The organism is Carboxydocella thermautotrophica (assembly GCA_003054495.1).
Lineage (GTDB): Bacteria > Bacillota.
In genome coordinates, this window is record CP028514.1 from 2,396,959 (window position 1) to 2,454,629 (window position 57,671).

General features: G+C 50.3%; 57 protein-coding genes and 2 pseudogenes (2 of these 59 only partly in view). 18 read left to right on the forward strand and 41 right to left on the reverse strand.

Annotated elements, in window-relative coordinates; genetic code table 11:
• From CTH_RS12165 to CTH_RS12190, 6 genes are all read right to left on the reverse strand, one after another.
• Positions 1-48, reverse strand: the beginning of a protein-coding gene (locus CTH_RS12165; RefSeq protein ID WP_078666434.1) for a double-cubane-cluster-containing anaerobic reductase. The gene continues 1,227 nt to the left of window position 1, outside the view; 48 of the gene's 1,275 nt are visible here — the first part of the coding sequence; it begins with the start codon at positions 46-48; its stop codon lies off the left edge, out of view.
• A 136-nt stretch (positions 49-184) separates the two neighbouring features.
• Positions 185-871: a DUF421 domain-containing protein gene (locus CTH_RS12170; protein ID WP_078666433.1), complete on the reverse strand. Its 687-nt coding sequence runs from the start codon at positions 869-871 to the stop codon at positions 185-187.
• A gap of 105 nt (positions 872-976) precedes the next feature.
• Entirely contained in the window at positions 977-1,417 is a 441-nt protein-coding gene (locus CTH_RS12175) for a YckD family protein (RefSeq protein WP_107754085.1), read from the reverse strand.
• A gap of 91 nt (positions 1,418-1,508) precedes the next feature.
• Positions 1,509-2,030 (reverse strand): methyltransferase domain-containing protein, encoded by a 522-nt coding sequence (locus tag CTH_RS12180; RefSeq protein ID WP_159073890.1) that lies wholly within the window; start codon positions 2,028-2,030, stop codon positions 1,509-1,511.
• Positions 2,031-2,133: 103 nt separating this feature from the next.
• The gene (locus CTH_RS12185; protein ID WP_079907022.1) at positions 2,134-2,748 is read right to left on the reverse strand and encodes a BofC C-terminal domain-containing protein; all 615 of its coding nucleotides are present in this window, start codon (positions 2,746-2,748) and stop codon (positions 2,134-2,136) included.
• 55 nt (positions 2,749-2,803) lie between these two features.
• Complete coding sequence (locus CTH_RS12190) at positions 2,804-3,547, reverse strand: YebC/PmpR family DNA-binding transcriptional regulator (RefSeq protein WP_078666429.1); 744 nt, start codon at positions 3,545-3,547, stop codon at positions 2,804-2,806.
• Positions 3,548-3,719: 172 nt separating this feature from the next.
• Between CTH_RS12190 and CTH_RS12195 the strand changes: the two genes are divergently transcribed.
• The gene (locus CTH_RS12195; RefSeq protein WP_079932860.1) at positions 3,720-4,838 is read left to right on the forward strand and encodes a carcinine hydrolase/isopenicillin-N N-acyltransferase family protein; all 1,119 of its coding nucleotides are present in this window, start codon (positions 3,720-3,722) and stop codon (positions 4,836-4,838) included.
• Between the two features lie 3 nt (positions 4,839-4,841).
• Complete coding sequence (locus CTH_RS12200) at positions 4,842-5,900, forward strand: hypothetical protein (protein WP_079907019.1); 1,059 nt, start codon at positions 4,842-4,844, stop codon at positions 5,898-5,900.
• On the opposite strand, the gene yunB is transcribed toward CTH_RS12200, so the two are convergent.
• Both yunB and tyrS read right to left on the reverse strand, forming a co-directional pair.
• Positions 5,875-6,546, reverse strand: a complete 672-nt coding sequence (yunB, locus tag CTH_RS12205) for a sporulation protein YunB (RefSeq protein WP_079907017.1) — start codon at positions 6,544-6,546, stop codon at positions 5,875-5,877. The genes CTH_RS12200 and yunB overlap by 26 nt on opposite strands.
• Before the next feature lie 55 nt (positions 6,547-6,601).
• Entirely contained in the window at positions 6,602-7,840 is a 1,239-nt protein-coding gene (tyrS, locus tag CTH_RS12210; RefSeq protein WP_375804196.1) for a tyrosine--tRNA ligase, read from the reverse strand.
• 129 nt (positions 7,841-7,969) lie between these two features.
• Between tyrS and CTH_RS12215 the strand changes: the two genes are divergently transcribed.
• Positions 7,970-10,360, forward strand: a complete 2,391-nt coding sequence (locus CTH_RS12215) for a transglycosylase domain-containing protein (protein WP_207656817.1) — start codon at positions 7,970-7,972, stop codon at positions 10,358-10,360.
• Positions 10,361-10,692: 332 nt separating this feature from the next.
• Here the strand turns inward: CTH_RS12215 and CTH_RS14575 are convergent.
• The 4 genes and pseudogenes from CTH_RS14575 to CTH_RS12235 form a co-directional block, all read right to left on the reverse strand.
• Positions 10,693-11,634: pseudogene (locus CTH_RS14575) on the reverse strand (methyl-accepting chemotaxis protein); the annotation flags it as partial.
• An 816-nt stretch (positions 11,635-12,450) separates the two neighbouring features.
• Positions 12,451-12,987: a ferredoxin domain-containing protein gene (locus CTH_RS12225; protein ID WP_078666423.1), complete on the reverse strand. Its 537-nt coding sequence runs from the start codon at positions 12,985-12,987 to the stop codon at positions 12,451-12,453.
• A gap of 2 nt (positions 12,988-12,989) precedes the next feature.
• A complete protein-coding gene (locus CTH_RS12230) occupies positions 12,990-13,457 on the reverse strand; it encodes an N-acetyltransferase (RefSeq protein WP_078666422.1) in 468 nt (155 codons plus the stop codon).
• Positions 13,457-15,829, reverse strand: a complete 2,373-nt coding sequence (locus CTH_RS12235; protein WP_078666421.1) for a Lon protease family protein — start codon at positions 15,827-15,829, stop codon at positions 13,457-13,459. The genes CTH_RS12230 and CTH_RS12235 overlap by 1 nt, the downstream gene beginning before the upstream one ends.
• 149 nt (positions 15,830-15,978) lie before the next feature.
• Here CTH_RS12235 and CTH_RS12240 point away from each other — a divergent pair, with 149 nt between their 5' ends.
• Positions 15,979-17,259: an RNA-guided endonuclease InsQ/TnpB family protein gene (locus CTH_RS12240; protein WP_107754091.1), complete on the forward strand. Its 1,281-nt coding sequence runs from the start codon at positions 15,979-15,981 to the stop codon at positions 17,257-17,259.
• An 80-nt stretch (positions 17,260-17,339) separates the two neighbouring features.
• Here CTH_RS12240 and nth read toward each other — a convergent pair whose 3' ends face one another.
• Positions 17,340-17,972 (reverse strand): endonuclease III, encoded by a 633-nt coding sequence (nth, locus tag CTH_RS12245; protein WP_078665801.1) that lies wholly within the window; start codon positions 17,970-17,972, stop codon positions 17,340-17,342.
• Entirely contained in the window at positions 17,969-19,618 is a 1,650-nt protein-coding gene (locus CTH_RS12250) for a diguanylate cyclase (RefSeq protein WP_107754093.1), read from the reverse strand. Before CTH_RS12250 ends, nth begins: the two co-directional genes overlap by 4 nt.
• 123 nt (positions 19,619-19,741) lie before the next feature.
• On the opposite strand from CTH_RS12250, the gene CTH_RS12255 reads away from it, so the two are divergent.
• The 3 genes from CTH_RS12255 (at position 19,742) to CTH_RS12265 (ending at position 21,563) form a co-directional block, all read left to right on the forward strand.
• Positions 19,742-19,975: a DUF896 domain-containing protein gene (locus CTH_RS12255; protein ID WP_078665799.1), complete on the forward strand. Its 234-nt coding sequence runs from the start codon at positions 19,742-19,744 to the stop codon at positions 19,973-19,975.
• A 91-nt stretch (positions 19,976-20,066) separates the two neighbouring features.
• On the forward strand, positions 20,067-20,558 hold the full coding sequence (locus CTH_RS12260) for a rubrerythrin family protein (protein WP_107754095.1): 492 nt from the start codon (positions 20,067-20,069) through the stop codon (positions 20,556-20,558).
• Positions 20,559-20,654: 96 nt separating this feature from the next.
• Complete coding sequence (locus tag CTH_RS12265) at positions 20,655-21,563, forward strand: patatin-like phospholipase family protein (RefSeq protein ID WP_107754097.1); 909 nt, start codon at positions 20,655-20,657, stop codon at positions 21,561-21,563.
• Here CTH_RS12265 and CTH_RS14415 read toward each other — a convergent pair.
• Both CTH_RS14415 and CTH_RS14420 read right to left on the reverse strand, forming a co-directional pair.
• Positions 21,546-21,884, reverse strand: a complete 339-nt coding sequence (locus CTH_RS14415) for a TSUP family transporter (RefSeq protein ID WP_318262828.1) — start codon at positions 21,882-21,884, stop codon at positions 21,546-21,548. The genes CTH_RS12265 and CTH_RS14415 overlap by 18 nt on opposite strands.
• On the reverse strand, positions 21,863-22,267 hold the full coding sequence (locus CTH_RS14420) for a sulfite exporter TauE/SafE family protein (protein ID WP_318262692.1): 405 nt from the start codon (positions 22,265-22,267) through the stop codon (positions 21,863-21,865). Before CTH_RS14420 ends, CTH_RS14415 begins: the two co-directional genes overlap by 22 nt.
• An 86-nt stretch (positions 22,268-22,353) precedes the next feature.
• Between CTH_RS14420 and CTH_RS12275 the strand changes: the two genes are divergently transcribed.
• Positions 22,354-22,623: a DUF3243 domain-containing protein gene (locus CTH_RS12275; protein WP_078665796.1), complete on the forward strand. Its 270-nt coding sequence runs from the start codon at positions 22,354-22,356 to the stop codon at positions 22,621-22,623.
• A 21-nt stretch (positions 22,624-22,644) separates the two neighbouring features.
• On the opposite strand, the gene CTH_RS12280 is transcribed toward CTH_RS12275, so the two are convergent.
• Positions 22,645-24,453 carry an ABC transporter ATP-binding protein gene (locus CTH_RS12280; RefSeq protein ID WP_159073891.1) on the reverse strand — a complete coding sequence of 603 codons (1,809 nt, stop codon included), beginning with the start codon at positions 24,451-24,453 and terminating at the stop codon, positions 22,645-22,647.
• A gap of 89 nt (positions 24,454-24,542) precedes the next feature.
• Here CTH_RS12280 and CTH_RS12285 point away from each other — a divergent pair, with 89 nt between their 5' ends.
• From CTH_RS12285 to pruA, 3 genes are all read left to right on the forward strand, one after another.
• Entirely contained in the window at positions 24,543-26,288 is a 1,746-nt protein-coding gene (locus CTH_RS12285; protein ID WP_078665794.1) for a sigma 54-interacting transcriptional regulator, read from the forward strand.
• Positions 26,289-26,438: 150 nt separating this feature from the next.
• A complete protein-coding gene (locus tag CTH_RS12290) occupies positions 26,439-27,368 on the forward strand; it encodes a proline dehydrogenase family protein (RefSeq protein WP_318262693.1) in 930 nt (309 codons plus the stop codon).
• A 25-nt stretch (positions 27,369-27,393) separates the two neighbouring features.
• Positions 27,394-28,941, forward strand: coding sequence for an L-glutamate gamma-semialdehyde dehydrogenase (gene pruA, locus CTH_RS12295; protein WP_107754102.1), 1,548 nt, complete (start codon positions 27,394-27,396; stop codon positions 28,939-28,941).
• Positions 28,942-28,951: 10 nt separating this feature from the next.
• On the opposite strand, the gene CTH_RS12300 is transcribed toward pruA, so the two are convergent.
• From CTH_RS12300 to CTH_RS12310, 3 genes are all read right to left on the reverse strand, one after another.
• The gene (locus CTH_RS12300; protein WP_078665792.1) at positions 28,952-30,262 is read right to left on the reverse strand and encodes an APC family permease; all 1,311 of its coding nucleotides are present in this window, start codon (positions 30,260-30,262) and stop codon (positions 28,952-28,954) included.
• An 83-nt stretch (positions 30,263-30,345) separates the two neighbouring features.
• A complete protein-coding gene (locus CTH_RS12305) occupies positions 30,346-31,080 on the reverse strand; it encodes an N-acetylmuramoyl-L-alanine amidase (RefSeq protein ID WP_078665791.1) in 735 nt (244 codons plus the stop codon).
• Between the two features lie 70 nt (positions 31,081-31,150).
• Positions 31,151-32,221, reverse strand: coding sequence for an FtsW/RodA/SpoVE family cell cycle protein (locus tag CTH_RS12310; RefSeq protein WP_107754104.1), 1,071 nt, complete (start codon positions 32,219-32,221; stop codon positions 31,151-31,153).
• Between the two features lie 65 nt (positions 32,222-32,286).
• On the opposite strand from CTH_RS12310, the gene CTH_RS12315 reads away from it, so the two are divergent.
• Together CTH_RS12315 and CTH_RS12320 are read left to right on the forward strand one after the other, a co-directional pair.
• The gene (locus CTH_RS12315) at positions 32,287-33,162 is read left to right on the forward strand and encodes an RluA family pseudouridine synthase (protein ID WP_159073892.1); all 876 of its coding nucleotides are present in this window, start codon (positions 32,287-32,289) and stop codon (positions 33,160-33,162) included.
• 61 nt (positions 33,163-33,223) lie between these two features.
• On the forward strand, positions 33,224-34,075 hold the full coding sequence (locus CTH_RS12320) for a DegV family protein (RefSeq protein ID WP_078665789.1): 852 nt from the start codon (positions 33,224-33,226) through the stop codon (positions 34,073-34,075).
• A 24-nt stretch (positions 34,076-34,099) separates the two neighbouring features.
• On the opposite strand, the gene CTH_RS12325 is transcribed toward CTH_RS12320, so the two are convergent.
• From CTH_RS12325 to CTH_RS12350, 6 genes are all read right to left on the reverse strand, one after another.
• The gene (locus CTH_RS12325) at positions 34,100-34,930 is read right to left on the reverse strand and encodes an energy-coupling factor ABC transporter ATP-binding protein (protein WP_107754106.1); all 831 of its coding nucleotides are present in this window, start codon (positions 34,928-34,930) and stop codon (positions 34,100-34,102) included.
• On the reverse strand, positions 34,911-35,708 hold the full coding sequence (gene cbiQ, locus CTH_RS12330; RefSeq protein WP_078665787.1) for a cobalt ECF transporter T component CbiQ: 798 nt from the start codon (positions 35,706-35,708) through the stop codon (positions 34,911-34,913). Before cbiQ ends, CTH_RS12325 begins: the two co-directional genes overlap by 20 nt.
• Positions 35,701-35,994, reverse strand: a complete 294-nt coding sequence (locus tag CTH_RS12335) for an energy-coupling factor ABC transporter substrate-binding protein (protein ID WP_078665786.1) — start codon at positions 35,992-35,994, stop codon at positions 35,701-35,703. Before CTH_RS12335 ends, cbiQ begins: the two co-directional genes overlap by 8 nt.
• 1 nt (position 35,995) lies before the next feature.
• A complete protein-coding gene (locus tag CTH_RS12340; protein WP_078665785.1) occupies positions 35,996-36,739 on the reverse strand; it encodes an energy-coupling factor ABC transporter permease in 744 nt (247 codons plus the stop codon).
• Positions 36,740-37,035: 296 nt separating this feature from the next.
• A complete protein-coding gene (locus tag CTH_RS12345; RefSeq protein ID WP_078665784.1) occupies positions 37,036-37,956 on the reverse strand; it encodes a DNA-3-methyladenine glycosylase family protein in 921 nt (306 codons plus the stop codon).
• Between the two features lie 59 nt (positions 37,957-38,015).
• A complete protein-coding gene (locus tag CTH_RS12350; protein ID WP_159071958.1) occupies positions 38,016-38,264 on the reverse strand; it encodes a 4Fe-4S binding protein in 249 nt (82 codons plus the stop codon).
• A gap of 231 nt (positions 38,265-38,495) precedes the next feature.
• Between CTH_RS12350 and CTH_RS12355 the strand changes: the two genes are divergently transcribed.
• Positions 38,496-39,209, forward strand: a complete 714-nt coding sequence (locus CTH_RS12355) for an HAD family hydrolase (protein WP_078665782.1) — start codon at positions 38,496-38,498, stop codon at positions 39,207-39,209.
• Here the strand turns inward: CTH_RS12355 and CTH_RS12360 are convergent.
• From CTH_RS12360 to CTH_RS14425, 12 genes are all read right to left on the reverse strand, one after another.
• A complete protein-coding gene (locus CTH_RS12360; RefSeq protein WP_078665781.1) occupies positions 39,206-39,991 on the reverse strand; it encodes a tRNA 2-thiocytidine biosynthesis TtcA family protein in 786 nt (261 codons plus the stop codon). The genes CTH_RS12355 and CTH_RS12360 overlap by 4 nt on opposite strands.
• Before the next feature lie 24 nt (positions 39,992-40,015).
• Positions 40,016-40,348 (reverse strand): bacillithiol system redox-active protein YtxJ, encoded by a 333-nt coding sequence (ytxJ, locus tag CTH_RS12365; protein WP_159071959.1) that lies wholly within the window; start codon positions 40,346-40,348, stop codon positions 40,016-40,018.
• Positions 40,327-40,785, reverse strand: coding sequence for a nucleoside recognition domain-containing protein (locus tag CTH_RS12370; RefSeq protein ID WP_078665779.1), 459 nt, complete (start codon positions 40,783-40,785; stop codon positions 40,327-40,329). The genes ytxJ and CTH_RS12370 overlap by 22 nt, the downstream gene beginning before the upstream one ends.
• A gap of 10 nt (positions 40,786-40,795) precedes the next feature.
• Positions 40,796-41,215 carry a nucleoside recognition domain-containing protein gene (locus tag CTH_RS12375; RefSeq protein ID WP_078665778.1) on the reverse strand — a complete coding sequence of 140 codons (420 nt, stop codon included), beginning with the start codon at positions 41,213-41,215 and terminating at the stop codon, positions 40,796-40,798.
• A gap of 15 nt (positions 41,216-41,230) precedes the next feature.
• The gene (locus CTH_RS12380; protein ID WP_107754109.1) at positions 41,231-41,521 is read right to left on the reverse strand and encodes a DUF503 domain-containing protein; all 291 of its coding nucleotides are present in this window, start codon (positions 41,519-41,521) and stop codon (positions 41,231-41,233) included.
• Positions 41,522-41,577: 56 nt separating this feature from the next.
• Complete coding sequence (locus CTH_RS12385) at positions 41,578-42,747, reverse strand: LL-diaminopimelate aminotransferase (RefSeq protein WP_078665776.1); 1,170 nt, start codon at positions 42,745-42,747, stop codon at positions 41,578-41,580.
• A gap of 50 nt (positions 42,748-42,797) precedes the next feature.
• The gene (locus tag CTH_RS12390) at positions 42,798-44,951 is read right to left on the reverse strand and encodes a heavy metal translocating P-type ATPase (protein ID WP_107754111.1); all 2,154 of its coding nucleotides are present in this window, start codon (positions 44,949-44,951) and stop codon (positions 42,798-42,800) included.
• A gap of 18 nt (positions 44,952-44,969) precedes the next feature.
• Positions 44,970-45,317 carry an ArsR/SmtB family transcription factor gene (locus tag CTH_RS12395; protein WP_143311978.1) on the reverse strand — a complete coding sequence of 116 codons (348 nt, stop codon included), beginning with the start codon at positions 45,315-45,317 and terminating at the stop codon, positions 44,970-44,972.
• Positions 45,318-45,424: 107 nt separating this feature from the next.
• Positions 45,425-47,026: an MDR family MFS transporter gene (locus CTH_RS12400; RefSeq protein WP_278308375.1), complete on the reverse strand. Its 1,602-nt coding sequence runs from the start codon at positions 47,024-47,026 to the stop codon at positions 45,425-45,427.
• A 5-nt stretch (positions 47,027-47,031) separates the two neighbouring features.
• Positions 47,032-47,463 (reverse strand): MarR family winged helix-turn-helix transcriptional regulator, encoded by a 432-nt coding sequence (locus CTH_RS12405; protein ID WP_159071960.1) that lies wholly within the window; start codon positions 47,461-47,463, stop codon positions 47,032-47,034.
• Between the two features lie 111 nt (positions 47,464-47,574).
• Positions 47,575-48,159, reverse strand: a complete 585-nt coding sequence (locus CTH_RS12410; RefSeq protein ID WP_107754113.1) for an RNA polymerase sigma factor — start codon at positions 48,157-48,159, stop codon at positions 47,575-47,577.
• Positions 48,160-48,204: 45 nt separating this feature from the next.
• Positions 48,205-48,882, reverse strand: coding sequence for a DoxX family membrane protein (locus tag CTH_RS14425; RefSeq protein ID WP_159071961.1), 678 nt, complete (start codon positions 48,880-48,882; stop codon positions 48,205-48,207).
• 248 nt (positions 48,883-49,130) lie between these two features.
• On the opposite strand from CTH_RS14425, the gene CTH_RS12420 reads away from it, so the two are divergent.
• Together CTH_RS12420 and CTH_RS12425 are read left to right on the forward strand one after the other, a co-directional pair.
• Positions 49,131-49,493 (forward strand): winged helix-turn-helix transcriptional regulator, encoded by a 363-nt coding sequence (locus CTH_RS12420; RefSeq protein WP_078665770.1) that lies wholly within the window; start codon positions 49,131-49,133, stop codon positions 49,491-49,493.
• Positions 49,494-51,245: an ATP-binding protein gene (locus CTH_RS12425; RefSeq protein ID WP_107754114.1), complete on the forward strand. Its 1,752-nt coding sequence runs from the start codon at positions 49,494-49,496 to the stop codon at positions 51,243-51,245.
• A 79-nt stretch (positions 51,246-51,324) separates the two neighbouring features.
• Here CTH_RS12425 and CTH_RS12430 read toward each other — a convergent pair whose 3' ends face one another.
• On the reverse strand, positions 51,325-54,486 hold the full coding sequence (locus CTH_RS12430; protein WP_107754116.1) for an FAD-binding and (Fe-S)-binding domain-containing protein: 3,162 nt from the start codon (positions 54,484-54,486) through the stop codon (positions 51,325-51,327).
• Positions 54,487-54,753: 267 nt separating this feature from the next.
• On the opposite strand from CTH_RS12430, the gene CTH_RS12435 reads away from it, so the two are divergent.
• Positions 54,754-54,966, forward strand: coding sequence for a 4Fe-4S binding protein (locus tag CTH_RS12435; protein WP_078665767.1), 213 nt, complete (start codon positions 54,754-54,756; stop codon positions 54,964-54,966).
• A gap of 223 nt (positions 54,967-55,189) precedes the next feature.
• Entirely contained in the window at positions 55,190-55,411 is a 222-nt protein-coding gene (locus CTH_RS12440) for a hypothetical protein (protein ID WP_078665766.1), read from the forward strand.
• A gap of 6 nt (positions 55,412-55,417) precedes the next feature.
• Here CTH_RS12440 and CTH_RS14430 read toward each other — a convergent pair whose 3' ends face one another.
• Together CTH_RS14430 and CTH_RS12450 are read right to left on the reverse strand one after the other, a co-directional pair.
• Positions 55,418-56,179, reverse strand: a complete 762-nt coding sequence (locus tag CTH_RS14430; protein ID WP_175577337.1) for a hypothetical protein — start codon at positions 56,177-56,179, stop codon at positions 55,418-55,420.
• A 1,080-nt stretch (positions 56,180-57,259) separates the two neighbouring features.
• Positions 57,260-57,671, reverse strand: a pseudogene (locus CTH_RS12450) (phage portal protein); its annotated part runs 137 nt beyond the window's last position; the annotation flags it as partial.

The window sequence follows — 57,671 nt, forward strand, 5'->3', positions numbered from 1 at the left end:
CAAATCAATCCCCAGTTCAGCCCACATTGCGCGCCAGTCATTACTCATATAATCCTCTCCTTTGTATTTTTTTCCTTTATCCTTTTCTCGTTTATATATATAACTTCCTGTTTTGATAAGTATAAAATTTTTTTATGATGAATGACCGATGATAAAAAAATAAAATAAGACCACTGATGGCATCTCAGTGATCTTTCTTCTTATCTATATATAAACTGCCCCTGGAATCAATTCCGGCATACAAAACTTCCCGGAGATCAAAAATGCCCCGTTTACCCAGTTCGTCCCGCAGCCATTGTTCAGTCAAATTAATTTTTTGCAAGTTTTCCTTTAAAATTTCGCCATCACTGATTAAGTCCCAGCTCATCCCCTCATACTGAGTGGGTAGCCCCAGGTCTTCCGGTGTAACCGGCCGCTTTTGCGATTTTAGCAAAACACTGAGCTGACCGTTGGGTTCTAAGACAGCAAACTCCACATCATGCAGGTTAAAGGCATTTTTATTGCGCAATTGCATCAGAAGATCATCTACATTGTAACGGAGTTTGGCCATGTTTTCTTCCAGAATCTTACCATTATGTACAACGATAGTCGGTTGTCCTTCCAGCAGTTTACGAGCTGGCCGGCTGACCAGGGACAGGTAACCCATCATGTAGGTAAGAAAACACCATAGAACCAAACCCAGCAGGTCGGGCAGAAATTTGACTTCCGTATCAATGGCTATCGTCCCGGCCATACTGCCGATGGTAATCCCGGTAACATATTCGTAAAAAGTCAGCTGTCCCACCTGTTCCTTATTGAGCAAGCGCGTTAAAATCAGAATAGCTAAAAAGGATCCCAATGTCCGCAATAACACCTCGGCTATTTCTGCCATTTTACCACCTCCAGTTTTCATACATTCCTAGTTTGAAAAAGGGCAGGCCAAAATATACGCCAAAGCAAAAAGGACCCCGGCCTAAATCCGGAGTCCTCTTTGTAGCTATACCCCCTGGCTACTGGTATTGGTTGTGTTGTTAGTATTATTGGAATTGTTACCTGTACCAGGGTTGACACCATTCCAGCCCCCACCTGGTCCAAAACCGGGTCCAAAACCACCTCTGCCAAAGCCGCCCCGTTTACAAGGGCCGCCGCCAAAACCGCCGGCCCCTGGCAAAATCCCGTTCTCTTCTCTAAATTTCTGCATCTGGTCCATCCGGTCCTTAATCAGTTTGCCCTGATCTTCTGTCAATTGACCCGCTTCCACATACTTGTCGACAATCTTTTTACGCAGCTCAATTATTTGTTTTTCAAGACTCAGGATTTCCTTCTTCTGGGCATCGGTCAATGTCTTCTGGGCCGTAGTGGTCAAGGCCGCAAAAGCGGGGACAGCCATTGCCAGCATCAGGACCACAGCCAGTCCGATGAAAATTTTGCGTTTCATCCTCCATTCACCTCCTTGTCCTTGATTTCAAGTTTAGTATAACCGTTCAAGATGGCAGAATTAGGGCAAGTGTGTGACATTTTTGTGAAAACTAGCTGACCATTTTTGTGGCTGCTAGCGGTACACGCCGGAACAACACGGTCAAAGTCTGCCCCCGGCAAATTACCGCAACCCTGCTAAAACCGGCTGGGATGACCCTTGCCTCTATTTCTTCCTCAGTCAAAGTATTACGCCCTGACCCGGGTCTCCTGTAAGCTACATCCAGCAAAAACAGTCCTCCAGGCCGCAGATTGCGCCAGACATTAGAAAGCAGCCGCTGTTTTTCCCTTTCATCCTCAATGATATTGAAGACAAAATTGCACGTCACCAGATCCAGACATAGAGATGTGTCTTTCAGCTCATCTACTGCCAGTATTCCTTTCACCCCACTGGTACGAGCCTGCCCTGCCACTTTCTCCAGCTGTGCAGGCAAATCGGTAATGTAGACAGTATAGCCCCGGTTCAACAGATACCTGGTATTGCGCAGGGTGCCTGCGCCATAATCCAGCACCCTTCTTACTTTTTCCCGTTGAAAAAGGGGTTCCAGCAATAACAAACTTTTTACAGCAGCCATATCCATCACTCCATAATTTGATATTGATTTTCATTTTCATTTTAGTAAGACCCTTTGTTTTTGTCAATAAAAAAAACGAGGGGTCTCCCCCTCATTTTTCCCATTACTCTTCCCGGTATTCATCCAGATTATCCAGAAAAGAGTTGAGTGCACCATCATTTTTGAATTCCAGCACTCGCCGTAAATCCTCTTTTTCAGCCTCAGTTAATTGCTGCCATTGTTTGACTTTATACAAGCGGCTGCGCAATTCTGCGGGCAATTGCTCCACAGGAATGGCTTCCCGCTGCAGCAAAAGACCCCCTCCACCCAGGGGCCCATGGTAGATAGCCAGAAAACCCTGCTCGACACCCAGATGGCGGTATTCCCGGTGGACGGGACAAAAATCATCCACCCTTTTGCGCAAGATCAGCAGGGTACTGGCCGGGAATTCTACCTCCCAGCCTTCCTGGGCGGAAAACTGTTTTTTTATCCTGTCCTCAGTCAAGCCTTTGATGGCCGGCCAGGGCCCCGTCACCGTTTGTTCCTTCTCCCCGCATAAGAAGATTTTCTCCTGGCGGATCTGGGTCTGGTCTGTCACCTTTTTAGGTTCAAGAATAGGCGCCGGTGTGGGCTTGGTAGCCGGCACCAGGGCCCGATAGCCATAATACAGGACAGCTCCTGTACCCAGTCCCAGAGAGAGCATCCCCACCAGCCAGAGAGTCACTACATATTTACGCATAAAAATACCTCCTTTGGGTACGATTATTCCCCAAAGGAGGCAGCTTTAAACCAGTTCAGGCCATTTCTGCCAGATCGATATCAAAGTTGGCGTAAACATCCTGCACATCATCATGATCTTCCAGGGCTTCCATTAGCTTGAGCATTTTCGCCGCTTCATCACCGGTCAGGGCCACGGTAGTCTTGGGCAGCATGGTGACCTGAGCCATAGCAATAGGATAGCCGGCTGCTTCCAGTGCCTCTTTCACCTGGTCAAAATCATCGGGCTGAGTGATAATTTCCATGCTTTCCTCATCACTTTTTACATCCTCTGCCCCGGCTTCAATAGCGGTCAACATGACCTCATCCTCATCAGCCTTTAATTCTGCTTTGTCGATAACGATCAGACCCCTGGGGTCAAAGAGCCAGGCCACACAGCCTGTTTCCCCCAGACTGCCGCCATTGCGGGAAAAGATATGTCTGATTTCAGAAGCAGTCCGGTTACGATTATCGGTCATGATATTCATCAGCACAGCTACTCCGCCTGGACCATAGCCTTCATAGACCAGTTCCTCGTAGTTGGTATTGTTACCCGCCCCGGAAGCCCTTTCAATCACCCGCTGGATATTGTCATTGGGAATATTATTTTCACGGGCTTTCTGGATGACGGCTTTCAGCCTGGGATTGGCTTCCGGATCCGGTCCCCCGGCCTTGACCGCTACCATGATTTCCCGGGAAATTTTGGTGAAAATCTTGGCCCGTACGGCATCCTGCTTGGCCTTACGGTGTTTGATATTGGCCCATTTACTGTGACCTGCCATCAGATACCTCTCCTTTATGTCTTTTATCCTGTCTTATTTTAGCATAAGCCCCTTGTTATTGAAAAGGAGAAAGTACAGGAAAAAATCACAGTACAAGCAGGATTTTGCTGAAAATTATGGAATTTAGAAAGAAAGGGTCAGATTCGAGGCAAAAGCCCGGGAGGGAAAAAAAGTGAAACAAATCATCGAAACCATTGGTTCTGACTATCCCATGGGAGTGTTACAGGGCAGGATGGCCAAACAGCAAATTGCGGAAATGTGGCAAAAAGTCCAGGATTCCACCCTCCTGGCCCACAACCGGCCACCTTTAATGCCCAAACCCCTGCACCTTTTGCATTGTCAGAAAAAAGCCGATACTTTTTTGAAAAACTACCTGCAAAGAGCATTGCCGGAGGAATGTGAACGAATTCACGGCCTCGCCCAGGGAGCTGCTCTTCCCGAGGAAGCCCTTTTATTTATGCAAGTGCTGGAAATGGAACTGGTACCAAAAGCCGACACCTATACCCTCACGGCCGGTTTGGGCTTTGTAGCCGGTCCCCAGGCTACTATTCAGGAAGAAGTACTTATTTGCTCAATCTGGGACTTCGCCCTGCCTGTCGAAGACCAGTTGCTGGTGCGTAAAAGCTGGCCCCGTCAGGGTAACAGTTCCCTGGATGTAACCCTGGCCCACCTGGCCGGTTGCCTGGGAGGGGTAAATCAGCACGGCCTGGCTGTAGCCCTCTTCCCGGCTTATGCCGCTGACAGCCTTTCCTTGAAGGCTGTTCCCCTTAACCTGCTGGTCCAAAAAGTACTGGCCAGCACCGCTACTGCCGAGGAAGGGGCTGCTTTGCTGGAAAAATACCATCGTGACATTGGAGCCACCGTATGTCTGGCCGACAGCTCTGGCAAAATAATATTATTGGAGTTGAGCCGAACTGACCAGGCCCGGCGTCAGGCCGAAACGGGGATGAACTGGATTACTACCCGGTTTACTTCCCAGTTGCCCCAGGTTACAGAAGAATACTTCAGCAAAAAAGCTCATCCTTCCTTCCAGGGTCTGCCTATTCATCAACCTGCTCAGGAGCGGGCACGGCAGTTACAGGAAAAAATCCAGCAGGTTGGCTTGCTGGAGCCGGAAAATATCTTGCCTTTACTCAGAGATCATGGTCAGGGTCAGGGCGAAAACAGCCTTTGTCGCCACGGTAAAATGCTTACCACCCAGCTGGCTTTTATCCTGCAACCACGCCTCAAACGCCTCTGGGTCTACCTGGGTTCACCCTGTCTCAATCAATGGCAAAAATGGGGGCTGTAATCAGTGCAAACCGGAATCTGGCTTTATCGTCTCTATGATGTAGCAGAAGAAATCGATCTGAACCGGGTGGAACAGCTGCTATCTGTCACCTTACCTACCGTGCGGCTGCGGCTGGCCAAAATCCGGGCCAAATCCATGCAACTGGCCAACCCGCCGGTAGCGGTGGAATTACTGGAGGAAAGCCTTTATCTGGGCCCCTGGCAGGTAAATGTCCAGTGGTCAGCTAAAATTTTCGATCTGGGAGTAGTTTCTCTGGTTATGCGGATCCTGATGCCAGGGGAAGTGGACCTCTCCCTCTGGACGGAAATGGCCAACTTCCTGTATAACAGCGAAGAAGTGGAAATGCATTTTGAACGGCAGCTGGCCACTGTGATACACTCCCTGGCTCCGGCTTTGCATAAACCCGCTGCCAGCCACAATATGATGGAGGATTTTACCGTCTACTACTTTCGGCGCTGGAATCGGGACTGGGACCCCGTTCCCTTGCTGCTGGCCGAAACAGAGAAGGTCAGCAATCAGGTGCGCCGGGATACCATGCAGCATAGTTTCAGTTACGGCCCGGATGATCTGACCATCATCACCTGGGACTCCGCCCTGGTTTATGATGCCGGTGGCAGTACAGATATTCCCGATCTACTGGAACTTGGTCTGGCGCAGCTGCTGGAATTACGCTACTATGACGATCTCTTGAGCCGGGAGCTGGCTCAGGCCTATCAGGACATCGAATGGGCTGAACGCCGGCTGGGCCGGCTCAGCCAGTACCGGCGGATAATGAAACGTTTAATGGAACTGGTCGTGGATATCACGGAAATCATTGACCGTATCCAGAATTCCTTGAAGGTAACAGAAGACATTTTTTATGCTCGCGTCTATAGTGCCGCCCTCAGCATTTTTCGCACCAGGGTCTGGGTGGAAAGTATCGAACGGAAAACCAATTTGTTGCGCGAAACCTATTCCATGCTCAGTGAAGAAATTGTTACCCGCCGTTCCATGACCCTGGAGGTAGCGATTGTCTTGTTGTTTATCCTGGAAATTATCATGGGCCTGTTCGGTCATTTCTAGAACTAAAATCCCCATAAAATTGCGGTACAGGACCCACCACCATCAGATTGGTCAGCAGCACCTCAGTGTGTACAGGTACAGTCCGATCTGTAAAGGGCGGCACCACGATTTGCAGCTGGGTCTCCACCATCAAGCTGATTACGTGCCGGGTCTGGTTGATCCCGGCTGTTTTTACTTCATTTTTTATCTCCGTTTTAACTGCACCTGTGGGCCAAACTTCCACTTTAATCCCTGGCCCCCAGGCCGCCAGCCAGGTGATACGGGTAATCGTCCCCAGCGGAACGGTTACCTTTTTTATTTTCAATTCCTCCAGGCGTCGGTTTACTGTTAATGCTACCCGGCTCTGCAGCTTGTCGAGAGCTACCACATCCGGTTCCATCAGCACTGGCCGCCCTTCCCCATCTTTATATACCTTAACCAGGTTGCCCTGGCCGAAACGTTCCATCTCTTCCAGAACAGAGCGATGCACAATTTCCGTGGCCAGGCGCTTGACCTGGGCCTCTGCTTCAGCCCGCAAGGGAGCAGCAATGAGGAGATCCAGCAGATAAAAGCCGCTAATGAGGATTGCGACCAGGAATAGAACCAGCGCCAGCCACGGTCTCCGCCGGCGTGGGCCAAAACCCTGCAGTGATGGACGGCGTCCCATAAAAAAATTCACCTCCACCCTAATCTATGTGGAGGTGAACCAGTAGGTGAAAGCCCTAGGCTAAAATCACTCTGGCGAATTTCCTTTTGCCTACCTGCAAAATCAGGCCATCCTGAACGTTAATGCGCATAAGGGGATCAGTTACTTTTTCTTCATTGACCTTGACTCCCCCCTGGGCAATCAACCGGCGGGCTTCACTGTTGGACGCAGCCAGGCCACTCAGTTGTAACAGTTTGGAAAGACCAATGGTGCCACCTTCCAGCTCATTGGCCGGCAGCTGATAGACGGGAATTTCCTCCGGCAAGTGGCGCTGCTGGAATACCCGGACAAAGTGTTCTTCCGCCTGCCTGGCTGCCTCCGGCCCATGGTACATGCTGACAATTTCCCGGGCCAGCCGCATTTTCACGTCCCGTGGATGCAATTTTCCCTCTGCCAGGCCTGCTTTGATTTGAGCCAGCTCCTCCAGGGATACCCGGGTTACCAGCTCAAAATAACGCAGCATCAATTCATCGGGAATAGACATGGTTTTGCCGTACATTTCCTCAGGGGCCTCATTGATACCGATATAGTTGCCCAGGGATTTGCTCATCTTGTTGACGCCATCCAAACCTTCCAGAATCGGCATCATAAGAGCGATTTGCGGCTCCTGGCCAAATTCTTTCTGTAAATGGCGGCCCATCAGAAGGTTAAACTTCTGGTCAGTACCCCCTAATTCCACATCCGCTTCTAACGCCACAGAATCATAACCCTGCATGAGAGGATAGAAAAACTCATGGATGCTGATAGGTGCCCCTTCTTTGAAGCGCTTGCTGAAATCTTCCCGCTCCAGCATGCGGGCCACAGTATATTTGGCCGCTAATTGAATAACATCTGTAAAGGTAAGGGGAGCCAGCCACTGGCTGTTAAATACAACCCTGGTCCTGGCCCGGTCCAGGATTTTAAAAATCTGCTCTTGATAGGTACGGGCATTGGCCTGCACCTCTTCTTCAGTCAGCTGTTTCCTGGTTTCCGATTTGCCAGTAGGGTCACCAATGCGGCCGGTAAAGTCCCCGATAATTATAATCACTTCATGCCCCAGGTCCTGAAAGGTTCGGAGCTTATTGAGCACTACCGTATGTCCCAGATGGATATCCGGTGCCGTGGGATCCAGGCCCAGTTTTACCCGCAGGGGTTTACCGGTAGCAATAGCTTTTTTTAACTTCTCTACCAGTTCGTTTTCCGGTACAATTTCCGCTACGCCACGGCGGATTTCCGCCAGCTGGCGTTCTAAATCTGCCAACACTTCCCTCACCATCCCGCAAGCATTTATATTTATGTATTATAACAAAGGAAATCCTGGTTGGCAAATACCATACCCATGACGGAACGGATATGGTATAATACCACTATGTCGGATTATTTTTTACAAAGGAGAGGAGAAGCTGTGGGCAAAAAACTTTTGCTCTTGTTCGCCCTGCTCGGCCTGGGAGTTTCTCTGGGCTTGGGCATTTATGCCGCTCTGGTTATTGCCGATGCTCCTGCCTGGGACCCCAGTAAATTGGCTGTCAGTGAAACCTCGATCATTTATGACAGCAAGGGTAATATTATCGCGAAAGTACATGGTAGCGAAAACCGGACAGTGGTATCCATAAAAGACATCCCACCCCATGTTATCAATGCCTTCCTGGCCGTGGAGGATGCCAACTTTTACGAACATTCCGGTATTGATTATAAGGCAGTGGTGCGGGCAGTGATTGCCAATATAACTGATGGTTTTGGCTCCCAGGGTTTTTCCACTATAACCCAGCAGTTAGTCAAACAGTCTTTTCTTTCTCCGGAAAAAACCATCAAGCGCAAATTGCAGGAAATTTATCTGGCTCGTCAGGTAGAAAAATACTATACCAAAGATCAAATTCTGGAAATGTATCTTAACCGCATTTTCTTTGGCCACAATGCCTATGGAATACAGGCTGCGGCCCAGACCTATTTTGGCAAGGATGTCAAGGACCTGACTATCGCTGAAGCAGCCATGCTGGCCGGGATTCCCCAGGCTCCCAGCCGTTTAAGCCCGTTCCGCAATCCGGAACTGGCCAAAAAACGCCGGGCCCATGTGCTGGAGAACATGGTCCGCTTCGGCTTCATCACCCAGAAACAGGCTGAACAGGCCAATGCTGATAACTTTGAATCTTTGAATCGGGATGGACGGAATCAGGGAAGCAATGCTACCTACCAGCACCAGTATTATGTAGAATATGTCCTCGACCAGCTGGAGGATATTTTTGGACCGGAAAAGGTCTTTGCTGGCGGTTTGCAGGTTTACACCGCCCTTGACCCGGAAATCCAGACGGAAGCGGAAAAAGTGATGAATGATCCCAAAAACTTCCCAAAAGGAAAAGCCAATGAGCAGGGAATAATTCAGCCCCAGGGCGCAGTGGTAATTCTGGAACCTGGCACCGGCCAAATCAAGGCCCTGGTGGGTGGGCGCGGCCAAACTGAAGGCCGGCGCGTCCTTAACCGGGCCACCCAGTCCCACCGGCAACCGGGTTCAGCCTTTAAACCTATTATTGCTTATGGCCCGGCTCTGGAAGCAGGAATGAGCCCGGCCACAGTGGTGGATGATGCCCCTGTCTCCTATGGAAAATACAGCCCCAAAAACTATGATGGCTCCTATGGAGGCCTGACTAGCTTACGCTCCGCTCTGACCCGGTCTGTTAACGTGGTAGCGGTCAAGTTACTGGATGAAGTAGGTATCAAGAAAGCGATGAAAATCGCCCGCAACCTGGGTATTTCTACCGAATCCCTGGACCCGGTGGCTGATAACGGCCTCAGCATCGCTTTAGGCGGTCTTTCCCGGGGTGTCACCCCTCTGGAAATGGCTGGCGCCTATGCCGCTTTTGCCAACAAAGGTATCTATGTTGAACCAACTGCCATTCTTAAAGTCACTGACAAAACCGGTAAGGTTATCTGGGAAAGTGCCCCCTTAAAGCGCAAAGCCCTGAAATCTTCGACTGCTTTCATGCTCACTGACATGTTACAATCAGTGGTTAAATATGGTACTGGTACCAGGGCGCAATTGCCCGGCTGGCCCGTTGCCGGTAAAACCGGCACTACCAATGATGCCAAGGATATCTGGTTTGCTGGTTATACTCCCAAACTGGTAGGCGTGGTGTGGATTGGCTATGACCAGCCCAAACCCATGCCCCGGGAATTTGGCGGTCGTTATCCCGCTTTGATCTGGAAGAAAATCATGATCAAAGCCCATGAAGGCCTGGAACCGGTCAATTTCGAAAAACCTGACAGCGTGGTTCAGGCTACCGTCTGCAAAATTTCCGGCAAAAAGCCTTCGGAAATCTGTCCCAAAGAGGATCTGGTAACAGAGTATTTCGCTGAAGGAACTGTCCCGGAGGAAATCTGCGACTTGCATATCGAGGTTAAGGTCTCAGCGGCCAGCAATCTCCTGCCTAGCCCTTACTGTCCCGACGTCGTCACCAAAGTTTTTATCAAACGCAGTGCCAGCAAGGTGCCTATGCCCAATATGGCTCCTACAGAAGTATGTACTCTGCATAACCCTGGAAATAGTGAAACAGTTGCCATCTGTACCGACCCCAGCCATAATGGCAGGGAAGTGCTGGCCAATGTGCCCGGTCCAGGAGAAAGCGGCGGCTGCCCACCGGAACTGGTAGTGAAGAAAACCTATGTTAAAGGACAGGCGCCCAAAGAGAAATGCCAGATTCCAGAACATCAGGTAACGGTAAGCCAGCCTGCTCCTCCAGATAATACTACCAGTCCAGAACCCCCTACTTCACCGGAAGTTCCGGCTCCCACTCCGCAATAGAGAAACACCCCAAACCCCGAAACGGGGCTGGGGTTTTTCTATTCTGTTTTAAACTGGCTGATCTGCTGTTTCAGTTCTTCTGCCACCTGCAGTAATTCTTCGGCCGAAGCAGCTACCAGCTGGGTAGCTGCCCGCATCTGCTCCATCTCCCGATCCAGTTCTATACTATGACCGCTGCTCTCTCCTGCCAGACGGGCGATTTCTTCCATCGCCTGTCGGCTTTGGTCACCAATCTGGACAATTTCCCGGCTGGCCAGTTCATTGCGCTGGGCAATGTTCGTCATGTTCTGCATCGCCCCAACTACTTCATTGGTACTGGCGGTAACCTCTTCAATGATAGCGGAAATACTGCTAATCTGTTCAGCCACTTCTTCTACCGCCTGGTCGATGGCGGTCAAAACCTGTCCGGCTCCTTCTGCCAGCTCTACCCCTTTACTAACCTGAGACAAGCCATTTTCCATCGCTGCAATGGCTTCATTTACACCAGCCTGAATCCGGGAAACCAGCTGATTGATTTCCTTGGTTGCTCTGGAAGACCTTTCGGCCAGTTTCCGGACCTCATCGGCCACAACCGCAAAGCCTTTGCCCTGTTCCCCGGCCCGGGCCGCTTCAATAGCCGCATTCAATGCCAGCAAGTTTGTCTGTTCAGCTATATCGTCAATCATCTGCACAATAGTACTGATTTGTTCCGATTGTTCCCCCAGGGAATGGATGGTGCGTGCCGTAGCCGTTACTGCCTCCTGAATCGCCTCCATTCCAGTAATGGTGGTTTGTACTGCCCTGGCTCCCTCCTGGGCCGCCTCCCTGGCCTTTATACTTTCCGCATTGACTTTTTCTGCCGCTCGCGCAGCCTTTTCCATGCCTTCTGCCACATTGCGCAAAAGCAGTCCATCAGCCTCCACCTGGCGTAACTGATTCTGAGAGCCAGCAGAAACTTCCTGCACTGTTTGCGCCAGCTGAACCAGTAATTGCAAACTGGCGGTGGTTTGCTGTTGTTGCTGCTGAATCGCCTGTTTTAGTTTTTCTGTCCGTTCTTTCACTTTTGCAATTGATTGGGAGTTATCTTCAACAACATTGACCAGTAATTGGCTCTGCTGATTTACCTGTTCTCCGCCGGCATATATCTGTCTCAACATTTCCTGCAACTGGGCCAGCATGCTATTAATATAACCCGCAAGAATCCCAAGCTCATCCTGGCGCTCAATTTTAAGGCGCCGGGTTAAATCCCCCCGCCCCTGGGCCAGCTCAGCTACTGCTGCCAGAATAGCATCCAGAGGCCGTTTCAGAATCAAATTGGTAGTCACCCAGACCGCACATAAGATGAGGGCAATCATCAGCAACATCAGCAGAGTTACATTATTGCGGACCGCAGCAATTTTCTCCTCTGCCCGGGCCACCGAGACCCCGACCCGAAAAGCTCCCCATTTCTGGCCATCTACATAAATGGGATAACTGAAATCCCAGATCACTTCCCCTGTATCCCGGTGATAAACTTGTTTCAGGGCTTTTTCGGTCTGAGCTGCCGCCAGGCCTACCGGGTCATTGAAAATCCTTTTGGCCCGCTGCTGATATTTGCTGTTATGGGTCGGAGCATAACCCCGGTCATCCACAGCCAGGGCATAGACTATATCTTCATCAGTCAAAAAGGCATCAAAAACCTTTTGCCAGTGTTGTTCGGCATAGTCATCATAGACGGTATGGAATTTCTTGACCCCGTTTTCTTCCGCAAACTGCCGGTACTGGCGCTGAAAAAGTTGTTCCCGCTGGATAATACCTGTTTGCAAATCCGAACTGATAATGCTTTCAATGGTCCGGGCACCGGCCAGAGCCAGCCCCATCCCCTTCTCAGTCAGATTCGCTTCTACCCTTGTTCGCTCCGAGTAAACGCGATAGACACCATAACTGGCTGTCAGTACCGCTAACACCAGAAACAAGGATAAAATCAACTTGAATCTGAGACCGCGCTGTACCACTATACCACCCCTTCTCACCTTCTCTGTTTTATAACAGTTTTCGACATGAATTTATAAAATCCTATCAGAGGTTTTTAAAATAACAAAAAATAAAGGGCAGCAGTAAAAACTGCGCCCTTAACGGTCAAAAAAGGGATTTTTGCTGCTGACTGAAAGGGGTATACCGTAGATGATTTTGACATCCTCTCCCAGCAGTTTTAGATTAACTGCCGCTTTTCCTACGGAAAACCAAACCCGGTGGTCAACATGATGTAAACCGGCAACCTGCGCTGCAGAAGCAATGGCTATGCTCAAATCGGTGATATTAAAGGCACAGATGCCATCAGCAGCTGCATTGGCCTGGCAATTAGCAAAACCACAATAGCCACAGGGGGTCAAGCCCAAACGTTCTGAGCGGCTACCCACCAGAAACACCGCTGCCGTCCGGTCCAGGTTACCGGCATCGCGGGCAAAAAAGGCAGCCGGGCTTCCTGTTTCTTCAGCAATGCGCCGCATTTCGCTCTGTAAACGCTGCAGATCTTCTCCGGGAAAAACCGCCGCAGTCACCAGGGTATCCCGCCCCCGGCCTTTGGGGGCCGTACGAGCGGCAATGGCCATCAGCCGCAAAACTTCCAGAATTCCTTCCTGTTCCAGTATTTTACCTTCAACTACCATGTTTATCTTCCTCCTTCATTCAGTTCTATAATGACTGCATATTCATCACAATTGGGAAATTTAGGGCAGTTAATGCATTCCTTCCAGACTTTATGGGGTAATGTCTCCATAGGTACTTCCCGGAAGCCGCAAGCCAGGAAAAAATCCAGCTGATAGGTTAAAGCGAAAACCCGGGGTAAGCCCAGTTCCCTTGCCTCTTCCACCAGGGCCTCTACCAGTTTTCTGCCCAGCCCCTTTCCTCGCCAGTCGGATGCCAGGGCCAGAGCCCGGATTTCAGCCAGGTCCTCCCAGATGACGTGCAGGGCCCCGGTTCCCACTACCTGGCCCTCGATTTCAATTACGGTAAATTCCCGGATGGTTTCATAGAGCATGCTGCGGGAGCGGGCCAGCATAAGGCCCTGGGCGGCACATTCATTAATCAGCTGGTGCATGCTTTCCACATCCGCCATCCTGGCTTTTCGAATCAGCATTAGTTATCACCCATTTCACTGATAATATTATAGTATTTCTGGAGCTGAGCCTCTACCCGTTGATGAATTTCCGCTGCCGGGAGCCCGGTTAATAACTCCAGCCCCTGGTCGATGGTGCTGATGGCATAAAGATGAAAGCGCCCGGCCGCAACGGCTTCCACCACCTCTTCATTGAGCATCAGATTGGGTACATTCTGTACAGGCATAATAACCCCCTGGGTTCCAGTCAGTCCACGGGCTTTGCAGGTATAATAAAAGCCTTCAATTTTTTCATTAATGCCACCAATGGGCTGAATTTCCCCTTTTTGATTTACAGAACCCGTTACCGCCAGGTCCTGTCTGAGGGGAACGTTGGCCAGACTGGAAAGCAGGGCATAGAGTTCAGCAGCAGAGGCGCTGTCACCATCCACCCCATCATAGTTCTGTTCAAAACAGAGACTGGCCGAGAGACAAAGGGGGACCCGGTGGGCATAGCGGGCTCCCAAATAGCCAGCCAAAATCATGACCCCCTTGTCATGGATACGACCGGACAGGCGCACTTCCCGCTCGATATTGATAATCCCCTCTTCCCCCAGATAGGTATTGGCAGTGATACGAGAGGGCTTACCAAAAGAATAGTCCCCGGTATCCAGCACTGCCAGTCCATTGATTTGTCCCACCTTGCTGCCACTTGTATCTAACAGAATTACACCCTGAGCCAGCAGTTCACCCAGCTTCTCTTCATAGAGGTTGGAACGGTAGACTTTTTCCTTGATCGCGGTTTCAACATGTTCAGCCTCCACCCTTTCCGCTCCGGCCAGGGTGGCCCAGGCTTCCGCTTCAAAAATAATTTCGACGATTTCATTAAAACGGGCTGAAAGTTTATCCTGATGTTCGGCCAGACGGGAGCTGTATTCGATAATCCGCGCCACTCCCGAGGCCGCAAAAGGCTTGAGATCGTTTTTCTGACACTGGGCAGCGATGAATCCAGCCATAGCTCGTTCGTTCTCCTCACTTCTGACCAGTTCATCATCAAATTCCGCCCTGATTTTGAACAATTTGGGAAAATCCTCATCATACTCATGCAGCAGCTGATAATATTCCAGGCTACCGGTCAGTACCACTTTAACCTGAACCGGAATCGGTTCTGGTTGCAAAGTGGTAATTACCGCCACCCCCTGGTGGTCGGTAGGATTTTCGATGCGAATTTCGCCATTGCGTAAAACCCTTTTTAATGCCTCCCAGGCCGCTGGATTGGCCAGTACGTCCTTGACCTGCAAAATCAGATAGCCGCCATTGGCCCGATGCAGGGCCCCGGCTTTGATTTTGGTATGGTCGGTGGACAAAACCCCCAGTTCATTTTGATATTCAATCCTGCCAATCAAATTGGTAAAAGTAGGGTTGGGTTCATAAACTACCGGTGCCCCTTTAACTTCGCTGCTATCCACCAGCAGGTTGACTTTATATTTTTCATAGGGGTCTTCTCCTTTTTTGGCCCCCAGGAGAAAAGCCAGCTGTTCTCCCACTTCGTCCTTTTCCGGTTCCTTAAAGCTCTCCAGATTATTGATAATATCTTCCTGAATTCCCTTGATGTATTCCACTACCTGATGATACTGGCGGTATTTGTCCTTTAAATCAGCCAGCAAATGGCCGATAGCCAGCAAAGCCATCTGGCCCTCCAGCTGCTTTTCCTTTTGCTGATACTTCTTCTCCAGTTTTTTTAATTTGCTGACCATTTCCACCAGCTTTTCCTGCAGATACGAGGAATCCTTTTCCAGATCCCGTCGCGTTCCTGGATCCAGCTTGTTGTATTCCTCCTCGGTCAGGGGTTCCCCGTTCAGCAGGGGTACGGAAACAAACCCTTCACTGGTGCGATGGAGGGAAAATCCTTTCTGGTTGGCCATTTTCTCCAGTTGCTGATAAAGCAATTCGCTTTCCTGTTCAAATTGCTGCCAGAGCAGGGTTTTCTTTTTCTGGCTGTTTTCACTGTCAAAGGCTTTGGGTACTTCTTTTTTCAGACTGTTTACCATGTCTTCCATATCCCTGACAAACTGCTTGCCCAGTCCGGCCGGTAGAGAAATAGCCCGGGGCTGACTGGGTTTCTTGAAATTATAGACATAGCACCAGTCCTGGGGACGGGGTTCCTGGGCTGCCTGGCCTTCAATTACCTTACGGGTATAAGTGAGTTTTCCCGTCCCTGTTTCTCCAGCCACGAAAATATTGTAACCAGGACGCCGGATTTTCAAGCCGAATTCCAGGGCTTGCTTGGCCCGCTGCTGTCCGAGCACTTCTCCTACCGGCTCTACCTCTGTCGTATCCCGAAAAGGTAACTTGCTGGCATCGCAAGGACGCCATAACTGGCGGGGCGTTAGTTTCAAAGACTCCTGGTTCATGCTCTCCCCTCGCTTTTTCTTTTATTTACAAAACCCGGGCTTTTTGCCGGAATGTCTTCCTTGTATTGTATAAATCTGGTACAATATAGCTATGGAACAGAAATATAGACATAAACGTGCATCCGTTTTGACCACATCGTGAACAGGGGGTGATTGAGCTGGCACGCAAAAAGAAGTTCAGTAACGGTATGCCAACGCAGACTCTCACTGCCAGGGCCAAAGTCATCAACCTTTCCGACCGGGACGCCCTGCTCCTGGGCCTGCTGGGTTTTTTTGCCACCAAGCTGTGGAATGTAGCCAACCACCACCGGCGTACTGTCTGGAACGAAACTGGTAGAATACCCGGTTTCGTTGAGCAGTGTAGGGAACTTAAAATCAACCGCTGGTACAGGCTCCTGCCTTCCCAGTCTGCTCAGGAAGTCCTGGGCGAGCAGGACGACTCCTATCGGTCATGGTTCTCACACAGGAAAAACGGCGATGTACTGGCAAAACCGCCGGGCTTCCGGAAAAAAGATACTCTCAGCACCGTGACTTTTAAACAGAACGCTTTCGAAACACTGCCGGACAACCGGGTGCGCCTGAAGCTGCCCAAAACCTACGGCAGGCGGGTGATTGTACTGGAATACCAGCTCCCATCGCACGTCACTCTGAGCAAAGTCCAGCAGGTAAAGCTGGTCTACGAACCCGGGACCGGCGACTGGTACCTGCACATAACCCACAGGGTCCCGGTAACCTATAAGGAAACCGGAAACGTCATGGCGCTGGATCTGGGTATCGTGAACATCGCAGCCGGAGTAATCTCCGACGGCTTTTCTTTCCTCGTGCCCGGCGGGGAACTTCTGGCCCTCGACCGGTACTTCCAGAAAGAAAAAGCCAAATGTACCAAATCCACCAGCAGGCGCTGCATTGAGTTGAACGTCAAGTGGGGCAGGCAGCGCAACCACTACCTGCACGTACTGACCAGGTGGTTGGTCGACCTGGCAGTTGCCCACAACGTTTTCACCATCGTAGTCGGCGAATTAAAAGGTATTCGTGCAGACAGGGAATGGGGAGACGCGGGCAACCAGAAACTCCACGCCTGGCCGTTCAGTAAGATAATAAGCCTGCTCACTTATAAAGCGGCCCTCGCCGGCATCCGGGTGGTCAAGGTGTCGGAGAAGAACACCAGCACTACCTGCCCGGCGTGCGGTGAAAGGGGCAAGAAAGCCCGCGTGCATCGGGGGCTGTTCGTCCACTGCGGTGTCGTACTGAACGCCGATCTGGTAGGCGCATATAACATTCTGCAAAGGTATCTCCGTGAGTCCGGTCTGGCACTGCCGGACCGGTCGGGAGTAGTGGGCGCACTGGCACGCCCTGCGGTCAACCTGTTCGTGTGGAGAAAAACCACACCGTCAGGCCGTGAACAGGGGACGTTCGGGCAGGCCGCTTAGGTCTGTACCGGGCAGCCGCGAATTATAAAACCAACCACTTCTAGAAGGGGAACCCCACCCCTTTTAGGGGTGGGAGGATGTCAGAGCAACTTATGCGGAAACTGGCAGTCCAATGCTACCGGACATTCCTGGCACCGGGGCCGGCGCGCCTTGCACCAGGTACGCCCCAGAAAGATAAGCCAGTGATGGGCCTGACCCCACCGTTCCCGGGGTAACAGCGCCATTAACTGTTCTTCCGTATCTCTGACATTATCCGCCCGGGCCAATCCCAGTCGGTTGGCCACCCGGAAAACATGGGTATCTACCGCCAGAGCCGGCTGTCCGAAAGCATTATTCAACACCACATTGGCTGTTTTGCGCCCTACCCCGGGCAAGCTCTCCAGCTCCTTCCGCTGGTCTGGAACCTGCCCGCCATACTTTTCCACCAGTTGCCTGGCCATGGCCACCAGATGCCGGGCTTTGTTATGATAGAGGCCACAGCCCTTGATATACTCTTCCACTTCCTCCACTCCAGCCCGGGCCAGGGCCTGAGCATCGGGAAAACGGGCAAACAAGGCTGGAGTGAGTTTATTTACCTGTTCATCAGTGGACTGGGCAGAGAGGATAGTAGCTACCAGCAGCTCAAAGGGATTACGGTATTGAAGGGCAGGCCTGGGGTCAGGCCAGATGTGGGCCAGCTGATCGAGAATCCTGTTAGCCAGTTCCCTGTTCATACCATAACCACCCTGTTCCTGCCCTCGGCTTTAGCCCGGTACAAAGCCATGTCAGCCCGATTGACCAGCTCGTTGGCCATGGTCTTATAATCCCCCAGAGATGGTACCCCCACCAGGTCCGCAACCCCAAAGCTGGCTGAAAAGGGCAGCTTTTCGCCCTGAGCATCAACCTGGACCTCAGCCAGCTTTTGGCGCATGCGTTCAGCCAGCTGACTGGCGGCACTCCCTGAAGTACTGGGACAGATGATAATAAATTCCTCCCCGCCATAACGCCCCAGGATATCCGCCTTGCGGGTACTGGCCCGCAGCAAGTCTGCCACCTGGCGCAAAACCTCATCACCAACCAAATGACCATACGTATCATTGATATTTTTGAAGTAATCTACATCCACCATAATCACCGAAAGCGGCTCTCCATAACGCAGAGCATGGGCCACCTCTGAGGGCAGTCGATTCATGACATAGCGCCGGTTGTAACACTGGGTGAGGGGATCGGTAATAGCCATCTCTTCCAGTAAACGATTGCGGCGTTCCAGCTCTCCCCGCTGTTCCTGTAATTCATCCAGGGTTGCTTCCGCTTCGGCCCGTACTTGCTGGAGCTGGGCCATCATTTCATTGATAGCCAGGGCCAGTTTTTCAATCTCCCGGTAAGAATACACCCTGACCGGGCTGGAATAATCTCCGGCAGCGATACGCTGAGTGGCTTCCACCAGTTCCTCCAGGGGCTGGGTCAGTCGTTTGCTCAGATAGTTGAACAGGGGCATAATTCCGGCAATAAGCAAAAGCAAACTGATACCCGCCACTTCAAAAGCCAGCAGTCTTAGCTGGTCTGCCATTTTATTGATATTGCTTTCCACAATCAGTACCCAGTCCGCCTTGCGTAAATAGCTCCAGTGGCCCACCACCGGTTCCCCGGCATGATTTTGATATTTGTGCACTTGCCGGTAAAGGCGATCCTCCATTATCGCTTTCCAATCCGGATAAAGCCGCTGTCCGCTTTGCTCCTTATCCAGAAGTTTACGCTCTGCCGAAGCAACAATAGTTGTCCCGGTGGCAGTGGTCAGGTAAATCTGAAAATCCCCGTCCAGATTGACCATCTCAAGGATTTCCCGCAAGTGTTCCAGGTTCAGAGTAACGATTAAAATCCCCTGAATTTTTCCTCCCAGGTACAGAGGTCTGGCCTGTACCAGCACCGGGCTGCCGGTAACCCGACTAATTACTGGCTCGGACATCACTGTCTTTCCTGCCAGTGCTGCCTTGAAATAGGCCCGATCGGCAACATTCAGGCTATTATCCCCAGTACTGTTGGCCCAAACCCAACCGGCTGGATCAGCTACACCAATGGCATCCAGTTCAGGAAACTCCCTGGTTTCATGAACAAGCCAGGCCTGTAATTTTTCTCGATCGTTCAGCAATCTGTTAGCCTCTTCGGCTAACTGCTGCAGTTTAGCCATTTTTTCCGCCTGCCATTTTTCCACCGCTGCCTTCAGCCGTTCATCCACTTCCTGGACATTGTTCTGGAGTGCTTCTTCATATTTGGTGATAGCCAGATATTGAAAAGTGAGAATCTGAATAATACAAAACGCCAGAAAGGCCAGGGCAAAATGTTTCATTATTGAAATCCGCAGGGGCCTTTTTTCCACCATCCTCCGCCGCCCATCCTTTCCCTTAACACCTTACCCTTTATCATAACAAATATTTTGCCAGAATGGAATTATATGATAGTATTGTTTTAGTGAAAAAAAACAAACTAAGGGAAGAGGTGTCTTATGATTACCAGAGAACTGATTGACCGCATTAATGAACTGGCCCGCAAACAAAGACAGGCTGGCCTGACCCCGGCGGAAAAGGAAGAACAGGCCATCCTGCGCCGACAGTACATTGAGAATATCAAAGCCCAGGTTAAACAAACTCTGGAAAGCATCGAATTTGTTGAGGAACTGCCAGAAATGGAATTCTCCTGTTCCTGTGGTTGTCAGGGAAAACACCATCACCATCACTAAATTTTTTTCCAGAAAATCCTTGACAGACAGAAAACTTTTTGCCATAATATAATCGTAACAATAATGATTACTAATAAGGGGGAAGATAATGATGAGTACTACTGACAATCTGAAAGCCGCTTTTGCCGGCGAATCCCAGGCCAACCGCAAATATCTGGCCTTTGCCAAGCAGGCTGAAAAAGAAGGTTATCCCGGTGTAGCCAAACTGTTCCGCGCTACTGCCGAAGCGGAAACTATTCACGCTCATGCCCATCTGCGGGTTTTGGGAGAAATCAAGAGCACAGCTGAAAACCTGCAGGCTGCCATCCAGGGTGAAACCTACGAGTTTGAAAAAATGTATCCCGGGTTCATTGCCACAGCCCAGCAGGAAGGCAATAAGCAGGCTGAAAGGTCCTTCCACATGGCCAATGAAGCGGAAAAAGTTCACGAACAACTGTTCTCCAAAGCTCTGGCCAATCTGGAAAGCAAGTTCGATGCCGAATATTTTGTGTGTGAAGTCTGTGGTCATATTGCCGAAGGGAATGCACCTGACAAATGCCCCATCTGTGGCGCCCCTGGCAGCAAATATTTTCAGGTAAAATAAAGCTTCTACCAGCCCCTCTGTCTAATACAGAGGGGTTATTCTTTACCCGGGAACAGGCATATATATGTGGTAAATCCTCGGGTTTGGAGGCAAACCATGAGTTACTGCATTCTCTGTTTTGACGGTGGCGGTGTGCGGGGGATTTATGCTTCGCTCCTCTTGCAGCGCCTGAGTACCCACCATCCCGCCCTTCTCGCCCAAGCAGATCTGCTGGCCGGTACCTCCAGTGGTTCTTTTATTGCCCTGGCCCTGGCAGCCGGCCTTACCCCGGAACGCTTACTGGAATTTTTCTCAGTCGATACGGCAAAACAAATTTTCCGTCCCCGTTATTTTAATCTCTGGCGGCCACGTTATCAGCAGAGTCAGCTGAAAAAAGTCCTGGAGCAGATTTTTCCTCCTGATTTGTGCCTCAAAGATTTAAGGAAAAAAGTGGTGATCCCCACCTTTCAGGTAGCTCAGATGCGAGCCCCCTGCTGGCAACCCATCTTTTATCACAATTTTCCCGATTCACCTTATCTGAATTTACGGGTTCTTGATGTGGCGCTGGCCTCCAGCGCCGCCCCTACTTTTTTCCCCGCTCATCGTGGCCACATTGACGGCGGGGTAATTGCCAACAACCCCAGTCTGGTCGCTCTGGGCCTGGCAGTCGATCCCGCCGGAGCCAGTCGGGAACTAAAAGAAATAGTTTTACTGTCTATCGGTACAGGCTTAGGACCTCATCGGCTGCCAGAACACACCGAACACTGGGGGATTTTACAATGGACATTTATCCTTACCTCCGGCTGTCAGGTTGAATTTCCCCTGCTTACTGTCCTGACGGAAGGAGATGTGGAAGCTGATGCCCGTATCGCCTCCAGCCTGCTCGGTCATCGCTATTTTCGCTTAAATCCGCTCCTGCCCCGTTCAGTCGCCCTTGATGCATGGGAAATGATACCCTTGCTCCTCCGCTGGGCAAAAGAGGCAGAATTAGCCGAAATAAAAAAGTGGCTAAACCAGTACTGGTAAATTAAAAGCTAACAATAGAATTCTAATTCCCACTAACCCAAGAGCTACAGCAAGGCTATTCATTATCCATTGCTCTCGAACAAACCTGGAAAAATAGGCACCGATCTGTGCTCCACCTATCACCCCAATAGAAATAGTTACTGTTTGTATATAACCATCACGCAGTGAACCGGTCAATAAATGCACCAATGTTCCGAAAAAGGCCATAATTGCCAGTACTAAATGAGATGTTGCTGTCGCAATATGAACAGGAAAATTTAACAGGTAAACAAGAATTGGTACATGAATAATTCCACCTCCTATACCAAGCAGGCTGGAAATAAAATGACTGCAGGTTCCATTTCAGATTTAAGCAAGAGAAATGCCGAACTAATAATTAAAGCAAATCCAAAAATGCCATCAAATATTCTTCTTGGTATTAGGCTTGTTAAATAGGCACCAAAAATCGCGCCAGGAGTACTGGCAATTGCGAACAGAATTCCTGATTTGAAATCAACCCGCTTTTGCCGAAAATAAGCAAAAGAACCTGATAAGGCATTAAAGAAGACTACCGCCAGTGAAATACTGGTAATTAGGTCCGGACTCTTGGCAGGATATAGTAGCAAAAGAATTGGTACAAGCACAAACCCCCCACCGGCTCCAATTAATGTACCAAAGCTGCCTACTATTATTCCTAAAACTAAAAGTCCAAGAAACTTCAACATATGTACCAGCTCCTTATAAGTTGTTGTAAACATAGAGTATAGTATTAAAGCTTGCCTACAAATAATATATAGCGGAGGTGATATTTATGACCCCGCAGATGACCAGTGACTGGGAACAATGGAAACAAACCCTGCATTCTTTAGTAGATCTAGGTGAACGGGTAGGCCTGGAGGAGGAAACTATCAGCAAGGCCGCCTATAAACTGGGTAACTTCCTGGCTGATAAAGTGGACCCCAAAAACCGCGAACAGCGCCTGCTCAAAGAACTATGGGATGCTGGTGATGAAGAAGAGCGCAAGGTTCTGGCCCATTTGATCATTAAAATGGTTAACCGGGATAATGTCGCCCAGCATTAAGTATTTACAGAGCCGACCGGTTTATCCGGCCGGCTCTGCTGTTTGTCCAAATTGCTCCCGGTATAACCTGGCGTAGCGGCCATTTAGTGCCAGCAACTCCTGATGGGTTCCTTCCTCCACAATTTTCCCCCCGGCCAGCACCAGGATGCGGTCTGCCGAGAGAATAGTGGAAAGCCGATGGGCAATCACCAGGGATGTCCGAGTTTTTAGTAAAGGTTCTAAAGCCTGCTGAATCAGCTGCTCCGAATGGGAATCCAGGTTGGAAGTAGCCTCATCGAGAATAAAGATGCGGGGGTTTTTTAAAATCACCCGGGCCAGGGCCAGCCGCTGTTTCTCCCCACCGGAAAGCCGATAGCCCCGCTCCCCTACTACCGTATCATACCCTTCCGGCAAAGACATAATCAGGTCATGGATATGAGCTGCCCTGGCCGCTGCCACCATTTCCGCTTCCGTCGCTTCAGGCTTGCCGTAGAGGAGGTTTTCCCGCACAGTAGCATGAAAGAGAATGGTCTCCTGGGTCACCAGCCCGATATGCCGGCTCAGGGTAGCCAGGCTTAAATCCCTGATGTCAATTCCATCTAATCGCACTTCCCCCTGCCAGGGGTCAAAAAATCGTGGTACCAGGTAGCTGATAGTGCTCTTCCCTGCCCCACTGGGCCCCACAATCGCCACTGTCTGTCCGGGTTCAATGGCAAAACTCACCCCTTGCAGGATAGGCCGGTCTTTTTCATAGCCAAACCAGACATCCCGGAATTCCAGCCTCCCTTTAATTTCCGTCAGAGTAACCGATTCCCCTTTTTCCTGCACCTCAGGCACTTCATCCAGAAAGGCAAACAAACGCTCAAACAGGGCCAGGGAACCCTGGATGTTCACCACCAGGTTGGCCAGGGCTGAAACCGGCATATAGAGCCGGCTGAGATAGGCAGTAAATGCAACTACTGTCCCTATGCTGAGCTCCCCTTTGATAGCCTGCCAGCCCCCAAACCAGTAGATAAAAGCAGGGCCGGCGGCGGTGATTACCCCCAGCAACATAAAAAACCAGCGGCCGATCATTTTCTGTTTTAGCTCTAACTCCAGCAGCTCCAGGTTTTCCCGGGCAAACCTGCTGTTTTCTTCCCACTGGCGGCCAAAGGCCCGGATCAGCATGGCCCCGGAAATGTTGAGGGTTTCCTGCATCAGACTGGACAAGTCCGCCAGTTTCTGCTGGGCCATTTTACGGGCCCGGTAATTCATGCGGCCTACCTGGCGGGTGGGTAGAACCAGAGCCGGCAAAACCACCAGGGCCACCAGGGTCAAACGCCAGTCCAGCCAGAACATGGAGCCCAGAGTAACCAGAAAAACCAGGCCATTATTGAAAAGCCCGGTAATGGTATCCCCCACCACATTCTGTAAGCCCCCCACATCATTGGTTAACCGGGAAATGATCTCCCCTGTCTTGTGGCGGACAAAAAAACTGAGACTGAGTTGCTGCAAATGTTCATACATTTGCTGGCGCAAAGTATACATCAGCTTCTGTCCAATCAGAGTAGCCAGATAAAACTGAGCCACCCCCAGCAATCCCCCCAGCAAAGCTGTTGCAATTATCCCAGCCACCAGCAGGTTTAATAACCCCAGTTTCCCCTGGGGGATTGCCTGGTCCAGAATCAGTTTAATCAGATAGGGCTGTAATGCCCCCATAACCGCTCCCCCTAGAATACAGAGCAGCACCAGCAACCATTGCCGCCAGTAAGGCCGCAGATACCCTGCTATTCGCGTTAACAAACGGGGGTCCGGTTTGGTAATTTTCTTCTCCTCCAGACCCCAATCCACTCCACTGAATGGATGGGCCATTTTCTCTCCCTCCCAGCAGGAATTTTGCCTGAACAGGCGAATACTGTTATATAAAAGCGTCAATTTTTTGACACTCAGGAGGAATCGGTATGTCATCTCTTACAGCTGCAGCAGTAATGTCCACAGCTTTTCTGCGCCGGGAAGCCCACATCCCTTTATCCCATTTACAGGCTCAGCTGACCTCTACCAGAGCAGAAGCAGTGCTGATCCTGGGCAAAAAAGGCCAGATCCGGGGCTTACTCAGCCGTGAACGAATCCTGGCCGCCCGTTCAGAACAGCCTCTGCCTATCAGCAAAGTCTTTTCCCTGTCCAGGCCTGTAACCATTGGCCCGGACTTCTCCCTGGCCAAAATTCTGGCTTTTTTCAACCAGCAGCATCCCGGACTGGTAGTAGTGGATGAAAACCAGAATCCCCTGGGGGTAATCACCTGGGAAATCCTCACCACTGGCATTATCCGGGGCTGGCTCAAAAGTCAGGCTATCCTGGACACACTCCTTAACCATGCCAGTGAGGCTATTTGTATCATCAACGAACGGGAAGAAGTGGAATACTGGAATCCCCGGGCCGAAATCCTCTATGGCATTAAGGCAAGGGAAATCCTCGGCCAGCCGGTCAGCAAGTTTTTCCCCAATGTTCTGGTTTCCCACTCCCTGAAGGAAAACAAAGTGATTCGAGAAAGCTACCACCAGCCCCGGGAAGACGCCCATGTACTGATTACCGCCGCTCCCATTCAGTGCGAAAACCGGGTGATAGGGAGCCTCTCCCTGGAACGGGATATCGGAGATATCGTTTACTTGAATCAGGAGCTGACCCGCACCAGCACTACCGTCAAAAAACTGCGCAAGGAAATCAACCGTCTCAGTCAGAAGAACGCCTTTGCCACTATTTATGGCCACAGTACCATTATAAAGGAAACCATTAATTTAGCCAAAAAATTTGCTGCTACCGATGCTTCCCTGCTTATCCGGGGGGAAAGCGGCACCGGTAAAGAACTGTTTGCCCGCGCCATCCATGAAGAAAGCAAACGCTACAATCAGCCCTTTATTGCCGTTAATTGCGGCGCCCTGCCCTCCCTGCTTTTTGAAAGTGAACTGTTTGGCTATGAAAGCGGTGCCTTTACGGGGGCTGAGCGTGGCGGCAAACCCGGTAAATTCGAGCTGGCCGAAGGAGGTACCCTCTTTCTGGATGAAATCGGTGAGCTGGAATTGAGCCTGCAGGCCAAACTGCTGCGGGCCTTGCAGGAAAAGGTCTTTTACCGGGTAGGTGGTACTAAACCCATCAAGGTGAATGTCCGCATCATCGCTGCAACTAACCGGGATCTGGAAAAAATGATCCGGGAAGGTACTTTCCGGGAGGACCTCTATTATCGCCTGAATGTCCTTACCCTAACCCTGCCTCCGCTCAGGGAGCACAAGGAAGATTTGCCCGAACTGGCCTACTTGCTGGTCCAGGAGCTGGCCAGCATCCATCAAAAACGCATTCAGGAAATTGAGCCAGAAGTAATGGTGGCTTTTATGAATTACCACTGGCCCGGCAATGTACGGGAACTGCGCAACACCCTGGAGCGGATGGTTATTCTCTCCGATGATGGCATTTTGCGTCAGGATACCCTGCCTGCCCATCTTCGCCTGGAGAAACTGAAAGAATTGCGTTTGCCTGACAATGATACCAGCGGCCCACTGCCGGAAGTAACCATAGCTACAGAAAAAAGGCTGATTGCCGAGGCCCTGAAAAAGGCCAACTACAACAAGGCCGAAGCCGCCCGTTTGCTGGGCATCCCCCGCAGCAGCCTCTACTATAAAATGAAGGTCCTGGGTCTGACGCCAGATAACTGACACTGGCGTCAGTTTTTTGACACAAATTGGGCGAGGAAGTGCTTTTTCCCTGTATTGGGCGCCAGTTTGCTCCCGGCCAATAAATGGCACGAAAATTGCTAAATTAAATTGGCGTAAAATTGCGGCAATAAAAAATAGGGGGAAGGCATAATGGATATGAACCTGCTGGCGCGCAAAATAATTCTTACCATTGCCGCCAACAAAACAGTAGTCAACCTGGTCAGTAAACATGGGATGAAATGGGGTGCCGCCCGCTTCGTGGCTGGTAGCACTCTGGCCGAAGCTGTTCAGAGAGTTAAAGAACTGAACAGCAGAGGCATTGATGTCACCCTGGACCACCTGGGGGAAAGCATCACCAGTAAGGAACAGGCCAGGGAAGCGGTGGAAGCCTGTCTGGCTATCCTTGATGCCATCCATCAGGAAAAGCTGCGGGCTAATCTCTCCCTGAAACTGACCCAGATCGGCCTGGACATTGATTATGATTTCTGTCTCAACAACATGCGGGAAATTCTGGAGCGGGCGCAAAAGTACAATAATTTTGTCCGCATCGATATGGAAGATTCCGACCACTGTCAGATCACTTTTGATTTGTTTTATACCTTGTTGAATGAATATGGTCCGGAACGGGTAGGCATAGTAGTACAGGCCTATCTCTACCGTACCGCCAGGGATGTGGAGGAACTGATCAAGCGGAAATCCACCATTCGCCTCTGCAAAGGAGCCTATAAGGAACCTGCGGAGGTGGCATATCCCAGCAAAAAGGATGTTGATGCTAACTATCTGAAACTGGCCAAAACTTATCTCCGTTCCGGCGTCTATTTTGGGGCCGCCACCCACGACGAAAAAATCATTCGGGAGCTCATGGAATTCGTAGAAAAGGAAGGCCTGCGTAAAGAACAGTTTGAATTCCAGATGCTCTATGGTATTCGCCGGGATTTGCAAGAAGAGCTGGTCAAAAAAGGCTGGCGGATGCGGGTCTATGTACCCTACGGTAAAGACTGGTATCCCTACTTCTCCCGCCGTCTGGCCGAAAGGCCCGCTAACCTCTTCTTTATCCTGAAAAATATGCTTAAACCATAAAAAATTCAAGGGAGGTAAAATTTCCATGCTGCAAGAGTACCGTAACGAACCTTTTACAGATTTTAGCCAGCCGGCTAACCGGGAAGCCATGACCCGGGCCCTGGCCCTGGTAGAAAGCCAGCTGGGCCAGAGCTATCCTCTGGTGATCGGCAAAGAGAAAATCATGACCGAGGAAAAACTGGTTTCCATTAACCCGGGCAACAAGGACCAGGTGGTGGGCTATGTAGCCAAAGCCAACCTGGAACTGGCTGAAAAAGCCATCAAAACTGCAGAAGAAACCTTTAGCACCTGGTCCCAGGTAGATCCTGCCGTACGGGCCCGTTATCTGTTCAAAGCAGCAGCCGAAATGCGGCGGCGCAAACATGAATTCTCCGCCTGGCTGGTTTATGAAGTCGGTAAAAACTGGGCTGAAGCCGATGCTGATACCGCTGAAGCCATTGATTTCATGGAATTTTACGGCCGGGAAATGCTGCGTCTGGCCGAACCCCAGCCCCTGACCCGCATTCCCGGTGAAGACAATGAACTGTACTATATTCCCCTGGGCGTAGGGGTAATCATCCCGCCCTGGAACTTCCCCCTGGCTATCCTGGTGGGGATGACCACTGCTGCCATCGTATCCGGCAATACTGTGGTGCTAAAGCCCGCTTCCGCTTCCCCGGTAATCGCCGCCAAATTCGTGGAGCTGATGGAAAGCGTCGGCCTGCCTCCCGGGATAATCAATTTCCTGCCGGGCAGCGGTGGTGCCATTGGCGACTTCCTGGTGGATCATCCCCGTACCCGTTTCATCTCCTTTACCGGTTCCATGGAAGTGGGACTGCGCATCTATGAGCGGGCAGCCAAACTGGCCCCTGGCCAGATCTGGCTGAAACGAGTAGTAGCGGAGATGGGCGGTAAGGATGCTATCATCGTCGACAAGGAAGCTGATCTAGAAGCCGCTGTTGAAGGGATAGTTGCTTCAGCTTTTGGCTTCCAGGGCCAGAAGTGTTCCGCCTGTTCCCGTGCCATTATCCATCAAGATGTCTATGACTATGTCCTGGAAAAAGTAGTGGAAAAGGCCAAACAAATCAAGGTCGGCCCTCCGCAAGATCCCGGCAACTTCATGGGTCCGGTGGTTGACCAAAAAGCCTATGAAAAAATCCTGGAGTATATGGAAATCGGCAAACAAGAAGGCCGTTTGATGTGTGGTGGTGGCAAAGCTGAAGGCAATGGCTTTTATCTCCAGCCCACTGTCTTCGCTGATGTCGATCCCCTGGCTCGCATTGCCCAGGAAGAAATCTTCGGTCCTGTAGTAGCCTTTATCAAAGCCCGGGATTTCGACCATGCCTTAGAAATTGCCAACAATACCATCTATGGTCTGACCGGTGCCGTCTATTCCACCAACCGCGAACATCTGGAAAAAGCCCGTCGCCACTTCCATGTCGGCAACCTCTACTTCAACCGTAAATGCACCGGGGCCCTGGTAGGCGTCCATCCCTTTGGTGGTTTTAACATGTCCGGCACCGACTCCAAGGCCGGTGGCCGCGACTATCTCCTGCTCTTCACCCAGGCCAAGGTGGTAAGTGAAAAATTATAAAAAGAAGGGGCTAAATAGCCCCTTCTTTTTTACCTGTCCACCAGTAAACCGGTAAGCCCAGGGCGGTAATGCCCAGGCTAAACAAGGAATCCAGAGGATTAGTAACCAAATTATTGAGTAAAATATAAGTTCCCCCTATCATTGCTACCAGCGGCACAAAAGGATAAAGGGGTACCCGGTACTGATCCTGGCCTATCTCCCTTCGCCGCAAAAGAAAAATTCCGGCCAGGCCTAAAACAAAGAAAATCCAGACGGAAAACATGGCCAGATCAGTAAGGCGATCAAAGCTCCCGGTGAGAATGAAGAAACATGCAATTATCACCTGCAAGAATATAGCGTTTACTGGGGTGCCAAAGGTCAGGTGAACTTTGCCGATCCAGTCACTGCCTGGTAATTGACCTTTTTGTCCCATGGCAAAAGGCACCCGGGCAGAAGTCAACAAATAACCATTCAATGCTCCGAAGATAGAGACCAGAATGCCGATACCGACAATACTGGCTCCAAATGTACCAAAGAGCATCTGAGCCGCATCCGTGGCTGGTGTAGCCGACTGTTCCAGCTGGGTCAGAGGCACTACCTTGAAAATTGCATAATTGATTGTCAGGTAAACAGCCATAACCAGCAACAGGCCGGAAGAAATAGCAATTGGTAAGTCCCGTTTGGGATTTTTCATCTCTCCAGCTACATAACTGACATTGAGCCAGCCGTCATAGGCCCAGAGAGTAGCCAGGATCGCCGCACCCAGACCGCTAATGGTAATGCGTGTTGCTGTACCGGTAAACAAGCCCAGTTGCTCCTGGCCCTGCCATAAACCAAAACCGATAATTGTCAGGATGGGTATGAGTTTGCCAATGGTAAAAATGGTTTGCACTCTACCGCCCTGTTTGGTGCCAGTTGTGTTAATCAACGCTACCAGCAATACCAGGCCGATAGCAACCAGAGTTTCTACCCAGCCAGAATAATGCAACAGCTGCCCGAGCTGGGCAGAAAAGATAATAGCCAGAGCTGCTACTATAGCCGGTCCGTAGATTACCGTTTGGACCCAGCCAAAGAGAAAACCAACAACTGGCCCATACAGTTCTTCCAGGTAGGCATATAGACCCCCTGTACGGGGAATTGCTACCGCCAGTTCCGCCATAGTCAAACCCGCCGCCAGAGTGATGATTCCACCTAGAATCCAGGCTCCCAACGACCAGGTCGGTGAACCGGTGGCTTTCAGGATCACAGCCGGTTTAAAAAAGACCCCTGCTCCAATAACCATACCCACTACTAGCATCATTGTTGTGAATAAGCCCAATTCCTTGCGCAACTGTTGTTCCAATGCTGCTCCTCCTTAGTATGTCAGTATTTAAAATTTGCCCTGTCTAATATAGCACAGCACCAGAACCTTTACAAGTATATTGTTTAGCTTTGAAAATAATTTATAATCCCATCACGCAGGGCCTGAGCCCAGCGTTGCCGCCAGGCGTTATCGGCCAGCAGTCTTTCTTCAATGGGGTTACTGATAAAGGCCAGTTCCACCAGTACTGCCGGCATCTGGGCTTTGCGAATGACCAGAAAATTGCCCTGTTTAATCCCCCGCCAGGGTAACCCGGGTTTTTGCAGGGGTGGTTCTAAGGCCTGTGCCAGCGACCGGGCAGTAGCATGATGGAAATAGATCTCAGTGCCCCTGGCTTCCCTATTGGTTGCAGAATTACAATGAACAGAAACAAAGATATGGGCCCCCTGACTATTGGCCAGCTTTACCCGCCGGGATAATTCCGCTACCCGGCTATCCGGTTCCCCTACCCGGTCACTATCCCGGGTTAAAATCACCTGGGCCCCGTCATTTTGTAAGAGCTGTTTCAGCTTCAGAACCACATCCAGAGTGACATCCTTTTCCTTCAAGCCACTGGGCCCTACCGCTCCCGGGTCAGGCCCGCCATGCCCGGCGTCCAGACAGATAATCCGGTTGGCCAGGGGTTTGACTGCTACCACTGGCTGGGAATCAATATAAACGATCCGATTACTGCCATCCCAGACCAGACGATGACCCAGGCTTTCCAGCAAAGGCCGGATAGGCACCCAGGTCTGGTTTTCCTGCAGCCGTCCAAAAAAGGGCAGGGCCTTGCCCTTATACACCAGCTTGACCTCATCCATCTAGCATCACCTCATTGAATTGTATGCACCGTTTGCCGGTGTCGCCACTGACCAAGAAAAAAAGAGCGGTCTAACCCGCTCCTGCATACTCTCCTTCTTCCTTTCCTACCATCCCGGCCGCCAAACCTGCCGCCCAGGCGGTTGTAATCAAACCAGTTCCTCCCCAGCTCATCCAGGGCAAGTTAATGGTAGTAATAGGAAACCAGCCGCTATTGGTCAGAAAATGCAAGGCCGTTGCACTTCCCAGCCAGGCCAGCAAAGCCCCTCGCACCATCAGGGGGTAATCCCCCTGCCAGTACTTTTCCCAGCGCCGCGGCCAGACCGCCCAAACCCAGGCCAGATAGGCAATAACCAGCAGTACAGCTGCTACCCAACCCAGTTTGTGGGCCAGGAAAGCAAAGAGATAATCATCTTCCGGTGATGAGATATAATAACTCTCCTGCCGCCAGGTAAAACCCTGGCCCCACCAGCCTGCTTCTGCCCACATGCGGCGCAGCCCCAGATAATCCTCACCCCCCTGCCCTGGTATGGGCCAGAGGACATTGTAAATACGCCCCTGCACATAGGGATGTAACCAGGCCAGACCACTAAACAGCAACAGTCCCAGGGCTCCGGCCAACCCTTCTCTCAGACCGAAATTGCCCTTCAGGACCAGCACCGTCAGGCCTGCTGCCCAGAGGACAGGAATCTGGCTGAAATCGGGCTGAGCTGCCAGCAGCAAACTCTCGCCCATTAAAAGGGCCAGCATCCAGCGCCGCCGGGGTAAGAGGGGTAAGACCAAACAGGTAGTAAGCAGCATCAAACCAGCAGGGGCAATTACCAGATCACCCAGCTTGAGCCAGCGAGCTGCCCCGCCGGCCGCTATACTCCAGCCAGGCACCAGCAAAAAACCGTTTAGCACTACTGTAATTGCCCACATACTCCAGGCCCAGTTTTGCCAGAAAGGCACAGTAGTCCGCCAGGCCAGAAAGAAGGCCAGCAGGGCCAGGAGAGCGAACTGGGCCTGCCGTAAGCCATAGGCATGGTAATTGCCATAATCCTGCCAGGAACGCACGGCTGTGGCTCTGTCCACCAGCATTACCCCAATTGCCATCAGAGACAACGGCAACAGGAGAGCCAGGGTGCGGCGCAAATCAAGCATTTCCCTTCCTCCCAATTCGGGATATAATATTATTATCCATTATATCACAGAAAGGAGCAAATTCCTTGCGCAAATGGCTGACCTATTCTGTTCCCCCCGAACAAGCCGGTTTGACGGTGGAAACTATTCTGCGCCAGCAGTTACAGGTATCAGGGCGGGCGATTCAGCGCCTGACCCGCCGCCGGGGAATTTTGCTCAATGGTCGTGCCCCTTTTTTGGGCCATACCGTAAAAGCAGGAGATGAGCTGAAAGTCCTGCTGGAAACCGCTGCTCCGGCCCCCGGTCTAACCCCGATACATATGGCTTTAGATATTCTTTTTGAAGATGAACAGTGCCTGGCTCTTAACAAACCGGCAGGTATAGCTGTTCATCCCGGTGGACCGCACCAGGGGCAAAAACCGACTCTGGCCCATGGTGTAGCCTATTACCTGCAGCAAAAAGGTCTGGCCCCGGTGGCCCATCCTGTCCACAGACTGGACCGGGACACCAGTGGCGTTGTTCTCTTTGCCAAACACAGCCATGCCCATCATGTACTGGACCAGCTACTGCGCAGCGGCAAAATCATCCGCTATTACCAGGCCATCGTTTTGGGCCAGCCTCCGGCTGAAACGGGAGAAATTTCAGCTCCCATCGGCCCTCATCCCCATCATCCACAGTTACGCGCCATCATTCCTGCGGGGCAGCCTGCCCTTACCCGCTACCGCCTTCTACAAACCGGGAAGGAATGGTCCCTGCTGGAACTGGAGCTGGTTACCGGTCGTACCCACCAAATTCGAGTACATTTAAGCCACCTGGGCTGTCCTATTCTGGGGGACAAATATTATGGCGGTCCGGCCGCTCCCCTGGCCCCTCGTCCTCTGCTCCACTGCCAGCGCCTGGTTTGGCCAGGACAGGGAATTAGCGCTCCGTTACCTGCCGATTTTCGGAATTTTTTAAAATAGCTTTTAGTATGGTTGTTAATATGTTAAAATAAAAGAAATCTAAATATTTGGAGGAGAAAGAATGCCCCAGTTTTCCATTGCACTAATCACAGACAGCGCCTGCGATCTACCCCCGACCTTGTTAGAAGCGCTGCAAATTCACGTCCTGCCCTTTGGCATCAATTATCAGGATGGTCAGTTCCTGGACCGGGTAGATATCCAGCCCGAGGATATCTATGCTCGCTTGCCGGTTGAAATCCCCACCACTTCCATGCCCACTCCCGGCGCGGTTCTGGCTTTGCTGGACCAACTGAAGGCTGAAGGCTACAAACAGGTACTGGCCATCCATATCTCCAGCAGTCTTTCTGGTACCTGGCAAATGGTACAGACCATAGCCAGCCAGTATGAAGGCCTGGACATCCGGGTATTTGACAGCCGTTCCCTTTCCTTCGGTCAGGGTTTTCTGCTTCTGGAAGCCGCCCGGATGCTGCGCAGCGGCCAAACCGATCTGGATACTATCTGGCAGCGCTTAGTACATCTGCGGGATACTAGCCGTGTCTTTTTTATCCTCGATACGCTGGAATATCTCCACCGGGGCGGTCGTATTGGTGCGGTTTCCGCCTTTCTTGGGCAAATGCTCAATCTAAAACCCATTATTTCTGTTGATAAAGAAGGCAAGTATTTTTCCTTCACAAAAGTAAGGGGAAAAAAACTGGGGTTAAAAGAATTGCTGAAAATAGGCGAACAGCTGGCTAAAGAAACCCCTTGCCGGCTGGCTGTTCTGCATGGCGCCGCCGAGGCAGAGGCACGGGAGCTTTACAAAAAACTGAAAGAGCTCCCCACTGTGGTAGAAAGCTTTCTGGAACAGATTTCCCCGGCTCTTGGCATCCATACCGGCCCTGGTCTGGTAGGTTTTGTTTTCTGTGAAGCATAAAAGCTGTCCTTGCGGACAGCTTTTTTATTGAGCCAGCACCAGGGCCAGCAACTCCTGCCGATTGCGCGGCAGCGGCCGGTTAGTTAGCCCCCGTTGCCTCAAGGCCTGATATACCTCAACCAGCCAGGGCTGAGTCAGATCTGCCTGTTGCAGAAGCTTTTCATCCAGGAAAATTTCCGCCGGTGTTCCCTGCCCGATTACCCGTCCCTGTTGCATGACATAGACATAATCTGCCCAGTCATAGGCCAGTTCCACATCATGGGTGGAAAGGATGACCGTTGTCCCCTTGTCGCTAATATTATCCAGCAATTCCATTACTTGTCTGGAATGGCGCGGATCCAGCCAGGCTGTAGGCTCATCACAAATCAGCACTTCCGGCTCCATGGCCAGAATGGCCGCCAGGGAAACCCGTTTTTTCTGCCCGTAACTCAAGGCATGGGTCGGTTTATCCCGTAAATGGCTGATCTCCGTGGCTGCCAGAGCCTGTTCCACCCTCCGCCGCACCTCCGCTTCCGCCAAGCCTAGATTGAGGGGGCCAAAGGAAATCTCCTGATAGACACTGGCGGAAAATAGCTGGCTATCCGGGTCCTGAAAAACAATCCCCACCCGTTTGCGCAGCTCCAGTAAATCTTTATGTTTATAGCTGACTTTATGCCCGGCAAAACGGATTTCCCCCCGCCGGGGCCGTAAAATTCCGTTAAAGTGCAAAAACAGGGTGGATTTGCCCGCCCCATTGGACCCCAGCACGGCAATTTTCTTTCCCCGTTCAATCGCCATATTCACACCCTGCAATGCTACCGTCCCATCCGGATAGGCAAATTCCACGGCACAGGCCTCAAGAATGAAAGATGACAATTTTTTCTCCTCCCCCGTTTAATGCCATAAACCAGAGTACCATTTGTACCAGAGCAATCAAGGCCAGATTGGCACCGGACCAGTGATATTCCGGTTCCAATACCCTTAACTCCCCCTGATAACCCCTGGCCTCCAGAGCTTGATAGAGCTGGCGGGAACGCTGCTGGGATTTGAACAACAGAGCGGTTATCAACTGGCCCAGGGAGCGGTAGGAATTGCCCAGACTGGCATAGCCCCAGCGGGAAGCCTGGGAAATCTGGATCTGTACTGCTGTTTCCGCCAGCACAAAGATAAAGCGATAAACCAATCCCATCAGTTCCAGTAGCAGGGGCGGAATCTGCAAACGGCGCAGAATTCCCAGGATCTCAACCATCGGTGTAGTCAGGATGAGAAAGTAAAGGCAGCTGACAGCAGCCAGAGCCTGTAGTATAACCCGCAGGGCCAGCCCCAGCTGCCGCCAGTCAATCCCTGCAAACAGCGGCCCGATTTTCCAGGTTATAATCCCACTAACCGGCTCGGTACTGAGGCTTAACAAAATCGTCCAGGCACTGAGCAGCAAAAAGGAAAAAGGCAAAAGCAGCAGCCGCACCAGATAGCGCAAGGGTATACCAGCCCGCCCCCATAAAATTCCATTCATTATTAGCAGCACCAGGCCCGTTACCACCGGTTGGGGATGGCTCAAGACCGCCCCCATAGTTAATCCGGTCAATAGCAATTTTTCCAGAGGATGAACATGACGCAGCCGGTTATTATAAGCAAATTGATCGATATTAAACATGCCCTTTTTTCTCCTCTGCCTGTTTTTTGCCGCGAAGATAGCCTAAATAATAGCCAATAAAACCACTGCCCAGGGCTGCTTGCAGGGCAAAGAGCAAGCTTTCCACTTCCCCGCTGGGCGGTTGCCAGAAATTCTGGAACCAGGGCTTGTAGTCAGGACGCAACTGGCTGATCACTTCTTCCGCCTGCCCATCAGCTCCAGCGAAAGGGGCATTGGGCAACAGGACAAGAGGTCCTAAAGATAAAACCACGGCCATTAGCAATAAAATAAGATTTTGCTTTTTCATCTTAACCCTCCTCCGTCAGAACTGCCAGTTCCACTAACTCCTGGCGGTTATAATTGCTGATGGTATTAAAGACCACTACAGTCAGCAAGCCTTCGCTGATGGCCAGCGGAATCTGGGTAAGGGCAAAAATCCCGGCAAATTTGAGAAAGGCAGCAATGAGCCCACCGGTGGGAAATGCCAGGGCCAGCTGAACCGATGTCACCAGATAGGTAGCCAGGTCCCCCAGGGTAGCGGCCAGAAAAATGCTGAAACTGCGGTTCACCCCGGTTTTTTGCAAAAGCTTGTAAAGTCCATAGGAAACCAGAGGGCCAGTAATAGCCATAGAAAAGGCATTGGCTCCTAAAGTAGTTACCCCGCCATGGGCCAGCAGTAAAGCCTGAAAAAGGAGAACAATCGTGCCCAGCACCATCATGGCAGCTGGACCAAACAGGATAGCTCCCAGCCCCACTCCCGTTGGATGGGAACAGCTACCGGTTACGGAAGGTATTTTTAATGCAGATAGTACAAAGGCAAAAGCTCCCACCAAACCCAGGAGCATCTTTACTCCGGGGTTGGCTTTTACTATCCGGTTTATCCGGTACAAACCCCAGGCCAAAAAGGGCAAGAACAGCAAATACCATAATCCCGCCCAAACCGGCGGCAGGAAGCCTTCAGCTATGTGCATGGCATAAGCATTAACAGGGGCATTTAAAGTAAACCATAATAAACCCAAACCAATCAGAACTAATGACTTGTACTTTTTCATCTACTCTTCCCCTCCCAGCATTGCAAAATAAAAAATCCCCAGCCTTATGACCAGGGAAGGCAAGGCGCTCAGCTTAACGGACAGCCTGAAGCAAACCACCTCCCATTTGCATAAAGGTGTGTTTCAGCAGGCCGGTTACTGGCTGAGGTTCATCGCTGGCCCCTCACAATGAGCCCGCTCACCAACACAGTAAATGCTCGGATTCGCACCGGATACCGTTTAAGCCGACCCCTCAGGGCCAGGCGCCTCTGTTATTCTTTTTTAACAGTAATTATCATAGCATATTATGGTCATTTTTACAAGTCTTTGCCTGAATTTTCTGTTAAACTCAACCAGAGATAATGGGTTACCCAGCTCCGGTAGGGCCGCCAGCCTTCCCCGATTTCCCGTACTTCAGCTTCAGTTGCCTGGCGTCCCAGCCCCCACAGCTGCCCAACCGCATTACGTAAACCGATATCCGCTGCCGGCAACAAGTCCGACCGCCCCTGGCCAAACAGCAGGATACACTCTGCTGTCCAGCGCCCAATGCCCCGCCAGGAAATTAAATAGCTCATCGCCTCCTGTTCCGGCATGGTTTCAACCTTGCTCCAGTTCAGCTGGCCTGTTGCTGTAGCCTGGGCCACTCCCAGTACATATTCTGCCTTACTGCGGCTGAACTTGAGTAAACGTAAATCTTCCGCGGTCAACCTGACCAGTTGTTGCGGCTCAGGAAACAACAGCCAGTCCACCCCTTCCCAGTGCCACTGGCAATTACAACGGACCAGCAAATTCCGTTTCAGCTGGGCGCAAAAACTGAGATTGAGCTGCTGGGCAATTATAGAGCTAATGGCCGCTTCATAAAGAGTCGGCTCCAGGATCATGCGCTGACCATAGAAACGCTCCACCAGAGCAGCCAGGGGAAGATGCTGGCGGCAAAACTGATAAAAAGCAGGCAAATCAAAATTCAGGCAAAAGACATGGCTTAAATAGGCAATAGCCCGTTCCTGCCAGTCAGGCGGTAGCTCGGGGCCAGCCACCTCAATATGCCAGCAGGGTTTGGTTACTGTGCCTTCTTCCTGTACTGTCAATAAAACAGGTCGACCATCCCAGCTCAGGGCCTTTTGTAAACCATTCTCCCCCAGCCGGTAGAGTACATCCTGACCGGCAGAACGCATTCGTTTCAGCATTCCCGGTAAATCGGTAGGAGCAGGGGGATTCCAGTAAAATTCGTGTTGCATCCATTAACCCTCCATTTCCTCTCCATTTTACCACAAATAGAAAAAGAGGAAAGCGGCCTTTAGCCGTTTTCCTCTTCTAACCGTTTCAGCTCCTCTACCAGCAGAGCCAGTTCCTCGTCATCCTGAGCGAAGTAGATGGCCCCCGGTCCGCAATGGACCACACAGGTGCCACAGCTCATGCATTTCTCCCGATCATAGACGATTTCACCCCGTTCTTTGTCATAGCGCAGGGCCAGGGGTACACAATAGGTCGCTGCCGGACAGTCCTTGTTCTGGTCACATAGCTTTTTGTCGATGTAGATAGGCATCCCGCTCTTCCTCCTTCTTCCTCCCATATTCTTCCCCATCCACCTTACAGGCGGATTGACAGCTGGAAATTTCTTGCCCTGTGTGATAGTATAGTTTACGCGCCAGCCATTCTACCGGACCCATGAAAGTATCACTTCTGTCTTGATTTATACTATACCCTTGTATTGTATATTTTATGATAAATTGCTGTTGCCGTCAACCACTATAACACCATGAGGAGGTAAAGGTATATGAAACGGGACACGATTTTATTTGACCTGGACGGTACATTACTGCCTATTGATCAGGAATTATTCATGCAGGAATATTTGCAGGCGGTAGCTGAGCATTTCCACTGGCTGGCAGACCGCAAAACCTTTTTACGCCACTTCTGGCAGGCTACTGAGGCCATGATCGCCAATGATGGCCGCCTTACCAATGCCGAAGCTTTCTGGCATACCTTTACCCGTCTGACAGAAAAGGGACAGGAAGAACTCCTGCCCCATTTTGAAAAATACTATCTTGAAGTTTTTCCGCAGCTGAAAAAGTGCTGTCAGCCTACGCCCCTGGCCCGGCAGGTGGTAGAAAAAGCCCTGGCCAAAGGCTACCAGGTAGTGCTGGCCACCAATCCCCTCTTCCCTGTGGAAGCTACCCGGGAACGCATGCACTGGGCTGGTATCGCCGACCTGCCCTGGCTCCATGTCACCTATTATGACAGCTACCGCAGTTCCAAACCAGCAGTCCGTTATTTCCTTGAAGTATGTGAAAATATTAACCGCCCCCCGGAAGCCTGTTTCATGTTCGGCAATGATGCGCAGGAGGACCTGGTGGCTACCACTCTGGGTATCACCACCGGTCTGGTCACTGATTGCCTCATCGACCGGGGTGAACCCACTTATCCCGCTCACTGGCGAGGAACCCTGGCCGAGCTCCTGGACTGGCTGGACCAGCTTCCTGCCCTTTAACTCTTGTTCCGCCAGAAGTCCAGGCTCTTTTGCCAGATCTCTTTCTTGCTCAATTCCCGGGGCCAGCGCTCCACCGGGGTGCCTTCCCGCATGGCAGCGGCTACATTGGCAAAGACCTGGCGGTTTTGCCGGCCAAGCTGGCGTAACAGCTCCTTCACTTCTGCCCTTTTGGTATAGCCATCTAAAGGACAGGGGCTGGGGATGGGTTGAATCCCTAGCTCCTTCCCAGCTCGCCGGATTTCCTTCTCCCGGAAATAGACCAGCGGCCGGATTACCCAGAGCTGGCTTTCATCCAGCCAGGTTTTGGGCTGGAAAGTCTGGATTTGGCCACTGTAAAGGATGCTCATCAAAAAGGTTTCTACGGCATCATCATAGTGATGGGCATAAGCCACCTTGTTGAAACCATGGGCTCTGGCAAAGGCATTGAAGGTTCCGCGCCGAAAAAAAGAACAGCGGGCACAGGCACTTTGCCGATCCTCCCCCAGGGCCAGCTCGCTAATTTTAGTATGAACAGTATAAAAAGGCACATCTACTCGCTGACAAAAGGCCTCCAATTCCTGCCGGGGAAAACCCGTTTCAAAGCCCAGGTCAATGGTCAGGGCCCCTACTTCAAAAGGGAAAGGCGCATGCTTGCGTAATACCGAAAGGGCATAGAGCAAAAAAGAACTGTCCTTCCCGCCAGAAAAGCCTACCAGCACCCGGTCCCCCGGACTGAGCAAATCAAATTCGATAATAGCCCGCCAGAGAGGGCGAATATATTTTTTCGGCAAAGCTAAACGCACGGTTATTCAGCTCCTGTCCCTGGATTAGTTAATATGAGCCTGCAGGTTGGCCCTGGTTATCTGGCCATGGCTGGTATGCCAGAGGGGACTGGTCCCATCCAGCCAGAGAACCTGGGGACTGGCATGGGCTACCCCACTCACTTCGGCCAGGCGGTTACTCACCGGTCGGGCTGCCTGCACTACAATGCGATAGACTACCTGCTCCGGCCCCCGTTCAGCCAGCCATTGTTCCACTTCCTGGTGAGCCCGGGCACTGATAGGACAGGTAGCGCTGTGTTTAAAAAACAGCTTTTTCCCGCCTTGACGCAAAATTTCCTCCAGTTCTTCCACCTGCATTACATCGATGAATTTTCCCATGACTGCTCCTCCTTCAATAACCATTTTCCCACCATCCAGGTAACAATAATAGCCATCACCGTCCTGGCTGTCAACAACAGCCATCCACTGGCACCAATCCTGGCAAACAAAAGGGTATCTTCGATGATAGCATGATTGAGTACCAGAAAGATACTGAGCAAATGCAAATCCTTGCGGGACAGTTCCCCCTCCCGGGCCGCCGCTATTATCACCCCGGCCCCATAGGCAATACCGAAAACCAAACCTACCAGCAAGGGCAAAGCCGCTGCCCGGGACAGATGGATTTTGCCCAGAGCCGGGGCCAGCCAGCCGGCCGCTATATCCAGCCATTTTAGATCTTTCAGAATCTCCAGTACCAGCATAATAGGTATGACGATAACGGCCACATCCCAGATCAGCCGCAGGCTCCCCATGCCGATGGACAGTATTGTTTCCACCCCTGCTCACCTACCAGAATAAATTCAAAATGATCCCCGCCAAAAAGGAAAAACCCAATCGCACTGCTACCAGCGGCCAGCCAGCGATTCCAGTCTGACGGGAAACAGCGGTTTCTACCAGTAAATTATGGGAAAGCAACAGCATTAAAGAGATAATGGTAATCTGTTTCCCCGTTAAGGTGATAGCCGCCATGGCCCCAATGGCAGCATAGAGATTGAGCAAATTGCCGATCACCAGGGCGGTAGCCGCTTCCCCTGGTAAACCGAACAGGGCCATCAAGGGCCGACAAATATCCGCCAACCAGGTAAACAGGGGCGTCAGTTTAAGTAAGTTCACTGCTATGTAGATAGGTAGCATGGTTTTGGCCAGCACCCAGGTGGTATTTATCCCCTTTTTCCAGCCTCTGTATAATGTCTCCTGCCAGTTCACTCTCCATCCTCCAGTTTACAGTATTTCTGTTTCCACCTCACCCACCCGCAGGCGCGGTTCCGCTTCCAGCCAGTCGATAATAGCCTGGAGCTGGCTGCCCGCATGAGCTGAATTGCCGCCAATGACAGCAATGCCCAGGGTGATTTTCTGCCACAAATCCTGATCGGCTATCTCTGCCACCGCCACATTGAATTTGCTGCGCATTCTGCTAATTATACTCTGTAAAACCCGTCTTTTATCCTTCAGGGAATGCCCATCTGCCAGGTAAAGGGTAATCCGTCCACAGCCAATAATCAATCTGGTCACCAGCCTTTTCTTTTCAACAAGTGAGAAAACCCCCGCTGGCAGCGGAGGTAAGTTGTTCAGAAATGAAAATTAGCTTTAATTCGGGCCACTGCTTCCTGTAAGAGCGGCACTTCCTGGGTCAGGGCGATGCGTACATATCCTTCCCCCTGCGCCCCAAAGGCATGACCGGGAATCACCAGCACTCCGGCTTTTTCCAGTAATGTGAGGGCAAACTCCATGGAAGTGGAAAAACCGGCCGGAATCCGGGCCCATAAAAACATGGAGCCTTTCGGTTTGGGAATCTGCCAGCCCGCTTCAGCCAGTCCTTCTACCAGCACATCCCGCCGTTTCTGATAAGTAGCTGCATTTTCCCGAACAAAATCCTGGGGACCTTCTAAGGCCGCAATTGCTGCCTCCTGAACCGCGCTAAAAACTCCATAATCGATATTGGATTTGATTTTATTCAGGTTGGCGATAACCTCCTGATTGCCTACTACAAAGCCTATACGGCAACCCGCCATATTAAAGGACTTGGAACAGGAGTGAAACTCCACCCCTACCTCCCTCGCCCCGGGTACCTCCAGAAAACTCATAGGCTTAAAACCATCAAAAGCCAGTTCGGAATAGGCCGCATCATGACAAACCAGTAAATCATACTGCCGGGCGAATTCCACTGCCTGCCGGAAAAAGGCTCGGTCCGCCACCGCCGCCACCGGATTGCTGGGGTAATTGAGGGTCAGCAGTTTCGCCCGCCGGGCCACCTCTGCCGGAATATCCTCCAGCCGGGGCAGAAAACCGTTTTCTTCCTTCAGCGGCAAAGGATATAATTCCCCTCCGGCCAGCAAGATACTGGCACTATAAATGGGATAGCCCGGATCAGGTACCAGAGCCAGGTCTCCCGCCTCAATATAGGCCCAGGCCAGATGGGCCAGCCCGTCCTGGGATCCCATCAACACCAGCACTTCCCGCTCCGGATCCAGCTCCACATCAAAACGGCGCTGATACCAGCGGGCAATAGCTTGCCGTAACTCCAAACAGCCCTCAAACACCGGATAACGATAATTAACATCCTTTTCAATCCCGGCACGCAAGGCAGCTTTTATATGCGGAGCAGGAGGGCGGTCCGGGCTGCCAATCCCCAGATTGATCACTGGCAAGCCCCGGGCCTCCACTTCCCGCTTTTTGGCCTCCATTACGGAAAAAATCCCGGTAGTCAGCAGTTCGATACGCCGTGCTACCTGAACCATCCAACCCACTCCCCTTTCACAATAATAATAACACAAAGGGAGGCAGATTGTCAGCAAGGGTCTCTATCCGGTAGTCTCTGGCTCTGCAAGATCCGCAGAGCATTTAAAACAGCCAGCAGAGCCACTCCTACATCAGCGAAAACCGCTTCCCACATGGTGGCCAGTCCTCCGGCTCCTAACAGAAGTACCATCCCTTTTACCCCAAAAGCCAGGGCAATATTCTGCCAGACAATTTGTTTGGTGCGGCGGGCTATCTGCACGGCTTCTACCAGCTGTACCGGTTCATCCCGCATCAGCACCACATCTGCAGCTTCAATGGCAGCATCTGCCCCCAGCCCCCCCATGGCGATTCCGATATCGGCCCGGGCCAAGACAGGAGCATCATTGATGCCATCACCCACAAAAGCTACTTTCCCTTGAGCAGTTTTTTCCTGTTCGATTTTTTCCAGCCAGACTACTTTGTCCTGGGGCAACAATTCCGCTTTAACCTCAGTAATACCCAGCTGTTCCGCTACCTGCCGGGCCGCTGCCTGGCTATCCCCGGTCAGCATCACCAGCCGCCGGATGCCCAGCTGCCGTAGACTGTTAATAGCTTGCTTTGCATCAGGTTTCAGCTGGTCTGCCAGCCGGATATAGCCGGCATATTCCCCGGCAAGGGCCAGCCAGATTACCGTGCCTTCCACCTCTGTTACCGGTACGGCAATACCTTCTGTCTCCAGCAGTTGCCGTTTACCAGCAATAACCCTGGTACCCTGGACCACAGCCTTCACACCCTGGCCGCTGATTTCTTCATACTCGCTGACCAGAACCTGCTCTACCGGCTGTCCCCAGGCTGCCAGCACTGAACGGGCCAGGGGATGATTAGAAAAACTCTCCGCCAGTGCCGCATAGGCCAGTATCTCTTCTCTGGACCACTTTCCCGCCGGTACTACCTCTACCACCTGAAAAACCCCCTGAGTCAGGGTCCCGGTTTTGTCAAATACTACTGCTTCCAGTTTACTCAGGGCTTCCAGATAATTGCCCCCCTTGACCAGGATCCCCCGGCGGGCTGCCGCTCCCAGACCTCCAAAGAAACCGAGGGGAATGGAAACCACCAGGGCACAGGGGCAGGAGACAACCAGAAAGACCAGGGCCCGGTAAAGCCAGAGGGAAAAACCCGCTGTCGAAAAGGTCAAAGGTGGAATCAAGGCTATTGCTGCAGCCGCCAGCACCACCGCCGGGGTATAATAGCGGGCAAAAGTGGTAATAAAGTTTTCCGTCGGCGCTTTCTGGGTAGCAGCAGATTGCACCAGCTCCAGGATACGGGCTACAGCGGATTCCTCATAGGCCCTGGTTACTTCAATGGTCAACAGCCCATTCTGATTAATAAATCCCGCCAGCACTTCATCTCCTTCCCGTACCGTACGTGGCAAAGCTTCCCCGGTTAAAGCCGAAGTATCCACCGTTGAGGAGCCTAGCACTATTCTCCCGTCCAAGGGTATTTTTTCCCCTGCTTTTACCAGAATGAAAGCTCCCACCGGCACCTCCTCCGGCTTCACCCTTTTTACTTCCTGCCCCAGCAACAAATTGGCCGAGTCAGGACGGATAGCCAGCACCGCCTGAATGGAACGGCGGGAACGCTGTACAGCCATATCCTGCAAAAGCTCACCCACCTGGTAAAAAAGCATCACCGCTACCGCTTCCGGATATTCCCGCAGGGCAAAAGCGCCCAGAGTTGCAATGGTCATGAGGAAATTTTCATCAAACACCTGCCCCCTGCCGATATTTTTCATAGCCTTGAGTACTATTTCCCCACCCACCAGGCCATAGGCCAGCAAGAACAGCAGCAATTCCAGCCCTGTCGGCATTTTCAAAACCAGGGCCAGCAGGTAAACCAGCGCTCCTATTCCTAAACGCAACAATTCCCCTTTTTTTACTGCTGTCAGGAGTTGCTCCTCTGGTAATCCTTTCTCTTCTTCCCTGACTTCCAGTCCCGCCTCTATCTGCTGTGCAATCCGCGCAGCTTCAGTCACAATCCGGTCTGTTTCCTCCTGGTTCTCCACCTCGATCGTTAATCTCTGGGCAACAAAATCCAGAGTGGCTGCCCTCACCCCATCCAGGTTACGCACCTTTTCCTCGATTTTAGCAGCACAATTGGCACAGGACAGGCCCTGTAACAGCAGGACCTTTTGGGCATGCTGTTTCGCTAGCAATCCTTTGTTCATCTTTATCCCTTCTTGCCATTATTTTTCAGTAATATGCAGGAAACCCTGATCAAAAATCTGTTTAATATGTTCATCATCCAAGGAATAATAAACTATCTTTCCTTCCTTGCGGTTTTTGACCAGCCGTGCCTGTTTCAATACCCGGAGTTGGTGGGAAATGGCCGATTGAGACATATTAAGCAAGGCTGCAATATCACAGACACACATTTCTGCCGCAAACAGGGCATACAGAATTTTGATTCTGGTAGTATCACCAAACACCTTGAACAGCTCCGCCAGGTCATATAACTGCTCTTCCGCCGGCATTTTTTCCTTTACCTGTTTTACGACCTCCTCATGGATAATGGTACAATCACAGCGCTCCATCCTCTCACCCCCTGTTTTCATTTGATTGTTTGAACACTTATTCATATATCCTGTTATGATTATATGCATTTAGCAAAAAAATGTCAAACAAAAAGAAAAGCCGCAGGTTAAACCTGCGACTTGCGTCCCTGTGTCAATTGAATTTCCCCCAGAAACAGGGTTAACACTGCTCCCAGGATGACAAACACCATACCATAGCGAAAAACATGCTGCAAGGTATCAACAAGAGAAGTTTTCAAAATGGGTACCAGTACCCGTTGCAAGGCCAGAGGCATTTTTTGCATTGCAGCTGGGTTTAGCAAGGTAGAATAGAGGGCCTGGGCATTATGACTGATCTGTTCCTGCAACTGTCTGGCCCAGGATTGAGCCTGCGCCGGCAGCTGAATTAGAAAAGGTTTCATTTTCTCAGTCAGCAAATGGCTGGAACGGTAATTCATCACCGCACCCAGAATGGTCATACCAAAAGTACCGCCAATTTGCCGGAAAAACTGGCTGGAGGAAGTAACGATTCCCAGTTCCTGCTTGCTAAAGGATTCCTGTAAGGCCAGAGTCGTCAATGGCATCACCAGACCTATTCCTACCCCCAGAACACCCATATACACCATGGCCAGCTGCTTGCTGGTACTCATATCCATGGTAGATAACAGCCAGAACCCTCCCACCATGGTTAACATACCCAGCAGCATCTGTTTTCTTAGCCCCAAAAATTGAACCAGCCGGCCACCAATAATACTAGCCGCCATCATGGCCAGCATCATGGGCATCATTACCGTTCCCGATTCAGACGGGCTGATGCCGATTATCCCTTGCATGAACAAGGGCACAAACATAATGGCTCCAAACATACCGATTGACATTAAAAAGCCAATGCCACTTAACAGGATGAAGACCCGGTTCTGGAAAAGGTGCAGGGGGAAGACCGGTTCACTGACACGGGTCTCTACCAGTATAAAAGCACTGAGCAGCAAAGCCGCCAAACCGAACAGGGAAAGAATTTGCCAGGACTGCCAGGGATACTCCTTGCCACCCAGGCTCAAAGCCAGCAATAGACTCACTACTCCAGCGATCAGGGTAAACATCCCCCGGTAATCAATTTGGACCCGTCGTTCCAGACGCTTGTTTTTGAGAGCAGTGGCGATTAAAAAAGTAGCCAGTAGCCCGGTAGGTAAATTAATGTAAAACACCCAGCGCCAGTTCCAGGCATCTACAATCCAGCCCCCCACCTGGGGCCCGATGATGGAAGACAGGGCAAAAACAGCCCCAAAAACTCCCTGCCACCTGGCCCGTTCTGCCCCAGTAAAAATATCCCCGATTACTACCATAGCCATCGGCATCATTACTCCTCCGCCGATGCCCTGCAGAGCCCGAAAGATAATGAGTTGTTCCATACTCTGGGCCAGCCCACAGAGAGCAGAGCCAAACATAAACAGCAACAACCCGGCAACATATACCGACTTACGCCCCAGCAAATCCGCCAGTTTACCGGCGATAGGCACAACCGCAGTGGAACTGAGCATATAGGCAGTAGTCAACCAGGTCATCATGCCCAGACCGCCCAGTTCCCCCACTATTCGCGGCATGGCTGTCCCCACGATGGTATTATCAAGAGCGGAAAACAACATCGCTACCAGTAACCCAAAAATCAATAGACCCCGTTTTTCCATGCCCTCTTCAGCCGTAATAGTGGTAGCCCATTCCTGTGTTTGCACTAAAATCACTCCTCAATTTTGGCCATCTTTTCCAGAATGGTAAGCAAAACTTCCCTTTCCTCCTGATCCAGTTTTTCCAAATAGCCCTTCAGAACCAGCCGCCGTTTTCGTCTGGCCTCAGCCAGTTTATCCTTTCCCGCCTCCGACAAACTTATCAAGACTACCCGGCGATCCCGGGTTTCACGGGAACGGACAATCAGGCCGTTATTTTCCAGACGATCCAGCATGACTGTAACTGAACTGGGCTTGACATGCAAAGCCTCTGCCAGCTGGCTGACGGTGGCTTGTCCCTGCTGGTCCAGGAGGTTCAGGAGAAAAAACTGGGGCCCGGTCAAATCAGGCTCCTCGGCGGCCAGCCGATTGCCAAAATTCCGCATGATCCGGCCAAATGCCGCCTGCCAGCGCTCTAAATAATCCTCAAATTCCCGTTCATTCATCGGCATCCCTCACTTGTTTAGACAATCTAATGTTTAGACTGTTTAAATATATCCCTTTTTTGACTTTTTGTCAAGAAAAAATCCGCTCTCTTGCGAAAGCGGATTCAGGTTTTATTCTATACCATGACTGCTCAGCCGAAATACCCCGGCTTTTTTATAGCTATGTTCCTGCTGTAAAATTTTCTTTAAGGCCAGGCGGGCCTTGTAAAGTCGCCATTTCACCATAGCTGATGAGCACCCCAGAATTTCAGCCACTTCTTTGGTGGAACAACCATTAATTTCTCTCAAAATATAAACTTCCCGTTGCTGTTCCGGCAGCCTGGCAATGGAGGCAAAGAGAATGTCCCTGATTGCCCTTTTTTGACATGATTTATCGGGATCCTGAGCACAGGTATCTTCCCCTCTAACTTCAGCAATTTGCTCCACCGGCTGTTCACTGCGAACAAATCCTTTGCGCTGGTAGTCTAAAGCTACGTTCACGGCAATGCGATAAAGCCAGGTGGATAATGCTGCTTTACCGGCAAAGGTGTGAAAGGCTTTAAAGGCCCGTAAAAAAGTCTCCTGGGCCAGATCCTGGGCCAGATGATAGTCCCCGGTCATCCCATAGAGCAGGTTCAAAATCTTTTTTTCATTGGCAGCAATAACTTCTTCAAAGGACAAATCATTTTCCCGGACATGGGGCTGAAGTACCGACATCTCCTTCACCTCCTACCAGTAGAAAAAAGCCCGCTGAGGGGCTTCTTATTTAGATCTCCGGGCAAGCAGGTGATCCAGGGAAATCCTGCCTGCTCCTTTTACCGCAAAATAAGCTGCCAGCCAGAATAGCACGAATACGTATTCAATCCCATCAGCTGGCCCTTTCAGGTCCAGGAAGAAACCATTGGCCCAGTGAACCTTAAACATTGCCACCAGCATCGTAATGGCCAATCCCAGGCCAGCCAGGCGGGTAAACAGCCCCAGCAAAATGGCCAGTCCGCCAAAAAACTCCGTCAGAATCGCCAGCCCGGCAAAAAAGGCCGGGATACCCAGCGCCTGGGTTAAAAAGCCCATCGTGCCAGACCAGCCAAAGCCGCCAAACCAGCCCAGCAGTTTCTGGGCCCCGTGGGCAAAAAAGACTGTCCCCAAACCTATGCGTAACAACAAATCAGCCCTTTGCTCACTAACTGCCAGCAATTTCTGGCAACAGCTGCTCTTAACCTGCAATGTCCCCACTTGCGGAACTTTGCTAAAAATTGATTCATCATGGGGACTTTTAGCCAAAAGCTCTGTTAGATCAGTTCCTGCCTTCACGCCAGCATGTTCGCCGTTTTGAAACACCTGGCTCACATCATAAACGCGCCCTTTATAAGCCACATAGGCAGGCTGGCCTTTTAAGCCATTGTATTTTTTTAGTTCTTCCAGAGTAAAAGTTTTGGACATCTCCATCGCCTCCTGTTTGCTTTTTCATTAATTAAGACGTAAGCAAACAGGATTGGTTAGTGGTTTGGGGGAAAAATCTAAAATTTGATCCGCCGCGGCGGATTTCCGGAAAAATCGGAAATGACCGCTAATTTATTGCTGAACTGTTTCAGCTGCATTATAATAATATCAAACGGTGAGAAATTAACAAGTACGATAATTTTTTGTACATAGTACAAAAAAACGTACTGTAAATAGGAGGAAGTAAAATGGATATACGCCAGGAACTCCTGGAACTTAAATGCCCGGTTGCCATTGCCCAGAATATTGTTGCCGGCAAATGGAAGCTTGTGATTATCTGGATGTTAAAGGATGGGCCCAAACGCTTTAATGAGTTATTGCGGGCTTTACCCAGTATCCGTCAGGGCTACCTTACCCAGCAGCTGCGGGAGTTAGAGCGGGATCAGCTCGTACATCGCCATGTCTATCCGGTTGTGCCGCCCAGGGTTGAATATTCTTTAACAGATATGGGTCAGCGGTTTCTCGAGGTGCTGAACAAGATGTATGAATGGGGTTTAGAATACCAGGAATTTCTTCGCCACTCTTCAATATCAACAGAGAGGAGCCAGTAAATGCGTCTAAATTTTCGTCTGCGGATTCTATTATTGTTTTTGATTATTACCATTGTTCCTTTTGCCTTTTTCTTTTATTTTTCCTGGCGAGCCGAGCGGGAAGCCTTAAAACAACAACTGGAATACCATCTGGTGATTATGGCTAACAACCTGGCAGAAAGCACTTATCAATTTGTAAATGAGCGCTTGACTGACTTGAAATTCATGACTCTGTCCGTCCCCTGGACCTCCAGCCCGTACATCCTGCGTAAGTACTTGCAAGACTTTAATGAAAGTTATCCCCAGTACGACGGTGCCATTTATGTAAATCCTGCAGGTCAAGTCCTGGCTGACTCCAATATCTCTGCTGAAGGTAAAGATGTCAGCAGCAGACCCTGGTTTAAGCCTGCTTTACAGGGTCAGTACTATTTTTCTGATATCTATTATTCTCCCATTGTCCAACGTCCATTGCTTGTTTTAGCCGCCCCTGTAAAGAGCCAGAACCAGATCGTCGGTGTTGTTTCCCCCTCAGTTCACCTTGCTAATTTATGGCAAATGGTCGATGCTTTTAGCAGCCGCCAGCAGACTTTTGGCCAGGCTGGTTATGCCTTTATTATTAACCAAAAAGGTGAATTCATTGCCCATCCTGACCGACAAAAAATTCTCAAGGATAATTTTCTCACTGAGCACCAGTTACAGTTAAACACGATTTTAACAGCAGCCAGGGAAAAAAAGCTGATCAATCTGCCCCGGGACAGGGCTGTTGCAGCCTTCGCTCTGGTCAAACCTTTTTCCTCAAATACCCGGGCCTGGGTCGTAGGGGTTACCATTCCAGAACAGGTTCTCTATGCCCCCCTGGATAAATTGACTCGCGACCTGGTTAGCTTATTTGCCGTTGTTCTTTGTGTCTCTCTGTTTTTTTCTTTATATCTAGCCCATTCTCTCGGCCAGCCTTTAACTAAACTGTTGACGGCCATTGCCGCTTATGGGGAAGGGAAAAAACCTGAACCTCTTCCAGTGGAATCCGATGATGAAATCGGAAAGCTGAATCGGGCCTTTAATCAGATGGTATGGCAACTAGAAGAACGGGAAAAAGAATTGATCCGCTCAGAAAAGTTTAAAACAGCTGGTCAGCTGGCTGCCGGTATGGCCCATGAAATCCGCAATCCCCTGACTACAATCAAAGGCTTTTTACAAATTTTTAGCCAGCAAAATGCTAGTACCAATCAAATCAATCCCAAATATTTGCATCTGATAATTAATGAGGTGGAACGGATTGAACGGATCATCAACGAATTCCTTTACATCAGCAAATCTGTTAAAAAGGAATCTGTCAATTTAAATAGCTTGCTGCAAGATTTACTCATGTTCTGCGAACCCAGAGCCTTCCAGCAAAAAGTCATCCTGCAGCGGGAACTGGCAGACAACTTGCCCCTGGTGGAATTGGTCCCGGAACAGGTTAAACAGGTTTTCCTCAATCTTATCCAGAACGCCCTGGAAAGCATGCCCGCTGGAGGCGAACTGAAAATATCCAGTCAATGGCTACCAGACGCCAACCTGATCGAAGTTAAAGTTAGCGATACCGGTTTTGGAATGACAGAAGAAACCCTGGCCCAGCTGGGAACCCCATTTTTCACAACCAAACCCGATGGTCATGGTCTTGGCTTAATGCTCACTTACCAGCTGGTAGAACTATGGGGAGGCAAAATTCAAGTAAAAAGCGCCCCCGGCCAGGGCAGTACTTTTTCAATATTTATCCCCTGCAGCCAGTAACAAAAGGGCCCTATGCTGTCTATACGCATAAAAAAATAACCCTGCAGTCAAGTAAAACCGCAGGGTTGTTTAGTTATTCTTAAGCTTTATGACTTTTTGCCGCTTCCATACATCCCTTAGGATCTTTAAGCAACCCGCTCAATTCGAGACACATCCTGGTATCGGGAATTTGTCCGGTCTTGATGTATTCGATCATCATGGGGGTTACATAGGGCACGATTTGCGGCAGAATATTCGGCATCAGTGCTTCCATGGTCTTCGGCAGCAAATCCGGCATCAGTTCTTCCATATCTTTTGGCAAAGGCCCTACTCTCCGGGCTACCTCCTTGATCATATCCGGCATGACCTTGGGCATGACGCCAGGCACCAGCAATGGCATCATTACCGGCATCATCCTGGCCATTAAGGACAATCCGCCTGGAATCAATTTCATTAGCTTCATCATCGGAACCATACCGGGCGGCATATTGGCAAACATCTGCGGGAACAAAGAGGCCATGAGCTTGGCCATGTTTTCCGGATACATCAAGATGATGAACTTCTCAAATATACCCCAGGCTTCCAGCGAAACCCCGGTTTTGTCCTCGATCTCGTATCCCAATCCTTTGGCCACAAAGCGAGCCAGGTCGGTTATAGCAATATCCATCTGGTTTTGTTTGGCCGAGTTCCGCAATTGAACCTGGCAGCATGGGCATAGGGCTAGCAAAGCATCTGCGTTAACGTCAATGGCTTCCTGGATCCGCATCCCACCCAGTTTTGGCGCTACCGGCATTTCACCGATCAGGGTTAACACCGAACCGCAGCAATAACCGTTTTCCCGGTTATGTTCCATTTCCACCAGCTCGACCCCGGGTATGGCCTGAATTAATTGCCGTGGAGGCTCATAAACCCCCTGCGCCCGCCCCATATGGCAGGAATCGTGAAATGCCACCCGGGCCTTGACTTCATGATCGAATTTAAGTTTGCCGGCTGTCAGGGCCTCGGCAGCAACCTCCGAGTAATGCTTCACTTCAAATTCATATGGAACACCCAGTTCAGCAGCCAGATTAGGATAAAGCTCTTTCCAAACCAGGGCACAGGCCGGGCAGGAAGTAACTACCGTCTTGACACCGCGCTTCCTGGCTTCAGCGACATTGTGCCGGAAGATTTCTTCGAAAACATCCCATTTACCGGAGACTTTCATGGGAATCCCGCAACAGGCCTCGTCTGTCCCCATATAGGTGAATTCAATCCCTGCTTTGTCCAGCAGGCGAACGGTCGCTTCAGCCACATCGGTGTTGACATAAGAGGCCGTACATCCGGCAAAATACATGATTTCGGCTTTATCTTTGATCTTAGCTTTGATATCAGCCGGGAGCCAGTCTGCACGATGTTCCCTTTTGCCGGCCCAGATGTTTTTCTCACCCCGCAAGGAGGCAGCCATCATCTCGAAAGGTGGGAAAGTCATCCGTTTTTCTTCGTGAACCAGCTTGCCTCGCATTTCCATCCAGTTATGCTCTACCGGCAGGTTAAGCTGGCAACGAATATTACAAAGTTCACAGGTGGTACACAGCAGGAACCTGTCTACCATCTCCTGGGTAAATTTCTCCCGTCCTGCCAGTACCTCCCGGATAAAGGCATATTTTCCGCGGGGCGAATGGGATTCCCACCCCCGGCCCAGAAACTGCTCACAAGTAGGAACACAGTAACCGCAGCGGGCACAGGCTGTGGCAAAAAAGGCGACACTGCCAGGAATACCGTTGATCTCTTTGGTCCGATCGGCCCCATCCCCGAAGTTGACTCTGGCAGCGTTGGCTACTACCCTGACCAGAGGTTCAAATGTAGAAGCAATACTCATCAAAGTATTAATTGTCCCGGAACCAATAACTTTATTGGGATTCATAATCCCCTGCGGATCGATCTTTTTCTTGAAGTTTACCAGAGCCTGGTAACGTTCGCTCCCCAGTACATTCCGGGCTTCATGGCGGAAGAACAAGCCGGTAGCGTAGACCGAACCGCCATGCTTTTTGGCGATTTCGATTACCGACAACGCCAGACCAAAAGCCAGGTTAAAAGCGAATTTCCGTTCATCGTGGGGAATGAAGCCCAGAAGGACAATCTTATCACCAGCAGTCGCCATGCCCTCCAGAATAAAGGGATGTTTGATCTTCCGGTCAATTTCCTCCATTACATCCGCAAAGCTAGCAAAGGGAACCAAAGCCTCAGTGGGGATAATTGACGGGCCGATCCTCTTCAGCTTCATCGGCGAAAACCGCTGTTCCCACTCATGTTCAGTTGCTTCCCGACTTAGCTCTTCACCCTTGTTGGCCTTGATGATTTGAGTTAATTCCCGGTCAATAATCCCACGCCGGGACTCTGGATAAGCAACCATTGCAATATAGGCTTCCGGCAGCTCCGGCTCGATATGCGGATTGGCTTCCTCATAGGGATGGCCATGCCGGTGAGGCAGCTTTTTCTTCAAACGAATAGATTCAGGATTAAGCAAAGTTAATGACCAGACCTGCAGCTTGCGGGCAGAAACTGCCTGCAAGAATTGACCCGCTGAACGGGCATCCCGGAAAGCGATTGCCCTATGCACCTCCGGCTCAAGATCCCGGAGCAGAACAGTAACTTCGGTTATAATCCCGGTAATCCCCTCTGCATCGGCAATATAGTCACCCAGTTCCCTACCGGTAAAGGTGCGGACTTCACCGGTGGGCAGCACCACCCGGGCCGAAGTTATGTTATCTCTGATCGGGCCGTATTCATAGGAACCAAAGCCTGAACCACCCTGGGCCAACCAGCCCCCAACCGTAGAAGCCGGTAGAGATGTGGGGTAAATTCGCAAATCAAGCCCCTGTTTGTTGATTTCCTTCTGCAGGGTCTGCCAGATAACCCCCGGCTGGACGCGGACTGCTTTTTTGCCGGTGTCTATCTCCAAAATCCGGTTCATTGCAGTCAGGTCCACCACCACCGCACCTTCACCTGGCAATACTCCGCCAAAGCCGGATGTGGCGGCTCCCCTTGGAACCAGTTGCAGGCGTTCCTGCCGGGCCAGTTTTACCAGTTCCACAACTTCTGTTTCACTTTTGGGTCTCACCACAGCACCAGCGATACCGGTAGGAAGAAACGGCTTGATCAACTTCGGAATTGCACCAACATCGTAGGAATACAGCTTTCGTTCAATCCGGTCAACTCGATAGCCGTTTTCCCCGAAAATTCTTTTCAGTTCTCGCTCCACTTTTTCGCTGACTGCAGGCATTTTACATCCCCCTTTCAAATTTTACCCAAGGCATTTCCCCCGGAAAGTGAAAATGCTAACAAGTATCCTCAATTAAAATTTAACACATATTTGCACGTCTGTCTACTATTAAAATTAATTTTTCTTTCGCCTTAGATTATTTTGGCATAAATTATCTATAGAAAAATTTATGAATAATGATAGTGAAAAATTCGTTGACAATTGCTAAAATAGAAATAAGATAATAGAATAAAGTAATTAAATATAGTGAAAGAAGGTTATTTCAACATGAAAAAAAATAAAAGGAAAGCCTTTATTGATGCCAGCAAATGTGACCGTTCCCCTTCTTGCCCGGCTCGCAAGGCCTGTCCCTTTGGAGCTATTACCCAGGAGAAAAAATGGTTTTTTAAGGCCGGGGTACCTCAAGTAAACACTCACCTCTGTGCTGGCTGCGGTGAGTGCGTTAAATTCTGTCCTCGTGGTGCCGTAAAACTGGTCTAATCATCCAAAACAGCCGCTGGTCGCCCCTGTGGGCTACAAGATGGTCACCCACAGGGGCAATTGTCAGCGTTTTTCAGGCAATAAAAAACTCCCGGCAGCAAAACCGAGAGTAATCAGCCCGCTCTATTCTGGTCCTGAACATCTGGGCAATGGTAAAGATTGTTACGTATAACTTTCTTACCTTCAGGCCATGCTATTTTTGAATTGACCGGAGGTGAAATCAATGCGCAGAGACCTGTTTGCCAGACATGGCGGTGTTCATTTTACCGCCAATGTTTCGCCCCACGAAATCAACACATTTATACGCGAACTCCCTGCTGAAAAACGGGACAACCTTTTTGAAGTCCTAAGCGAGCTGGACGCCAAAGGGTTAATTACTATCCATAATGACGGGGTCTTTACCGATGGTGTAGGTAATATCAGCGCCGAAGACCAGGAATGTTGAAATCGGTCACCTTAGCCTTTCACCCTTTTCGTTTTTTGAAAAAGAAATAACCGTAGGAATGGCGCCACTACCGCTAATCTTGGTAAAAATTCCGTTTTCAAAGCCAAAATATCCAAAACTTGAAATCGTGTATACTATTATTTTGCCATTTCTTTCCTCGGTATCAAGAATTAAATGTCCTTCTGTCGCTACTTCTCCCTCAAGATAACCATTCTTCCCTCGATTTTTAATTGCAATGCTTACAGCTTTATCGATTGATTTCGGCTTTCGGGTTTCTTCTCTCTTTTTAAAGCTTTTGGCTATTTTGACAAGTTCGGACTTGATCACATACCTGGTGTGTGCATATATGTCATAAGCAATTTTTATATTTGGAAATAATAAATACAAATGGTTCTCGTTCTTAACAGAGGTATCTCCAGATGCCGCAGGTTGCGTTAAATCAAGATTTACTAAAACCGCTTTTGTGAATAATCCTTCAATTTTCTCTTGCCACTTTGTTTCTGAGTGATTGGGCAAAAAGAGCGGTTGGTCGGGTTCATAACCTACAATTTGTACTCCGCCAATAGGAATGTTGTTTTTCTCAAAGATCAGTTCAGCTTCACCAACTGTTATTTTCCATTCAGAAGGAATTTGCATTGTATAGTCCCCTATCTCAACAGAAACTTGTTTTGTCAGAGGATTTGTTAATAATAATCCACAAAGTACAACCAGACTAAGGGCCCCGGTCACTAAGAACATTCTTTTTTTGCCCTGGAAAAACTCTGCCATTTTTATCATCCTTATTCTTCTCTCAGTATTATTTTTATCATCGACGATTCCGATAAACCTTGAAGCAAGTCCCGGCGAGTTGAAGCTTTCAAGTACAGCTCTTTAAAATGGAAGGCGGAAGCAGAATTTTGGGCCGCATAATACCAAAAAGCGCCGGAGTCAATATTATCTCCTGGATAATAATTTCAATATCTCCTTTAACTCCCAGTCAGTTTGCGGTGAAAGCTTTAGAGCCCGAAACTGCTTATAGAGTGCTTGACCAAAACATTGATATTGGCCATATACTATGTGTTAAACAAAAAAGAACCATCGATAATGGGGGCGTATTTTCTTTCTATAACAGGCATTTTAAGGTTATCTATAAGAAACAAATCCTATTCCGCCACGTACGAAGATAGATGTATTAATAAGTCCGGTTTTTGGCGTAAAAGTGCAATACAAAAACACTGTATTTGAAACTCTCCCCTATGTTAAGCCGCAAAAGACTCAAAAACCAAAAACTGAAGCTACTGAGAGAAAGCCCTATATGCCTCCAGATACGCATTACTTTAAGTATGGACACAATCTGGTTAAAAGACTTACCTACGAAGACAGTGACAGGGATATTTTAAAAATGCTTGAAGAGATATTTCTCCGAAAGTATGCTTAGCTTTGCCTGAATCTAATTTTAAGGAGACCTTAACCGGGCTTGATTTGCCAAAAGTTATGAAGTGAGGTTAAGTCAAGGGCGGGCGAAGCCCGTTCACTTTACTCTTGACTTAACCGAACGTAATAACTACAATTGCCAAAGCCCGGTTAGGTTCTTAGCAGGGGGTGACATTTTGTGACGATAATTAACCCTATTTTGGGGTGACATTTTCACAAGTTATTGACAAAATCCTTTTTTTATCAATTCTTCAGCTATAACTTCGGTATAATATTGGTTAGTATCACTACCTAAATTATACCATATTTTTCATGCAATTTGAGTTATTATAGTATCTCCCTAACCTCAACCCCCGCCTTCAAAACAAAAACCACCTCCACCAGCTACTTTACCCGTATCTCCTCCACCAGTGCTGTAAATAAATCCTCATCAAACTCCCCTTCCCTAAAAAGGCACTTTGTTATGGCCTGCTCCCAGCGGACCAGCCAGGGGCGTATGGTGTGGACGACAAATTCTATTGATTGGTGCTCTATGTTGGAGAAGGTCGCCCTGGTCAAGTCGCCCACCAGGTGCGGAGGAACGCGGAAAATGCGGCAGATTTCGTTTAGCTGGAACTGCCTGATCTCCAAAAACTGCGCATCCTCCGGCGGTATGCCGATTTCATGGTATTTCATGCCCTCCTCAAGCACTGCTATCTTGTGGGAGTTCTGAAGCCCTTTATATACCTCCTCCCAGGATTTTCTCAGCTTCTCCGGGTCCTTTACCACCCCTGGATGCTCAAGGATTCCTCCCGGGCGCGCCCCGTTGCCAAAAAACCTCGCGCCGAATTCTTCAGTCGCCAGCGCA

Coding starts and splice junctions, on each gene's coding strand:
- CTH_RS12170 (WP_078666433.1), bottom strand. CDS start 871: ATGGCAGAAATAGCCGAGGTGTTATTGCGGACATTGGGATCCTTTTTA.
- CTH_RS12175 (WP_107754085.1), bottom strand. CDS start 1,417: ATGAAACGCAAAATTTTCATCGGACTGGCTGTGGTCCTGATGCTGGCA.
- CTH_RS12180 (WP_159073890.1), bottom strand. CDS start 2,030: ATGGCTGCTGTAAAAAGTTTGTTATTGCTGGAACCCCTTTTTCAACGG.
- CTH_RS12185 (WP_079907022.1), bottom strand. CDS start 2,748: ATGCGTAAATATGTAGTGACTCTCTGGCTGGTGGGGATGCTCTCTCTG.
- CTH_RS12190 (WP_078666429.1), bottom strand. CDS start 3,547: ATGGCAGGTCACAGTAAATGGGCCAATATCAAACACCGTAAGGCCAAG.
- yunB (WP_079907017.1), bottom strand. CDS start 6,546: ATGGGACGCCGTCCATCACTGCAGGGTTTTGGCCCACGCCGGCGGAGA.
- tyrS (WP_375804196.1), bottom strand. CDS start 7,840: ATGGTGAGGGAAGTGTTGGCAGATTTAGAACGCCAGCTGGCGGAAATC.
- CTH_RS12225 (WP_078666423.1), bottom strand. CDS start 12,987: ATGGTAGTTGAAGGTAAAATACTGGAACAGGAAGGAATTCTGGAAGTT.
- CTH_RS12230 (WP_078666422.1), bottom strand. CDS start 13,457: ATGCTGATTCGAAAAGCCAGGATGGCGGATGTGGAAAGCATGCACCAG.
- CTH_RS12235 (WP_078666421.1), bottom strand. CDS start 15,829: ATGAACCAGGAGTCTTTGAAACTAACGCCCCGCCAGTTATGGCGTCCT.
- nth (WP_078665801.1), bottom strand. CDS start 17,972: ATGAACAGGGAACTGGCTAACAGGATTCTCGATCAGCTGGCCCACATC.
- CTH_RS12250 (WP_107754093.1), bottom strand. CDS start 19,618: ATGGTGGAAAAAAGGCCCCTGCGGATTTCAATAATGAAACATTTTGCC.
- CTH_RS12255 (WP_078665799.1), top strand. CDS start 19,742: ATGATTACCAGAGAACTGATTGACCGCATTAATGAACTGGCCCGCAAA.
- CTH_RS12260 (WP_107754095.1), top strand. CDS start 20,067: ATGAGTACTACTGACAATCTGAAAGCCGCTTTTGCCGGCGAATCCCAG.
- CTH_RS12265 (WP_107754097.1), top strand. CDS start 20,655: ATGAGTTACTGCATTCTCTGTTTTGACGGTGGCGGTGTGCGGGGGATT.
- CTH_RS14420 (WP_318262692.1), bottom strand. CDS start 22,267: ATGTTGAAGTTTCTTGGACTTTTAGTTTTAGGAATAATAGTAGGCAGC.
- CTH_RS12275 (WP_078665796.1), top strand. CDS start 22,354: ATGACCCCGCAGATGACCAGTGACTGGGAACAATGGAAACAAACCCTG.
- CTH_RS12280 (WP_159073891.1), bottom strand. CDS start 24,453: ATGGCCCATCCATTCAGTGGAGTGGATTGGGGTCTGGAGGAGAAGAAA.
- CTH_RS12285 (WP_078665794.1), top strand. CDS start 24,543: ATGTCATCTCTTACAGCTGCAGCAGTAATGTCCACAGCTTTTCTGCGC.
- CTH_RS12290 (WP_318262693.1), top strand. CDS start 26,439: ATGGATATGAACCTGCTGGCGCGCAAAATAATTCTTACCATTGCCGCC.
- pruA (WP_107754102.1), top strand. CDS start 27,394: ATGCTGCAAGAGTACCGTAACGAACCTTTTACAGATTTTAGCCAGCCG.
- CTH_RS12305 (WP_078665791.1), bottom strand. CDS start 31,080: ATGGATGAGGTCAAGCTGGTGTATAAGGGCAAGGCCCTGCCCTTTTTT.
- CTH_RS12310 (WP_107754104.1), bottom strand. CDS start 32,221: ATGCTTGATTTGCGCCGCACCCTGGCTCTCCTGTTGCCGTTGTCTCTG.
- CTH_RS12320 (WP_078665789.1), top strand. CDS start 33,224: ATGCCCCAGTTTTCCATTGCACTAATCACAGACAGCGCCTGCGATCTA.
- cbiQ (WP_078665787.1), bottom strand. CDS start 35,708: ATGTTTAATATCGATCAATTTGCTTATAATAACCGGCTGCGTCATGTT.
- CTH_RS12335 (WP_078665786.1), bottom strand. CDS start 35,994: ATGAAAAAGCAAAATCTTATTTTATTGCTAATGGCCGTGGTTTTATCT.
- CTH_RS12340 (WP_078665785.1), bottom strand. CDS start 36,739: ATGAAAAAGTACAAGTCATTAGTTCTGATTGGTTTGGGTTTATTATGG.
- CTH_RS12345 (WP_078665784.1), bottom strand. CDS start 37,956: ATGCAACACGAATTTTACTGGAATCCCCCTGCTCCTACCGATTTACCG.
- CTH_RS12350 (WP_159071958.1), bottom strand. CDS start 38,264: ATGCCTATCTACATCGACAAAAAGCTATGTGACCAGAACAAGGACTGT.
- CTH_RS12355 (WP_078665782.1), top strand. CDS start 38,496: ATGAAACGGGACACGATTTTATTTGACCTGGACGGTACATTACTGCCT.
- ytxJ (WP_159071959.1), bottom strand. CDS start 40,348: ATGGGAAAATTCATCGATGTAATGCAGGTGGAAGAACTGGAGGAAATT.
- CTH_RS12385 (WP_078665776.1), bottom strand. CDS start 42,747: ATGGTTCAGGTAGCACGGCGTATCGAACTGCTGACTACCGGGATTTTT.
- CTH_RS12390 (WP_107754111.1), bottom strand. CDS start 44,951: ATGAACAAAGGATTGCTAGCGAAACAGCATGCCCAAAAGGTCCTGCTG.
- CTH_RS12395 (WP_143311978.1), bottom strand. CDS start 45,317: ATGGAGCGCTGTGATTGTACCATTATCCATGAGGAGGTCGTAAAACAG.
- CTH_RS12405 (WP_159071960.1), bottom strand. CDS start 47,463: ATGAATGAACGGGAATTTGAGGATTATTTAGAGCGCTGGCAGGCGGCA.
- CTH_RS12410 (WP_107754113.1), bottom strand. CDS start 48,159: ATGTCGGTACTTCAGCCCCATGTCCGGGAAAATGATTTGTCCTTTGAA.
- CTH_RS14425 (WP_159071961.1), bottom strand. CDS start 48,882: ATGTCCAAAACTTTTACTCTGGAAGAACTAAAAAAATACAATGGCTTA.
- CTH_RS12420 (WP_078665770.1), top strand. CDS start 49,131: ATGGATATACGCCAGGAACTCCTGGAACTTAAATGCCCGGTTGCCATT.
- CTH_RS12425 (WP_107754114.1), top strand. CDS start 49,494: ATGCGTCTAAATTTTCGTCTGCGGATTCTATTATTGTTTTTGATTATT.
- CTH_RS12430 (WP_107754116.1), bottom strand. CDS start 54,486: ATGCCTGCAGTCAGCGAAAAAGTGGAGCGAGAACTGAAAAGAATTTTC.
- CTH_RS12435 (WP_078665767.1), top strand. CDS start 54,754: ATGAAAAAAAATAAAAGGAAAGCCTTTATTGATGCCAGCAAATGTGAC.
- CTH_RS12440 (WP_078665766.1), top strand. CDS start 55,190: ATGCGCAGAGACCTGTTTGCCAGACATGGCGGTGTTCATTTTACCGCC.
- CTH_RS14430 (WP_175577337.1), bottom strand. CDS start 56,179: ATGGCAGAGTTTTTCCAGGGCAAAAAAAGAATGTTCTTAGTGACCGGG.